Genomic DNA, 57,671 nt, shown 5'->3' on the forward strand with positions numbered 1-57,671 from the left:
CATTCAGTTCTGCCACTTCGTCCGGGAGGGCTTCCTCGTCCTTTATTGATTCACCTTTTTCCTCCCAGTTAAAAAAGTCCATAATTTTTTTTCTTTTACGTCCTTGCTTGCGGAAATAATCAATAGTCACATGTCTAGCTATCGAAAATAGCCATGTTTTTTCACTGCTCCTGCCATCAAATGATTGATATGATTGAAGCACTTTTATATAAACCTCCTGGGTTAAATCTTCAGCGGCTGATCGATTTTTCACCATATAATAAATAAATTGAAATAAATCTCGATGATATTTCTCGTAAAATTCATCAAAGAACGGTTTCACACCTTGAACCTCCCGTTCATTCATATTGTCGTTTATGTACCATTAAAAGTTACACCTACCTATCATAATACCGATCATATAAAATGAAAACCATAAATGTTCATAAAAAAGAGCTGCTAAAATCGCAGCTCAGATTTAATACCGTTATACACTTGTAAGCGAATGTTTCTTTTGATAACGAGAAAACAATGTTCCTAACACCGGAGAGAGCACAAGAATAAAAATTACGTTGCTTGCGGCATGATTTAAATCCATCGGCAAGCCAGCTAAATAATAAGCCCAAAACGGCTGTCCTGCAACTCTCATTGTAAAAGAAATAATTAGCCCATAGACAATTCCACTTAAAAATCCGTATATTGATAGCATCCATACTGGAATGTTCGCCCAATATTTCCCAATCAAACCTGCTCCCAGGCCAATTATAGACCAAGATAGAATTTGCCATATGGTCCAGTACCCCATACCTAGAAAAACATTAGAGAGAAATGTTGTTAAGAAAGCCATAATGACTGCTGCCAGCGGTCCTAACCAGAAGCCTGTAATAATAATAATAGCTGTAACAGGCTGTACATTTGGAATGTTCGCCATCACGAGACGTCCAGCAATTGCCATCGAAGCAAGCATTGCAAGTAACGTTAATTTATACGTATTCATGAATCATCATTCCCAGGATTGCAAATCAAAGACGATTTCGTCTCCCTGTTTTACTTCGTATTTATTCGCTCCAACCATTGAAGATTCCCCGTTAATGGTAAACATCCAAGCCTTTTGCTCTTCTTCGCTAGCAGTAATTCCTTTAATTCCCGTAATAAACCCGTCTTTCTCTGCTACCTCAAAGTTGTTTTTCATCACTTCCATTAACACAGTGCCTTTTTCAACTGTTACTTCTTTGTTGGCGAGCACTTTTTCCCCTTTGTTCTTAGATAGTTCGATGTTAAGTGTTACTTGCTGTTTCTCCTCTTGGCTGGCGCTGGCTTTTTCTCCTCCACCTTCAGTTTGACAGCCGGCGAGCACGAACACGGTCACCATTAAAGCTGCGATTAGTGCATACATCTTTCTCATAATTACAAATCCCCCATTCTATTAATAGATACATTGCTTCAAATGCTAATCGGGGATGATGATCGACCACACGAGTCTGCCCAGATGATACTAAAAAAGCCTGCTCCTTTATTAGAAGAGCAGGCTTAAGACATACCAGTAAAGCTATGTAAAAACACTACATAAGGTTAAACCGGATATCTCAAAGGCTCAATCCCCGAAGCTTTGAAACAATCTATTAAATCAGGCAGGTCTACTGACTTGTGCATCATTCTACTAAAGAGCCTTCCCACGATTATTCGCAGTGGTTTCCCTTGTTCGTCAACACTTACAGTTGCGAGGACAGTCCTGGTCTTTCACCAGATTCCCTATTACACCATATCGGTACCTAATTCTCTCATTTAATTCTATTTTATCGTACAGCATGGTCAGGGTATTTTCAAGCTATTTCTCCCCTTGTTCCAGTTCTGTTGGCAGAGTAAAGGTGAAGGTTGTTCCCTCATTCACTCTACTATGAACATGAATTGATCCTTTATGAGCCTCAATGATGTTTTTGGCAATAGCGAGTCCCAGCCCCGTTCCTTTCTTACTATTTTCCCTTTTTCTAGACTTATCTGCTTTATAAAATCGTTCAAATACAAATGGGAGATCTTCTTCATGTATCCCCAATCCTGAATCTGTGACTTTCACGATCCATTGATCAGGTGTTCGATCGGCTATTACATCCACCGCACCGTAATCATTCGTATGCCGAATGGCGTTGTCTATTAAATTCGTTAATACCTGCTCAATGCGATCTGCATCGATATGAATGGTTCCTTGCGCGTCACTTGAATGAAGCTGAAGGTTGATCTCTCTTTCATTTGCCAACCCCTGAAACTTACGAATAATTTTTTCAAGAAACGGCATTATGTCGACTGAATCCATATAAAGAGTCATATGCCCGGCTTCCATTCGAGCGAGATCCAGCAATTCATTCACTAGCCTGCTGATACGGAGTGATTCATCGTGAATAATTTTAGCCAGCTCATTTTTATCTTCCTTCGTTTCAGCCACATCATCCACAATTGCTTCACTGTATCCTTGTAACATAGAAATCGGAGTTCTTAGTTCATGTGAGACATTTGCAATAAAATCTTTTCTTAATTTATCCAAACGCCGCTCCTCTGTCATATCTCTCAGTACCGCTACCGCTCCCCTTATATAAGTGCGGTCATAAAGAGGGGTCATTAACATTACCCACGTCCGTCCTTGCACAGTAATTTCAGTTATCACTTCTTGCTCAGTCTCAATAACCTCATCAAATAGTTTTCGCATGGGCTGAGGCACTTCCCTTTTACCATGGGCAGGTTCTTTCCCGTCATTTTCGTATATCCAGGACTGATAAAATTGATCAGCAGGCGGGTTAGAGACTAAGATTTCTCCTTGCCTATTAATCGTAAGCACTCCATCCGCCATAGAACGTAGAATACCAGACAATTGTTCTTTTTCTTGGTTAACAGCATTAATGTGAAACTTAAGTTCTCGTCCCATTCGATTAAAAGCCATAGCCAATTCTCCGATCTCATCATGTGTTAAAATCGGAATTTTTGTATTGAATTCCCCTCTTGCCAGTTCCAGAGCACCCTCTCGCATTTTAATTAATGGAGCGGTGATTCTTGTTGATAAGAAAAAGGCGAAAATTGTAGTCAAGATTATAGCAATTCCTGCACCGAGGAAAACAATTTTAGTTGTTTGATCAGATGTCTTTTGAATGGTATCAAGCGATTGGTAGACAAACACTGCGCCTTCGCCATTTGAAAGGGGCGTACCCACGACCATAATCTCCAAATCTGACTGGGCAAATCCCGCCACTTTCATCACATCTTCATTCTCTTTAATGACTGAGGATAGTTCAGGGTCACTCATAAACCAATCGTACCCTACTGCAGGCAAATCGTTCGAATTACTATCAGATGAAATAAATTCATCCGAATTGTAGGTTACAAGGACCTGGCTGGAGGGATCCTTAATTAGTTCGGCCATCGATTGAATTAACTTCTTATCATCATACTCTTGTACGACCTCTGATACTTTTGAAGCGGTTTGTAATAACTCGCGTTCAGCATCCAATACATGGTAATTTTCAAAGAACTCAAGAAGTAATACAGTGAGTATGACTAAAACAAAACAAACGAGCAATAAAATCGTAAACCATAATTTCCCGACTACACTGCGCCAGAACATTACTCGCCACTTACCTCAAATTTATAGCCCACACCCCAGACTGTAACGATCATTCCAGCTGCATCTATTGAAACTTTACTCAATTTCTCGCGAAGGCGTTTCACGTGGGTGTCGACGGTCCGTAAGTCACCAAAAAATTCATACTGCCATACCTCTTTCAACAATTGTTCACGATCAAAGACCTTATCTGGTTTCTGAGCCATGTAGTTCAAGAGTTCATATTCTTTAGGTGTCAATGCTACTTCTTTATTGTCCGCTGTAACCCTGTGTGCATCATTATCGATGGTCATATGCGGGAAGACCAGCACATTTCGAGCAGCTGTATCTGTCTCGAGAAATTTAGTGGAGGAAGCCCGTCTTAGAAGCGCTTTCACCCGTAAAACTACTTCTCTAGGGCTGAATGGTTTCACAATATAATCATCTGTTCCTACCTCAAAGCCCTGCACGCGATTAGACTCCTCCCCTTTAGCAGTCAGCATAATAACGGGTGTAGCCTTCTTCTCCCGCAGTTCCTTACACACTTCTATCCCGTCCATTCCAGGCATCATTAGATCAAGTAATATGACATCATAATCTTCCTGCAAAGCTTTTCTTAAGGCTTCATTTCCTTCTTCAGCTTCTTCAACTATATAATCTTCTCGTTCTAAGTACATACGGATTAACCTTCGAATACGTTCCTCGTCATCTACAACTAAAATTTTTGCTTCATAATCCATATTTATTACACTCCTTATTTCATCAAGCAGCTATTTGTTACCTATTATATTAAAAGACAGGAGGGGTGTACAAACCCTTCCTGCCTCAATTCTAGTTATGCGTACGAATGGAGCCCGGAGATGATTAAGTTTACCGCAAGCAGGTTAAACATAATGATGGCAAAACCACCGACGGCAAGCCAGGCTGATTTCATACCTTGCCATCCTCTTGAAAGTCTGAGGTGTAAATAGGCGGCATAGAAAAAGAAAGTAATCAAGGCCCACACCTCTTTAGGGTCCCATCCCCAAAAGCGGTCCCAGGCTTGCTGGGCCCAAATCATTGCAAAAATAAGAGCTCCGAGTGTGAAAATTGGGAAGCCAATGGCTACGGCACGATAAGATATCTCATCGACCAGTTCCGGGTTGGCTTTTTTCAGCAGAGGCTGAACTGCTGCCCCAATCCGTTTTCTAAGAATTAAACGAGCTAACCAGTAAAGCACGATTCCTCCAAGGAATGACCAAATCATCGTATTAAATTTAATGGCGGCATCCTGCCCGCGCATCCACTGCGGCACTTCAAACAATGGAGACATTCCTTCTGTAATAAGTTCTCCATCAGTTGGACCTGCAATAGCCGGCATTTGATAAGTAATTTCTGTTGGCTGCTCCTGGATAGGCGCTTCAAAAGTTACTTGATAATTCATCGCATTAAACGATGAGGAAATAATGATAAAGGCTAACGCGGTAGCCAGCATATAGATAACAAACTCAAGCCAAAACGTATGTTTAGATTTTTCGCCTTGGTCAATTTGACGAATTAAAAATATCAATCCGGCCACAAAACTTACGGACAAGACAGCTTGCCCCAGCGATGCAGTGGTCACATGAATGTACAGCCAATGTGATTGCAAAGATGGAACGAGCGGTGATATTTCACTAGGAAACATACTCGCAAACGCAATGATAAGTAATGCGATGGGCAATGCAAACAGCCCCAGAACATTAATTCGATAAATAAAATACATGACGATAAACGCCAGAACCAGCATCATCCCAAAAAATGTTGTAAATTCGAATAAATTACTGACGGGAGCATGTCCACTCGCTAACCATCTTGTAATAAAATAACCTACTTGTGTGAGGAAACCTACAATCGTTAAGGTGATTCCTATTTTACCGGCAACTCCAGTTTTTTTCCTGTTCTTGTCACGAATCGTTCCCCCGAAGAAAAACGTCGCGACTAGATAAATAATAAATGCGGCGTAAAGTAAGTTACTGCTAACTGTACTTAACTCCATTGTTCGCCCTCCTTTATCACCTGCAAAAAGTTACTAATTCTTCATTTCCTGTTGGTCATTTGGAGCTTCTATTCCTGTTTCACTGATGACTTTGTCTATTTCTCGTCGTAATGCAAACCAATTTTTGTTTGTATGTCCAGCGATCCATACACCATTTTCTTTTGGTTTAATCCATATTCGGCGATGATTCCAGTACATTCCCTGGATTACCCCAATCATGAAAATGGCCCCGCCTAACGCTATAAATGGAAGTGTATAATCTTTCCGAACAGTTAACCCGGTTACATCACGGACATCAAAATTGATTAGGCCAATTTTATAATCATTTTCCCCGGTTGCATCCACATTGGCCCCGATCCCTACGAAACTAACCTCTGGTTCTGATTGACCAGGAGGATAGACATTGAAAACAAACGCTGGATTTTTCGGGTATTTAGATACAGATACAGGTTTTCCATCTTTAAGCTCGTACTCAGGGTAGTAAGAATCGAGAACCACTCGATAGCCACTATCCAGTTGATATTCTGACTTTGGCTCAGATAAATCTACAGTGAATTGACCATAAGAGCTATCTTCATTATTTTTATCGTGAATCTTGAAGGTCATCTCTTTAAACTCATTTAACTGATAGCTAGCTTGGTAGAGAGCAAACCCTCCGAACTTGAGTGGATGATTTACTTTGATCTGATCTTCTTTAATTTTCTCCAGCTCAGGGTCACCACCGACGACGACCGGATCAGTACGTTTATAAACAACGGCATTCGTTTGATATGTTTTTGGTACTAATCCTCCTTGGTTTTGAAGAGCTTCCTGGAATCTTTCATCATCTTCATCATATGTTTCTAGTATAAACTCTTTGTTCTTAATGTAGTATTGACCTTCTGTACCGTTAATTACTGCTGTTTCTCCTTCTCTTACCCAGACAAAGTCATCTACGTACAGAGCTGGAATGAACCTTAATAATGTACCTAGCAAAAAAATAATTAATCCGATATGGTTTACGTAAGGACCCCATCTGGCAAAACGGTTTTTCTCAGCCAGGATATGTCCATCTTGTTCTTTCACCTTATAACGGCTTTTTTTTAAGTTTTTTCTCACTTGATCAATATCTACGGAACTCGATTCTGTTTTACCAAAAACTCTTTGTTTTTTCAAAAATAAGTCATGGCGCTTAGGCTTCTGAGTTCTAAGCGTTTTATACAGCGGTACAAATCGATCGATACTAGCAATGACAATAGAGATTCCGATCATAGCTAGTAATAACATGTACCACCAGGAACTGAATAAATTATGGAACCCTAGTTGATAGTAAATTTGACCAGCTAACCCATATTGATCTTCATAATGGGTAGCAGCATCGACATTTGGTGGTATGTACATCTCTTGTGGAAAAATCGTGCCGACTGCTGAAGCAACCAGGGTAAGAACAATGAGCCACACACCGACTTTTACGGAAGAAAAGAAATTCCAGATTTTATCGACAAACGTGCGGTTATATGTTTGCGAACGCCTGGCACTCCCATCATAGCGCATGTTCAACAGCGTTTGACTGTCATTACCATCTATGTGCTGATTGCCTTGTATCGGTTTCCCGCAAGACTCACATAGTACCGTTCCCTCTGGATTCACGTGACCACATTCGCATGTAATGTTATTCATAGTAAAACCTCACAATTTCAAATAAACTCTATGCCTCAGGAGTAATTTGCTGAAGGTAGCCATCTAATTTTTCTAACGTAAGCGGTCCCACAACATGTTTCACAACTTTCCCCTCTGGACTGATGAAAAATGTAGATGGAATTGGACCAACATTATATCGATTCATAACTTGTCCGTTCTCATCTTGTAAAATAGGGAAGGAAATCCCATAACGATCCAGGAACTGTTCTACAACAAGGTTTGTAGAATCTAAGTTAATCGCGAGTATTTCTACACCCTTTTTCTTGTATTCGGAGTAAAGCTTTTCCATGTAAGGCATCTCTTTTTTACATGGTTCACAATAAGTGGCCCAAAAGTTTAGCATTACTCCTTTACCTTCTAAATCACTCAAGGCAATCGTTTCTCCATCTGATCCAAATTTCTCTAATTGAAAATCAGGAGCAGGTTCCCCTTCAGCTACAACTGCTTTATCGCTATTGAAATTAGAGACTAGCGCAAACACTACAAGCCCCGCCATCACAGCGAGTAAAATGGTTCTGAATACTAACCTTTTTTTCTTTTTTTGTACAGTCTTTTCCTTCATAGCACTCACTCCTATGACTATTATAACATCGATCGCCAAAGCTAAATTTGAATATTATTCAACATTTTTTTCAGCCATTTGACGCAGTTGTTTAAGTTCATGAGGTTTTAACGGACGATAATCCCCCGCATTTAAGCCTTGAAGAGTAAGTGATCCATAACGTTCACGCTTTAACTTATCTACAGGGTAGCCTAAGCCTTCAAACATTTTTCGTATTTGGCGATTCTTTCCCTCATGTAAAATCACCTGAATAATCGCACTGTTCTTCTTTCCGTCAGTTGAGAGCACTTTCGTATGAACAGCTTTAAATGTTTCACCTTCGACTGTGACTCCTTTTTTAAATCGTTTTAACTGTTCATCATCAGGAATTCCCTTAGTCTTCACAATATATACTTTATCCACCTCATGACTGGGATGCATCAATAAATTAGCAAACTCCCCGTCATTCGTTAACAACAGTATCCCCGACGTATCATAGTCAAGCCTTCCTATTGGAAAAATACGTTCTTCTACATCAGGTAAATAATCCGTGACGACTTTTCTACCTTTGTCGTCATTCACACTTGAAATCACACCTCTTGGTTTATAGAGTAAATAGTAGACTGGAACTTCTTTCGTAAGCGGTACTCCTTCCACCTCAACATCGTCGTTTGAGCTAACTTTTGTACCTAACTCTTTAACAACTTTCCCATTAACAGTTACTTTACCATCAGTAATCATTTTCTCGGCTTTTCTGCGTGAAGCCACACCAGCGTGGGCGATCACTTTCTGCAGACGTTCCATATTTGACATAGGACCGTCCTCCTTCATGTCTGAAATTTTCACGATAAACAACTTGAAAGCCACGCCATTCTTATGCAGCGCGGCTCGTCAACCCTTTATTATTATACATGCTTCAGCTACAAATAAACAAAAGAATCATCCTGTTTATCCAAACAGGATGATAACGATGACAATTGATGCTATTATACCAGCTAAATCAGCGAGAAGTCCAACCTTCAGAGCGTCTCCCATTCTTCTAATGCCTACCGCTCCAAAATAAACCGTTATGATATATAGAGTTGTGTCAGTACTCCCCTGCATAACTGAAGCCAACTGACCAACAAAGGAATCTGGCCCAAAGGTACGAATCAGCTCAGTTGTAACGCTTAATGCTGCTGTGCCAGAAATAGGTCTTATTAAAGCTAATGGCAAAATCTGTTCAGGAATAGCAAAAATGGAGGTCAATGGTTTAACGAGGCCAAGAGCAGCATCCATAGCACCTGAGGCTTGAAAAATAGCGATCGAAACCATCATTCCTAACAAAAAAGGAAGTAATGAGATAGCAATCTGAATGCCTTCTTTACTTCCTTCTACGAATACTTCGTATGCAGGTACTCGTTTGATCGTGGCTGTTACAAGGACAATTAGAATGACTCCTGGGATAAGCCATATACTCATAAAGTTTGTCCTGTCTTTCTACGACGGTAATAGAAAAAACGGTCAATGATCAGGGCTGCTAATGTCGATATCATCGTAGCAAGAATCGTTGCCCCTACAATACTAGTGGGATCAACCGAGCCATATTTCATGCGAATAGCAATAACAGTTGTAGGTATTAAAGTCAGAGAAGAAGTATTGATAGCTAAAAAAGTAATCATGGAGCGGCTGGCACGTTCGGAACCTGATAGCCGTTTCATCTCTTTCATTGCTTTAAGTCCCATCGGTGTGGCTGCATTCCCCAACCCGAACATATTTGCCGTCATATTGGATAAGATGTATCCAAGTGCTGGGTCATTTTCAGGAATATCAGGAAACAATCTTTTAACAATCGGTTTAAATAATTTAGCTAAACCAGATAATAAACCTGCCTCCTCAGCAATCTTCATTAAGCCTAACCAAAACACAAGCACTCCAGCTAGACTTAGCGTAATCATGACGCTTTCTTCAATAGTGGCAAAAATAGTTTCATTTACCTTATCCATAGTTCCGTTGAAGGCAGCATAAGCGATTCCGCTTACTGCAAGAAAAACCCAAATCAAGTTGACCATGGTACCACCCCCGTGAGACGTTTTAAGTAAACAGCCCACTCACCGACAAATGAATCATAGGGTCGTTCATTCCATACAGGAGTTTGAATCAATAATTGATCTGCAATTTGAAAATGGCGCACCCCTGCCAAATGAGGATCTACAGTTGATAAGGCAGGATAAAAAACGGAATCAATTTGCTCTTGTTCTTCAGAGGTCAATGGATAAAAGATATCCCGCGGCAGATAATATCTTTCCCCTCTAGACGTTGCGAAACCTTCTTCCTGTAACTGATATGTTTCATAATGATCAAATCCATACTCATACATGCTTTGATGATCCTGCCAGTCATCAGGAGCATTTAAAGTGACCGCCACCAGCTCCATCCCGTCTTTCTCTGCGCTTGTAACGAGAGTACGACCCGCTTTTTTCGTAAAACCAGTTTTCCCGCCAGTCGTAGGGTCATAAAGCCTAGTTAATAGCTTGTTCTTATTCTTCCAAGAGTAGGAGCGGTTGTCCGACTTGTACACTTCACTTCCTGTGACTTCGCGAAATGTCTCGTTTTTCATTGCATAAGCCATGAGCAAGGCCAGATCGTAGGCACTTGAGTAATGAGATTCTCCATCCAGTCCGTGCGGATTTTCGAAATGAGAATCGTTCATACCAAGCCACCTGGCTTTCTGATTCATCATATACGTGAAACCTTCTACACTGCCCCCAACATGTTCAGCGATGGCCACAGCTGAGTCATTTCCTGACCTCAACATTAATCCATAAACAAGATCAATAAGCGGAATTTTTTCACCTTCCGTTAAATAAATGGACGATCCCTCAGTTCTGATTGCCCGCTCACTAACCTTTACTTCTTCTGATAATTTACCAGATTCGATTGCGATGATAGCTGTCATTATTTTCGTAGTACTTGCGATTAATGAAGACTCATAGGCATTCTTTTCATAAAGAACTCGTCCAGATTTAGCATCTAAAAGAACGGCATGTTCAGCAGATACCGAAACAGATGTTTCTGCATCTGTTACCTGTGGAAATAGTATGGCAGAAGCTAGTAATGCAATGATGATCATACGAATATACTTTCGCAAGAGAGGTCTTCCTCCTAACCTATTCATTTGCTTAACATTATGCTTCAACTTGTCAGCTTATGAAGGTGTGGACAAGAAAAGTAATCTCAATTGAAAGTTCAAGATGCTTCCTTACATGCTCACAAATAAAAAACCTGCCGCTTCAAACTGGCAGGTTATATATCTGGTCCTTATTTTATTTCTTGACTGCTTGCATGCAATCATAACTTTCGTAACAATCTAGTTCCTCGCGGATATCCTGAAAGGCATAACTGAGAGCAGCAAATAGCAACACAATTGAGGTAGGTGGATCATACTGAAATATAACTGAACTATTTCCTGTATAAGAGGCACGACTGTCTTCATGCCATGTGTCACCTTTCGGGGAATAGAATTCACCTATACATTGATGATAAATTCCATACATGGTTCGTTCTGCGGCTGTTGTCGGAAAAGAACTCCTTTGCAACAATACAGCTACTTTGTCATTCGCCTCGTCGCACAACACATTCAGCCTTCTCAATGATTTTAATAATTGTTTACAGTAATCTTCATCGTAAGAGCCACGTTCATGCTCAAACTCATGTATCGAATGCGTATCTAAATAATCATCTACTCTGAATACAACTTCTCTCAAGAACTCATGGACTTTAATAGTCTGTTCCTTGATCATTTGCTGCCTCATGGTCGCCTCCTAGATTAGTCGATATAACAGCTTCTACAGAACGACAATAAAACTAAAGACGCAATTCAAAAGTTGGAGTTTCTTAACAATTGTATCATACCACATTTATAGTGAGCCGTCAGAATTTTCATGATTAAATTTTTCAAAAAATAAATCTGCTTCTTCCTCAAAATCATGTTGTTGTTCAATTTCCTGAAGAGGAGGCAGCTCTTCAATGGAAGATAATCCAAAATAGGTAAGGAATTCTCTTGTTGTTCCAAATAAAACAGGTCTGCCAATTGCCTCTTTTCTTCCTTTTTCCTCAATTAACCCTCTGTTGGATAGTGTTTGAACAGCTCGATCACTTTTAACTCCTCGTAAATCATCAATTTCAATACGTGTAATAGGCTGACGGTAGGCAATGATGGCCAGCGTTTCTAAGGCTGCCTGCGATAACCGCGTAGAAGTAGTCGTATCCAGCAGTTTCTTATAGTATGGAGCATGTTCTGGCTTTGTTGTTAAGTGGAAGGTCCCATTAGTATCCATTAATGTAATACCACGATCAGCCTGTTGATAGTCTCTCGTCAGCTGTTCTAGAATTGTCTTCAAAGATGTCTGAGACACTTCTAATAGCTCAGCCAATTTCTTCTCAGTAACACCGTCTTCGCCTGATGCAAAAAGAAGCCCCTCCATAATTGCTTTCTGTTCCTCCACGTTCATGATGTTTCCTCCATTTTATATACAATTAATTCGTCAAAATGATTTTGTTGAACACATCTTACTTCCTTGCTTTTCATTAGTTCAAGAATCGCAATAAAGGTGACTACCGTGTGTGGTTTAGAGCGCTCCACAAACAATTGCGAGAAGTGAAGGCCATGTCCTTTGTTAGATTGATCAATTTGCTGCAAGATGTCATCCATCCTCGTACGAATAGAAACCTCATCTCTCTTTATCGTTGTATCTGCAGGTTTGACATCTCTGGAGCGTTTTAGCAGGTGGCCCATTGCCGCAATCATATCATAGATAGAGGCTTCGCCTTCCATCAATTCTTGTTCTTCTCCAAACAGTGTTAAGTCCATTTGAGGTCTTGTATAAATTCGATTTGCTTCCAATTCCTTTTTCTTGAACTCTTCAGCAGCTTCCTTATATCGTTTATATTCAATTAGCCTATTAATTAAATCATCCCGAGGATCCTCCTCCTCCTCTACCACGTCGACTTCATTTCCTGGCAGGGAAGGAAGCAGCATCTGACTTTTTATAGCTAGTAGTGTAGCTGCCATCACTAAATACTCACTCGCCACATTTAATTCCAGTTCCTGCATGGCATGAACATAATTCATATACTGTTCTGTAATGGTTGACACCGGTATATCATAAATATCGATTTCATAGCGATTGATTAAATGAAGCAAAAGGTCAAGTGGTCCCTCGAAACCTTCTAATTTCACATGGTAGCTTTCTGTCATAACATTCGTCCTTTTTATTGGATCGTTCACACTTACATTTTCCTATCATTATGTTACCAGAAAATTCGACACCCGTTAATATGATTTTCAGGAAGCGGCTTCCTCTTGTCCTTTTTCCTGCAATGCTTGTAAAATGATTTAAAAGGGGAGATTACAATGTATCCAGAAGCGTACCTTGAATACTTAGCCCATTTTCATGGAACAAGGGATTATTTTGAATGTCACGAGGTTTTAGAAGACTATTGGAAGGAAAACGATCCAAAGAATAGAGACTCTGTGTGGGTTTGTCTCATTCAATTAGCTGTCTGTCAATATCATTTTAGAAGAGAAAATACTGCAGGAGCTTTAACATTAATAAAGAAAACGTTACATAGACTTGAAACCAATCGATATCAGTTAGTATCTCTCGGCATTGATGATAAATTGCTGGAAAAACAGCTCGTGGATCTAAAAAGAAGATTAAATGAAGAGAGAGATTACACAAGTCTTACTCTACCTATATTTGATTCTCACCTGATCGATGAAGTAAAACAACTTTGTACTGATTGGGGAGTATGCTTTGGAACACCTAGTGATTTAACAGATCCTGATTTAATTGATAAACACATAAGACGAAAGTCAACGTAAAAGAAGGAAGGGTATCTGGTCAGAGGCCCTTCCTTCTTTTACTTATACATTTGATGATGAACTCTCCATCTCACACTTCTCAAGAAAAGATTCTGTATACTCGTCAGAACAAACAAGATACTCTTTCTCGAAATGGTTACATACATGAGAGTACATCTTTTTGCCAATTCCCAGGTTACGGTGGGAAGGATTGACGGAAACGTGCTGAATGATTGCCTCATTCCCTTCAATCCGCACACCTATAGCGCCAAGGATATCTTCTTCCTTCCATAGGAATAGCTGCCAATTAGAATTGGTCTCGTATTCCCGAACGATTTCCTGAAGCTTTTTCACATCTTTGCTTTCAGGCATAAACGAAAGAAGGCCCATAGCAATCTTTTCAAATGATTTTTTATATCGAATGAACATATTAACCCCTCGATTATAAAAATTCTTTTTTCATATTTTCCAAGACTTTCTTCTGACCCTTTCCACCTACATGACAATAACAAACCAATAATAGAACCCCCATAACAGGCTGAGTAGAAGTAAAATTGTAAATAGGATCCAGTTTTTCTTTCGCATGAGGTTTCCTCCACTACTAGTGTTAAGACCTAGGAAATAGCATACATAATTTTATCGAAAGATTCAACCCGCTAACTGCTTTAACCCTTTTAAAAAGCGAAAACCGTCTGACTCACGTTCCTTAATTCGAAACGGAATCATATTAACGAGAGCTAAATAGAGATTAAACCAAAACAGTAATTGAATTATTTGGCCGTACTGAATCAAGTCACTTATAAATAATCCGGCTGCAAATATTATATTCAGAAGCGGTCCGCCTAAGCTGATCCCAGCTTGCTGCCATGGATTAAAAGCAACTTGTTTCTCATTAAACGAATAACCTCCAATAAAAAAAAGGAGGTTCAATTGAAGTGTCAGCTTACCGAATGTCTTTGAAAGAATCATACGGCCGCTGCCGGTTACAAGAGTCGAGCGATCAGCTCCAAACCACAAACCAAAAACAACATGACCAAATTCGTGAATGAACAGGCCCAGAGGGGATACGATCACCAGCAAACTCAGAAGTTCAAGCATGTGTACCCCTGCCACCTTGTTTGAATTTTCTTATCTTCCACTCTTACACTATGCATTACACGCCAAGAACGTACACGATCGACAATTTAAATTCCCTCGATCACTGGTCCCCTCTTACTCTGCGTCAAATACTCTTACTTCTTTCATAGTATCCCCATTCTCCATAGCTCTAGCAATTTCTAGACCTGATGTGATTTTTCCGAAAACAGTGTGTACTCCATTAAGGTGAGGCTGTGGCTCATGTACTAAAAAGAATTGACTGGACCCTGTATCTTTACCTGCATGCGCCATTGATAAGCTTCCCGCCTCATGTTTGTGAGGATTGCCCTCTGTCTCACATTTAATTGTCGTACCGCTTCCGCCTGCACCAGTACCTGTAGGATCACCGCCCTGGCTCACAAATCCCGGAATTACCCTGTGGAATGTTACACCATCATAAAAGCCCTCATTTGCTAGCTTTTCAAAATTGGCTACTGTATTAGGAGCTTCATTAGGAAAAAAGTTCATCTCAATCTTTTCTCCATTTTCCATTACAATGTATCCTTTTTTACTCATGCACTACATCTCCTTTAACTTTTATGTAAAAAATTTATCAGCTAATCAATCCTTATAATATCACTTACGGACCTTTTAGACAAAGAAATAAGGAAGGCTGCACTGCCTCCCCTTCTTTCAACCTTCTTATTGCTCATATTATTTCAATTCTTTCTGCTTTGTATAGGATAAGTCGAGCCTTGTGATTTCATCAAATTTCTCACGGCGTACGACTAATTGATGTGTTCCATTTTCGACGAATACAACAGCTGCTTTCCCAAAACGATTATAGTTATTCGCCATTGAATAACCGTATGCACCTGTGCTAAACACAGCCAATAAGTCGTTATGTTCTACTTCTGGAAGCTCCACATCCCATAATAGCATATCTCCTGATTCACAACATTTTCCAGCAATTGCATATTCTTTGAAATTCTGGTCGTTCATACGATTAGGAAGCACCGCTTCGTATTTCGCCTGGTAAAGAGCGGGCCTGATATTGTCTGTCATGCCTCCATCTACAGAGACATATGTGCGCACACCTGGTACTTCCTTGATCGAACCTACAGTATAAAGTGTAATACCAGCATCACCTACAATAGCTCGTCCAGGCTCGATCCAGATTTCGGGCAATGGATAATTTGAATCTGCTGACTGCTGTTTAACTTCATTAATTAGTGCGAGGGCATACTGATCCAATGATAGTGGATCGTCCTCTTCCGTATATCGAATACCAAAGCCACCGCCCAGATTTAGTACTTCTGCAATAAACTGATACTTGTTACGCCATTCCTTCATTGTCGTAAATAACTTTCTTGTGGCTAGTGTGAATCCACTTGCTTCAAATATTTGGGATCCAATATGGCAGTGAAGGCCTTTCACATGAACTCTTTCATTATCATGAAGCAGCGAAAAAGCTTTCTCTGCTTGACCGCTTGATAAATCAAAGCCGAATTTTGAATCTTCCTGTCCTGTTAAAATATAATCATGGGTATGTGCTTCGATCCCCGGTGTAACACGCAGAAGTACATTCATTGTTGTATTTTTTTGTTCTACAAGTTCAGAAAGCAATGCAATTTCGTAGAAGTTATCCACTACAATACAGCCAATTTCAGCTTCAACCGCCATTCGAAGTTCAGCCAAGCTTTTATTATTGCCGTGCATATGAATTTTCTCTACCGGAAATTCAGCCTGAAGGGCAGTATAAAGTTCGCCTTCTGAGACAACATCCAAACTTAAACCTTCTTCTTTCGCGACCTGAAGCATAGCAATGGAGGAAAATGCTTTGCTTGCATAAGCCACCTGTGCAGGTACTTTCTGTTGTTCAAAGGTCTGAACAAATGCCTTTGCATTGTTACGAATACGTTCTACATCATATACATACACAGGGGTTCCATAGGCCTGGGCTATTTCTTGTGCCGAAACTCCCCCGATTATTAATTGTCCACTACTACTGTTCGTCCGATTCATTACCTTTTCCGCCTTTCCTCCCTTAATAAAAAGAAAATGCTCCTTTTATTACGAAAAGGAACATTTCAAATTATTTTAAATTTATCACAACTTTAGAACACTGGCAATGAACTGGACCGGCATGTTGCTCTTTCGTTCACGGCACTTATCCTTTACGCCTGTTATTTTGAGGATGAACAATACTCGGACGTATTTTAGAAAGCGGTACAGACATACGAATCAATACTTGCATAAGCGCTTTTCCATTGAATGGCAGAAAAGGCCACAAATAAGGTGTGCTTAATGATTTTGTTCTAGCTAGCAATAGTACGTATGCCGTGGAACCTACAACAAATCCGGGTAATCCAAATATAGCCGTAAAAAGCACTAAACCAACACGTGCCATTTTATTAGCTACAGATAGTTCGTAACTTGGAGTCGAGTAAGAACCAATGGCAGCTAAGGCTATATACAAGATAACTTCAGGGACAAACATCCCGACGTCAATCGCTATTTGTCCAACTAAGACGGCAGCTATTAAACCCATAGCTGTTGATAAAGGTGTTGGTGTATGGATTGCCGCTATCCTTAGCATTTCTAAGCCTAAATCAGCAATTAATAACTGAATGATGATCGGAATCGTGGATTCTTCAGTCGGTCCAATAAATGATAAGCTTTCTGGCAGTAATTCTGGATTTACGACAAACAACATCCATAATGGCAATAAAAACACAGAAAAAAGTATTCCGATAAAACGGACCCATCTAACAAATGAACCTACCATTGGTGACTGACGATATTCTTCTGCATGCTGAACATGATGGAAATATGTGGTAGGTGTAATGATCATACTGGGTGAAGTATCCACCATAATTAAAACATGTCCTTCAAATAAGTGAGCAGAAGCCACATCAGGCCTTTCCGTGTAACGTACGAGCGGAAAAGGGTTATACCCCTGTCGCACTAAAAATTCCTCGACCGATTTATCTGCCATCGATAAACCGTCTGTATCTATATTCTTCATTTCTTCCTTAATCAGCTTTACGATACCCGGATCGACTATATCATTGATGTAGGCTATACATATATCGGTTTTTGAACGCTTCCCCACTTGTAACATCTCAAACCGTAAACGTTCATCTCTAATTCTTCTGCGGGTAAGTGCGGTATTTTCTACAATATTCTCAGTGTAACCATCTCTTGAACCCCTAATAACCTTTTCAGTATCCGGCTCCTTTGGGGTACGCCCAGGGTAGGAACGCACATCTATGATAAAGGCTTCTGATGCTCCTTCTACAAATATGACGATCAATCCGGATAGTATCCTGGTAATAGACGTATCAATCGACTGGGTAAGTTCAACCTGTTGATGAACTAATTCGTCATGGATAGATTGAAATGCCTCATCTTTACCTTGGTTTTCATCATCCAGCTCATTGAGCTGGCGTAATATCTGAATGATATACGACGTATCACATAACCCTGTAACATAATATAAATTAATTTCATGACCTAGAATAGTTATACTTCTAAAGCCTACATCAAAAGAGGTGTTTACACCGATCCGTTCATTCATCAGCTTTCTATTTTGCTCAAGCTTCATGACAATCGGTGTTTCTTGTTCAGTCGGGTTTGACATCGTCTCAACTCCTTGTTGCTTCTACTACCCCTTAGGTTTAAAAATAAGAGCTACTAAAAATCCAAATAAAATCGCAGTTGCAATTCCTGTTGACGTTAATTCAAAAATACCAATCGCTACACCAATAAAACCGTGATCATCCGCTTGATCCATTGCCCCGTGCAGCAATGAATGTCCAAAGCTCGTGATAGGAATAGTCGCTCCGGCACCTGCAAACCGAATCAAATTATCGTACAAATCAAAGGCATCCAGGACGGCACCCGCCACTACAAAGGAGGACATAACATGAGCAGGAGTTAATTTAGCAACATCAAATAACAGCTGGCCAATTACACATATTCCGCCTCCAACGACGAAAGCCCAAAAAAATTCCATCAGTTATCCTCCTTCGTAAGTACAACACCATGAGCGATACAGGGAATTGTTTCTTTTTGCTGAATCATCATCGGGTTCATTAAAGCACCCGTTGCAACAATAAGAATGCGCTTATACTTCCCTTGCTTTAAGTCATCTATTAATTTTGAATAGGTAACAACAGCGGAACAAGCACAGCCGCTTCCTCCGCTAAAAACTGGCTGATCACTATGGTAAACCATAAGTCCACAATCATTATGGACTTCATCTACATCATAACCGTCATTCTTCAGCATATCTCTCACAATAGGTGTTCCCACACTCGATAGATCCCCCGTCGCAATCACGTCATAGTCAGAAGGCATGCGTCCCATATCCTCTAAATGAGTTTTAATGGTGCTCCACGCCGCCGGTGCCATCGCTGACCCGAGGTCAAAAGGATCGTTTGTTCCATAATCCATAACTCGCCCGATAGTCGCTGCCTCTATCCGGATCGGGGATGGTTGAGTAGATACAAGAGCAGCACCGCTCCCAGTCACGGTAAAGGTAGCTGTTTTCGGTTTTTGTCCTCCATATTCAGTTGGGTACCTGTATTGCCTCTCCGCTGTAGCATTGTGTGAACTGACTGCTGCAATAGCCTGTTTAGCATAGCCAGATTCAATCAACGCTGCCGACAGCGCAAGAGTCTCCATTGAAGTTGAGCAAGCCCCAAACATCCCAAGTAAAGGAATTCCAAGTTGCCTTGCTACGTAGTTTCCTGTTACGTTTTGATTCAATAAATCGCCTGTTAACAAAAGGTCGATATCCGTTTGATCGATCCCCGCTTTTTGCAGACAATATCTTACAGATTCTGACATTAATTTTCGTTCTGCGAGTTCCCAGTTTGCCTCGCCACAATGCAAATCATCAAAGCTAAAATCAAATAAACTTTTTAGTGGACCTGCTCCTTCAAGCGGTCCGACGACAGTACCTGTCGATTGAATATAAACAGGTTTAGCGAATGTCCAAGTTTGTTTCCCTGCTTGTCCCACACGTCATTCCTCCTAAAATAGCAAATGCCAGAAATATCGAATAATCCCTAACACGTAAGCTGCCACAACCCCAAAAACAATCACAGAGCCAGCAAGCTTGAAAAGATTTGTTGCGATCCCCAGTACAATACCTTCACTCTTGTGTTCTAAAGCAGCCGATGTAATGGAATTCGCAAACCCAGTAATAGGTACAGCTGAACCCGCCCCGGCAAATTGTCCTAAACGATCGTATACCCCAAACCCTGTTGCAAGAGAGGCTAGGAGAATCATCGTAGCAACTGTTGGATTACTTGCATCCTTTTCACTAAAGCCGAACCAGGATATATACATTTCCGATAAAAGCTGTCCAAAAGTACAAATTAAGCCCCCCACAATAAAAGCTTTTAAGCAATTCATAAAATAAGGGGGCTTCGGTTGATAATCCTTACTTTGTTGCTTGTAATTTTTAGCGTCAAATGATTGCATGATTTAATCTCCTTTTAACGTACAAAAATCACCCATTGAAATAGAGAGCCCGCGATTTTACCTAAGGCAAATGCCATAAGCAGGGGGAACAAGTACACTTCCACTCCAATCCGTTTAAACAACAAGGGAAACACATTAATAACCTCTGTTAATGCCGCAGCCAGTAAACCAATAAATATTCCATGAAACAACCCCCAGATGATCAGTCCAATAATAGGAATGCTAATGGAAAGGTCACCAAAAGATAGGTAGATCCCGAAAAAGACACCAGTCAAGATTGCTCCTTCGTACCACCGAATTTTAGATATAGAACGACTAAGCTGCATTAAACGTGGTACTACACCTAAAACGGTCAGAAAGGCTACAAATCCTGTTCCTACAGCAAAACCGGACGCAAGTCCAATAACCGCTTCAATGATCCTCATCTTTCTCCACCTTATTCTCATTTATGGCTACGTAGTGATCCAAGTCTTCTTGATATTTAAATACTTCTACTTCCATAGGGTTAGGCTCCTCATTGAATTTCTTATGGAACCAATGATTAAAAAACAAAATCATGCCCAACCCTAATCCTATAGAATAAGGGACCTGAATCCACAGAGGGTGCTCTTTCTCTTCCCCTGTTAACATGAAATGCAGCTTTTGTTGAACATCCTCCATACTGACATCGTAATGAAAGTTCATAATCGTCATGGCAGCTCCTATAAACAGAAGTAACCAAATTGCGGCAATTAAGATTAGAGAAGGTTTCTTCGCCGGCTTCTTGTCTACATGAACCACGCATTGATTCGGTCCTAAGATTTCAAGTTCAATATGAGGAAATCGCTGGAGAATAAGTTCAATTAAAGGATGAATATCAATGATGACAATATTTTTATCCTTCTCCTTTATGCTATAAATGGCCATACTTTCAATGATTTGCTTATAACTGCTTGAACCGGCCACCTTTGCCACATCTTTGACACGAACTACATGATTGGTTGAGACACGAATTGACTGCCTCATTCGGATATATACAGGAGTAGCCATTTGTTGTACGCCTCCCCCGAAAGATTTCTTTTGTTAGTATGTGTGAAATAAAAAGAATCATACAAAAAAAGCTACGCACGAAAGCGTAACTTTTTTCTTTAACTTATAGACAAAAGTTATTTATTCATTCATGGTTTCTTTCATATGCTCAAGAATTTTCTTTTCCAATCTTGAGACTTGTACTTGGGATATACCCAATCTTTCAGCAACTTCGCTCTGAGTTTGATCTTTAAAATAACGCAAATAAATTATTAAGCGTTCCCGTTTTTCAAGTTTATTCATCATATCATGGAGTGTTAAATGCTCAAACCAGTGGGAATCTTCTTCAGCAATCTGATCCACAAGTGTGATCGGATCACCTTCACTTTCATAGACCGTTTCATAAATGGATTGAGGGGACCGGCCCGCTTCTTCTGCTTGAACAACATCCTCTGCCGTGAGATCGAGAGAATCCGCTATCTCATTTACCGTTGGAGATCTCCCTAATTCCTTCAACAGCTCTTCTTTTTTTCCACGCACTTTATGGTACGTTTCCTTTAAACTTCGACTGACTTTCACACTACCATCATCTCTAATAAACCGTTGAATTTCACCGATAATCATAGGAACGGCGTACGTTGAAAATTTCACCTCATAACTAAGGTCAAATTTATCGACTGATTTCAATAAGCCAATACAGCCAATCTGGTACAAATCATCAGGGTCATAACCTCGCCTTAAATATCGTTGCACAACCGACCATACAAGCCTGGTATTGCGCTCAACTAAATAATGCCTTGCCTCTTGGTCTCCGGATTGACTCTTTTTTATTAACTCCCTTACTTCTTTATCGGATAGACGTTCTTTAGTAATATCTGTTTTCATACTCATCGCCCTAATTAGCCAGTGCTCTTGTTGACGTGAGTTGTTTTACCATCCGGATGGTCGTGCCTTCCCCTTCATCTGATTTGATTTCGACTCTATCCATGAAATTCTCCATGATGGTAAATCCCATACCTGATCGTTCCCACTCGGGTTTCGAAGTAAAGAGGGGCTCTCGGGCTTGTTCGATATCTGTCATTCCAATCCCATTATCTTTAATGATGATTTCGATCTGTTCATCTTCCATCGCACACTCGAGAGTTACGGTTTGATCAGGTTTATCTTCATAACCATGAATAATCGCATTCGTAACAGCTTCTGATACAACTGTTTTTATGTCGGTGAGCTCATCCATAGTAGGGTTCATTTGACTAATAAAGGCAGCTACAGAAATTCGTGCGAGCGATTCGTTTTGGCTAACGCTTAAAAACTCGATTTTCATATGATTTTTCATGACGCCACCCCCAGCATCTGCAAAGCAAAGTCTTCATTGTCAACCAATTTAACGATTTTAAACATTCCGGAAAGATCAAATAACCTGCGCACTTCTGGAGAAATGGAACAGATCACCATTTCACTGCCTGCTGCCTGAATTTCTTTATATCGTCCAAGCATGACACCTAGACCAGAACTGTCCATAAACGATAATTTTTCTAAATTAACAATTACATTCCCTACATTATTCTGGGCAAGCTGTGCCTGCCATTCTTCACGAAGACTTGTCGCCTCGTGATGATCCAGTTCTCCAGCTAACCTGACGAGCAGCACATTCTCTATTACAGCAAAATCTACATGAAGACTCAAGTTCTCTTCCTCCTCTATCTTTTAGAGTCACTTAAGTCTTTCGTAGATTTCTTTGCTTTTTCCTTCTTCAAAACAATACTAGTGGCATATCGCTAAAACTTCTGAAAACTCGTCAAATTTCTGAAAGAGCGTTCGAACAACTCTAAAACATTTGCACGCGTAATCGGCTTTGTAGCCTCTAATCTGACTTTTGTTACTTCCTGTCCATTATTTGTAATTACAACCCATCCGAAGTGATCTCCTTTTTCGACTGGCAGATCTAGTGACTTACGAACCTTAAGTGTTGCTTTATAATTTCCTTTTGGTTGATTCTTTTTCTTTAGGACGACGACATCTTTTTCAGGTGCTAGAGGTAGGACTTTTGGTGTCCCTCTCGTAGTTTTCACTGAATGAAGAACATCATTATTCGCAAAAAGTTGAACCCCTTCATACTGACTAAACCCGTAATCGAGCATGCTCGTTACATCAGCATTACGTTTCTTCGGAGTTTCAGCTCCCATAACAACGGCAATCATATGAAGATCACCTTTCTTCGCAGAAGCTGTAAGGCAGTATTTTGCTTTATCTGTATAACCTGTTTTTAATCCGTCAACTCCAGGGTATGATTTAATCAGCTTGTTAGTATTCACGAGCCAAAATTCATTTTCCTGTCCTTTACGTAAATAATCCTCATAGGTGCTCGTATATTCTGTAATCTTCTCATGTAATAACAGTTCTCGTGCCATCACGGCCATGTCTCTTGCCGTACTATAATGTCCTTCTGCAGGAAGGCCTGTCGGATTTTCAAAGTGAGTATTTTTCAATCCCAAACTTTTTGCCTTTTTGTTCATCTGTTTGACAAAAGCTTTTTCACTGCCGGCAATTCGTTCAGCCATAGCAACACTTGCATCGTTCCCAGAGGCAATGGCAATGCCTTTGATAAGATCCTTGACAGTCATTTCTTCCCCAGCTTCAAGAAATATCTGGGATCCTCCCATCGATGCTGCGTTCTCACTGACTGTGACTTTTTCGTCTAATGAAATATTACCTTTCTCAAGCTCCTCCATGATCAGGAGAAGAGTCATAATTTTGGTCATACTGGCTGGGGGCAATTTTTTGTCTGCCTGCTTTTCGTATAACGTCATTCCACTGTTTTTCTCCATCAAAATAGCGGATGGTGCCGATTTAACCAGATCTTCAGCTGTTTCCTCTGCGTGTGCGTAGCTTGGTGTATACAACACTCCTAAAACAGTGATACATATTAGTAAGCTGAGCAATCGTTTCATATGTTTCCCACCTTCTTCTTTAAGTGTTCCTATATTTCCCTGTATGAACACTTCTATACGGTATATAGGACGTAAAAAAGAACCCTGCCGAGATGGCTAGGGTTCTTACCTATAACTTATTGTCGTTATTTGATAACTTTATGAATCAATTGAGGAGCTTCTACTTTTTTATCCGAGATCACATAAGCTTGTTTAACTTTTTTGATCGATGAATCAGGATTCTTATCATCACTATGAAGAACCACTAATGTTTCGCCTGCTTTTACTTGGTCACCGATTTTTTTCTTTAGTGTAATTCCGACACCGTGATTGATCAAATCATCTTTGGTAGACCGTCCAGCACCCAAATACATGGCTGCTACACCAATAGACTCTGCATCAATTTCAGCTATATATCCATTCTGTTCTGCGGTCACTTCAATGTGGTGTGAGGAACTAGGCAGTTTAGTTAAGTCATCCACCATAGACAGATCGCCATTTTGGGCTTGAATAAAGCCTCTAAAGGCCTCGAACGCCTTCCCATTTTCTAGATTTTCCTCTAGTGTTTCGTAAGCCTCTTCGTAACTTGAAAAGACTTCAGCGAGAACCGTCATATGAGAAGCCAATTCCAAAGATAGCTTTCTTAAATCTTCTACCTTTTCCCCTTGAAGGATTTCAGCCGCTTCTCTGATTTCGTTAGCATTCCCTACTTCAAATCCAAGCGGCTGGTTCATATCACTGATTACAGCAACTGTATTTCTGCCGAGATTGTTACCGATATTCACCATTTCACGAGCAAGTGACTCAGAATCTTCTAGCGTTTTCATAAAAGCGCCACTGCCAGTTTTAACATCAAGCACAATGCTATCTGCTCCGGAGGCTAATTTTTTACTCATGATCGAGCCAGCAATGAGCGGCAATGAATCAACCGTGCCTATAACATCCCTGAGCGCGTATAATTTCTTATCAGCAGGGGCAAGGTTCCCGGTTTGACCAGCTACAGCTAATTTATGTTCATTTACGTTGTTAATAAATTCTTCCTTTTCCATTTCAATCTTCAGACCCTTAATGGATTCCAGTTTATCAAGGGTACCTCCTGTATGACCAAGCCCACGACCCGACATTTTAGCTACAGGCACACCGACTGAGGCTACGAGGGGGCCGACAATAAAGGTAACTTTATCACCAACGCCCCCTGTAGAATGTTTATCCACCTTATGGCCATTTATCGCCGAGAGATCAATGGTTTCCCCAGAATCTACCATCGCTTGAGTTAAGGTGGCGGTCTCTTCCTGTGTCATTCCTTGAAAATAAATGGCCATAGTAAAAGCAGCCGCCTGATAGTCAGGAATATCCCCTTTCGTGTATCCCTCAATAAAGTAATCAATCTCCTGCTTGGTTAACTCTCCACCATCTCTTTTTTTTACAATGATGTCGTACATTCTCATATTGTCCACCCCTATTTTTATGCTGGTAATGTTTTTAGTAAATCTTTTACAAACCCGAGAAAGTCCTCTCTTACTTTGGCAGTTGTTTCAATAACTTCATCATGGGTTAGAGGCTGATCTAAGATCCCTGCAGCCATATTCGAGATACAGGAAATGCCCAGAACTCGAATGCCCATATGATTCGCTACAATAACTTCCGGAACGGTTGACATACCAACTGCATCTCCTCCAAGGGTGCGGATCATCCGAACTTCAGCTGCCGTTTCGTAAGCAGGACCTGTATTTCCTACGTAAACGCCTTTTTGAATGTTCAAATTTAGCCGTTCAGCACTTTGCTCAGCATGGTGAATTAATGCACGATCGTAAGCTTCAGACATGTCAGGAAAACGGGGGCCTAATTCTTCATCATTAACTCCCATTAACGGATTGTCTCCCATGTTGTTAATATGGTCAGTGATAACCATTAGGTTGCCAGCCTCAAATGATTGATTTACTCCACCCGCTGCGTTTGTAACAAACAATGTTTCCACTCCTAGTTCTTTCATGACGCGAACAGGAAATGTTACTTGCTTCATATCATATCCCTCATAATAGTGGAACCGCCCTTGCATAGCGATAACTTGACGGCCTTCAAGCTGGCCAATGACCAGCTGGCCTTTGTGGCCGGATACAGTTGATTCTGGAAAATGCGGGATCTCTTTATATGAAATCATGGTTGGATTTTCTATTTCATCGGCAAGCACGCCTAATCCTGACCCCAAAATAAGCCCTACTGTTGGTTCAACCTCTACCTTCTCCTGTATAAATGCTGCTGCTTCTTGACTTTCTTGTCTCATCATTGATTCTCCCCCTACTGAATATTTTTTAAGAAACTCTTTCCATGCTTCGGCATGTCAACTGAAAAGTTCTCTGCGACCGTTGCCCCGATATCAGCAAATGTCTGACGTTGTTCAAGCTCTTTCCCCTCATTTATACGATTGTGATAAACAAGCAATGGTACTAGTTCCCTTGTATGGTCTGTACCATGATGAATAGGATCATTGCCATGGTCAGCAGTAATAATTAATAAATCGTCATCATCAAGCTTATTGAGCACTTCTGGAAGACGGGCATCGTAGGCTTCAAGTGCCTCGCCATAACCTTTCGGATCGCGGCGATGGCCAAACTTAGCATCGAAATCCACTAGGTTCAAGAAGTTTAAACCAGTAAAGTTCTGGTCCATAGAGGCAACCAGCTGGTCCATGCCATCCATGTTATGTTTTGTGCGAATCGCTTCAGTGACACCTTCTCCATCATAAATATCAGATATTTTGCCTAAGGCAATGACATCATAATCAGCATCTTCTAACTCATTCATAACTGTTCTTCCGAAAGGCTTTAAAGCATAATCATGACGGTTTGACGTTCTTTCAAATTCCCCTGGTTTACCGATAAATGGCCGTGCGATCACCCGCCCTACCATATATTCATCAGCTTTAGTCAATTCACGTGCGTACTCACAAATTTCATAAAGTTCTTCCAACGGAACTACCTCTTCATGGGCAGCAATTTGCAGAACAGAATCAGCGGAAGTATAAACGATTAGATCGCCTGTATTTAAGTGGTGCTCCCCTAATTCTTTTATAATCTCAGTTCCTGAAGCTGGTTTGTTTCCAACAATCCCGCGTCCTGTTTTAGTCTTGATCTTATCGAGCAGTTCATCAGGAAAACCAGCTGGAAAAGTACGGAATGGCTGATCGATATACAGCCCCATGATCTCCCAATGTCCTGTCATCGTGTCCTTTCCGTTCGAGGCTTCTACCATAGTTGTATAATGTGCAGTTGGAGCGCTCACCTGGTTAATTCCTTGAACTGGTGCAATATTTCCAAGCCCCAGTCTCTCCATATTCGGCATGGTTAACCCATTCATATGTTCGGCAATGTGTCCGAGAGTATGGGCCCCTTTATCATTGAATTCGCCAGCATCTGGTGCCTCACCAATTCCAACTGAATCCATAACAATTAAAAATACTCTTTTAAATGATTTCATTATGTCATACCTCCTGAAATTTATTGTCTCAACTTCGCGCAAAACTATCTACCAAATAAAGATGTAGGATGTCAGACAACTAAAAACAAAAAAGATTACGCCCGTGGGTGAAACGAGCGATAAACATCGTTAAGCCTTGTTTTGGTAACATGTGTATAAACTTGAGTCGTTGAAATATCCGCATGTCCAAGCATTTCCTGAACAGCTCGTAAATCGGCGCCATTTTCAAGTAAATGAGTAGCAAACGAATGACGTAAAGTGTGCGGGGTTATTTCTTTATTGACTCCCGCTTCAACAGCAACCGCTTTCAATATTTTCCAAAATCCTTGTCTTGACAATGGTTTTCCATGATGATTGACAAACAACTCGTCAACCTTTTTGTGTTTAACCAATTTCCCTCGCGAACTATCCAAGTAACTTTCTACAGCTGCTTTAGCGAGTTCACCAAGTGGAATGATCCTCTCCTTAGACCCTTTTCCCATACAGCGAACGAACCCCATGGTTAAATGCAGATCGCTTACTTTTAATGTGATAAGCTCTGTGACACGCAATCCTGTGGCATAAAGCATTTCGAGCATTGCCTTATTTCTGGATGACAGCGGATCATGAGCTCTTATATTCAGAAGCTTCTCTACATCTTCTGAAGAAAGAATTTTAGGAAGTCTGCGCTCCTTCTTCGGTGTCTCTATATGTAAGCTGGGATCCTGATTAGACACTTTTTCCCGAACCAGAAACTGATGAAAGAGCCGAATCGAAGAAAGCAAACGTGCTAGTGTTGCAGACGAACGACCTTTGTCATTTAGTTCATACAAATATTTCATGATATGAGCACGAGAAACATAGTCCCAATCAGTTATATTTTCCTTCGTTTGTAAAAAAGTTTGGTATTGTTGTAAATCCCGTTGATAAGACTGTATCGTATTTGGAGATAATCCTCGTTCTACAGTTAAAAAGTGATAGAAATCCTCCAAAGCAAATTTCATGCTCCTACTCTCCTAATCGAAAGAAAATTGAAAGCCGATCTGTCCATTCTGATTCTAGTGGACTGGCAACCTTAACAGCTGTACCGTCAGGCGGATCATAACGGTGCTGCCGCTCATACTCCTGATGTATCATTCGTATGGCTGCATAAAAAACACAGGTACATACAGTAAATACAATAAGAACCTTTATTAAATCCTGAAAGCTTCGTTTGATCTTAGACATAGTTGTCCCCCTTATTGTACAACCTTTTATAACAGGGTATGCCTAAAATCAATGCAAATATACATAAGATTTCCATCTATACTTCAAACCTACATGATTTTTATTTATTTGTAAATAGAAAGGCACAGGAACGTCAATGAACCTTACGATTCCCCAAGCGATCGTCATACCTCGACCTAAATAGGTAAAACCGCTATAAAGATAGATTCATAGCGGCTTCATTGGATTCAATTTCATTCACTTAAGAAGAACTGTTTGCAGGTATAACAGTTTCCTGGCAGACACGACAAATCCCATGAAAAGTTAGACGATGGTCTTTAACTTGAAATTTCCATTGCCCTTCTATCAACTTCTCTACATCACCCAATAAATCCTCTTCAATTTCTTCTACAGATCCACATTCAATACAGACGAGATGATGATGAAAATGCTCAGCCCCTTCTTTACGAAGGTCGTAGCGTGATACTCCATCACCAAAGTTTATTTTATCCACAACCTTAAGCTCAGAAAGTAATTCTAGGGTACGATATACCGTAGCAAGACCAATCTCAGGCGCTTTCTCTTTTACGAGGAGGTAAACGTCTTCGGCACTTAAATGATCTTCTTCATTTTCCAGAAGCACTCTCACTGTGGCTTCTCGTTGTGGCGTCAGTTTATAACTTTGGGAATGTAATTGCTTCTTTATACGTTCAATGCGATGCTCCATCTCGTTCGTCCCTCCCTCGTAATTCCAATTTCATTATAAGCAGAGACAGAACGAGTGTCAAATTAAAATAATTATAAAGTGTTAATGATAATCATTCTAAATAACTATTTATTAGTTGTATATCCATTTTACCACTACTTCAAGAATGGGGTTCGCAATAAATACCTCTACAACCGAAGCTCCCATTAAGATTACTAAAAGCACGCCAAACATGGCACTGTAGCGAGCAAAAGCCTGGATAATCGGTTGATGAACCCGGCGAATAAACAGTTGTTTGCACAAGGTTAGTGAGAAAATCAGCGCCAGCGCCCCTGCGACTAAATAGACAGGAATAATCAATAAATTTTGCGGGGCAATGGAAGCCGAAGAGAGCAGCAACCCATACCAGCCCATTTGATTGACGAGAAATCCTACAGAGAATCCAACGACAAGGCCTTTGATAAACAAAAGAACTGTAATAATCGGCATGCCTACGATCGAAATCCCCAACAAAAAAAGTAACAGCATATATTTAATATGATAGAGGATACTGTCCCTTAAAAGTGTCGATTTGGACTGGCCTTCTGCCCCTATCATTTGTTCAAAGAATTGCTTTAAATAAAAAAACAAATCCTGTTTTTGAACGAAATTCATACTGTTGACAATCACAGCCCCAAAAATCATACCCATGATAAATAGAACGAAAATAAACACGAATATGCTCATATGATTATTAACATCTTTTCTTACCATTTTTGCGCCCTGTCGCATGGATTCTCATCCTTTCTCATAAACGATCTATGATTAATCTATGATGAAAGAATGGAAAATAGACCAGGTTTACGAGAGTTTTGGCTGTACTTTTCCGTACACCCCTCCTCCTCCTTCCGCAATAGTCAAATCACCTGCTCTCATGGCGAGAATGGAAGCTGCTACGTCCTTAGGTACAATCTCTATCATTTCTTCAAAGCTTGCTTCATGAATGATAGACATTTCTGTCCCAAAGGCATCCAATATTTTTTCATACGTCTTCTTCCCGACTCCCGGTAGATAGTCCAAAGGAACTTGATAGATATAGTCAGGGCGGGCCGGGAGAGCAGTATCGTTGGTACTCAATTCTTCAATTCGATCTGCTACACCTTTCACCATCTTTCTTGATCCACACGCTTCACAAGACCTGTCATCAGGAGAACCAGGATGGAAGCAAGCGGCACAAACTGTTCTGTGATATTTGCCCAATTTTGGATTCATGCCGAAGTTTTTTCTAATGCCTCTGTCATCTGACTGTCTAAGGGCTTTGCCAAATTCTAAAAAAGTAGGTTCTTTCACCTCGACAAGCTGATATTCTCTTGCCAGTCTGATCGCTGAATGAGCATCTGAATTTGTAACAAAGGGATACTCATGAAGTTCTTCAATTTGATCAGCCATGTCGGAATCAGAACTGAGTCCCAGTTCAATTCCATCTATAAGGTCAGGGTGAAATACTTCTTTTAGACTATTCTTTACTCCTTTGCCATACATACTCTTAAATGGGGTAAATACATGGGCTGGAATGAACCATCCTCCATGAGAATGAACATATTCTTGCAGTTCTCTTCCTGTTCCGTAGAATCGCTGTGAACTTAAGTTGATATTGGTCATCTTATAAGATATCCAATCCGTGAAGGCCTTCATTTTCTCAAGGGATGGAAAATAACAAAGCACGTGAATCGGCCCATTGCAGGCCGCATCATAAATTTCAATTTCAGAGCCGAGAATTAGCACTGTTTCTTCAAAACGAATCCCGCCATCTTTAAGTTCTTCAGCACCGCCTTCCTTTATCAGGTAAACAAGTTCCTCCTGCACAGCTGGAACATGAGCATCAATTACCCCCACAATATCAAGCCCTTTTCTCCTACTGGCTTCCTCAAGAATAGCTGTGATTGTCAATGACTTTGATCCGGTAATTTTCACAGGATTTCCATGCCAATCACATCCTACATGAACATGAAGATCGACGAAACATTCTTGTAAGTTCATATAGCTGTTCCTTTCAGTTTTAAATAGAGTAATGCATAAGCTGTCTTGGCATCGTGAATTCGCTGCTCATTGGCAAGCTGTTCCGCTTCTGCTAACGTCAACTCCCTCATTTCAACAAACTCATCATCATCTAAATCTGCCATTTCTTTTAGCGGCTTCAGTTGGTCTGTATAATAGAGGTGTACAAGCTCATCAGCAAACCCTGGGGACGTATAAAAGGAAGTGATTAATTCCAATTGATCTGTAGAGTAACCTGTTTCTTCCTCTAGTTCACGTAACGCGGTCACTTCCGGCTTTTCTCCGCTCTCAAGCTTTCCTGCTGGGATTTCGAAAATGCTCTTTTCAAGCGCTTTACGATATTGTTCTACAAATACAATTTTACCTTCTTCCGTTAAGGCTATAATGGCTACAGCCCCTGGATGTTTAATTAATTCCCGTTTGGATGTTTGTCCATCGGGTAAAGTAACACTATCAACTTGTAATTGTACGATCTTACCTTTATATATAATTTCTGTGTGAGTTGTTTTTTCTTCAAATTTATTCAAAATCTTGGTCATCCTCTCTTCTATCTTTATGTTAGTTTAACATAGAGGGAAATATACTCTGCAAAACTATATCATCTACATTAATTGAAAGGGAGATAATATGAATAAACGTCAACTAGGAACTTCCAATTTATATGTTTCGGAAATCAGCTTAGGCTGTATGTCACTTGGACAGGATAAACACCACGCTAAATCCATTATAGACAAGGCTTTAGATGCTGGGATTAACTACTTAGATACAGCCGACCTTTATGATTTCGGTATGAATGAAGAAATAATAGGTGAGGCCATTCAAGGCCGCAGAGAGGATCTACTGCTTGGCACAAAAGCAGGCAACCATTTCAAGCAAGGAGAAGAAGGATGGTCATGGGATCCGTCTAAGTCTCATATCAAAACGGCCGTCAAAGACAGCCTGCAGCGTTTGAAAACAGATTATATTGATCTATACCAGCTGCACGGAGGCACTATTGATGACCCAATTAATGAAACGATTGAAGCGTTTGAAGAGTTAAAACAAGAAGGGTTGATTCGTGAATACGGTATTTCTTCTATTCGACCGAATGTAATCCGGGAGTATGTGGAAAAATCAAATATAGTCAGCGTGATGATGCAATATAATGCATTAGACAGAAGGCCTGAAGAAGGGATTCTTGATCTCTTGAAAGATAATCAGATCAGTGTTTTAGCACGGGGGCCACTTGCAAAAGGTATGCTCTCCTCTGAAGGAAAAGAAGTAGCCCGAATGAAAGCTAAAGACGGATTTCTGGATTACAGTTATGATGAAGTACTCACCATTTCAGAGAAATGGCAACAGTTGGCGAATGACAAACGTTCAGCATCCGCTCTCGCCCTTGGTTACATTTTACACCACCCCGCTGTAGCTACAACTGTATTTGGTGCAAGTTCCATAGAACAGTTGAACGAGAACCTAAGTTACCTTGAGTCATTACCGCTTACGAAACACTTGTATGAAGACATACAGGCGTTGACAAAGCCCATTACTTACCAGAAGCATCGGTAAACCTTTCCAGGTTAACGAAAAAACGCCCACCTTATAAGGATGGGCGTTTATTTCTTAAACGATTTCCAATCAAGTTCACTTTCATTTAGCAGTTGTTCGAAACTTTTGTTTTCTTCTTTTCTTTTTCTTTCCTCCGCTCTCCGCAGCTGCTCTTGTTCCAGCTTTTCTTCTTCTACATGTTTGAGCTCAGACTTTTTGGCTCGAAGCTTATCAAGAACATCCTGATTAAGATGCTCACTAACTGAATCTTGCTGCTTTTTTTTATTACTCATAGCGGCACCTCATTTTTGATTGTACCAGTAGGGATAATTGGATTTAGAATGCCTTCCGGGCTGCTTAAACGAAAGAACCCCTTACTCGTGAAATCCAATTTCATATCAGCTTTAAAAAACGTAGCCTGCTGCCGGTCAATGATCACCTTAAAGTTTTCATTCTCAATTGTTTTATCGGTATCCTCATACATAGTATCCGTTAACCTGACCGTTGGCTGCCCATTTGCTCCGCAGCCTAATCCGTCTGTATCATAAAATAATCGCAGAAATGAATGTTTTCCCTCTTGTAACTGGTCAAGCTGTTGATTTGCGGCATTTGTTATGGTTAACTTCATCTTCTATTCCTCCCACTTGTCTTTATCGTAAGAAAAACGTCTTGGGTTTTGCAATGGATTTGCCTTTAATACCACTTTTTTTATGAACTGAAGGGAGTTCATACAATCACTATAAGGGGAGTCAGCCAAAGAAGAGCTGATTTATTTTTTACTAAATTGCCGTTTAAGAGCATGTTCGACCAGCCCTGGTGCTAATTGATAAGCTTTACTGCCTGAATCCATCCAGGCGGGCAAATTGATTTCTCTACGCGGAGTAAATAACTGTTTTACAACAGTAAGGCCTACCTTATTAGGATCCAGCATCATGTTCTCAACGGCTTTCTCATAACCTCCTGAAGGGTCAGCCGACTTAAAGAAATTAGTTCGTACAGGTCCGAGGTTTACTGAAGTCACATAAACACCGTCTTTTTCAACTTCCATCCGAAGTGCATTTGTAAATCCAATGACCGCATGCTTTGACGCTGAATAAACAGATGATTTGGGAGTAGCTATTTTACCTGCCTGAGAAGCAATATTTATAATGTGTCCTTGCTTTCGACTTAAAAACCTCGGTAAAAGCTGGTGGGTAGTTCTAATGAGTGACTTTACATTTACAGCGAGCATTCGATCAATATCCTGCCATTTCGCTTCAGAAACATAATCAAAAACAGCCATTCCAGCATTATTTATAAGGGCATCTATCGGTCCGTGCTCAAAACAAATCCTATCGATGACGTCTTTCCAGTCAGCATCATTCGATAAGTCCGCCTCATACCAATAGCATGGCACCTCAAACGCCTGTTGAACATGATGTGAAATAATTCGCAGGCGATCTACTGATCGTGCAGCAAGGATTGGAGTACCTCCTCTCCTTGCAACGTGGATAGCTAAATACATTCCGATTCCGCCAGAAGCTCCGGTTATTAGAATTTTTCTCCCTGCTAATTGTCTTTCCATACAATCACCTGTTTACATAATATATTTTTTGTCTATCTTCAATAGTCGTTTGAACGAGTTGCTGGTGTTCTAAATAATCTAGCTGGCCAATCGTTTCTGACATGGTCAATCCGAATTGACTTTCTATCTGTTTCGGAAACAGTTTTTCACAAACTTCATAGGCACATAAAGGCCTTGATTGAACCATTCCAAGCACTTTATAAGCACGTTCAACCTGTCTGCTTAAACGCCTATGGACAAGGTCCATAACCTGATCAAAAGTCTTACCGTGCCCTGGATAAACGGTATGAACATGATAATCGGCTATCTTTTCCATAGACTCCCTGTATTGTAATAAAGGTCTGGGGCGTTCTTCCCCTTCTATGTAAGAAGGCTCAAGCAATGGATTGGATGAAATATGTGCAAGTAAATGATCTCCTCCCAGTAAAGCACCATCCGTTTCTCTTACGAATGACAAATGTGATTGAGCATGACCGGGAGTTTCAATCACCTGCCAATCCTCATGTCCTGGCAATTGGTCTCCTTCGAGCAATTCTTGTGTCAAGATCCCTTTCGAACTTAGCTTCAAAGGCTTGCGTAACCCCTTCAGGAAACTGAAATACTGTGATGGAACACCGGATTCCACATACATTTTTTCAAAGAACTTTTCATACCTGATGAAGAATTGTTCCTCTCTCTCCAGCCACGGCCGAACTTTAGCATGAGCAGCCACGTTTTGAACTCGAGGTAGATACTCAATGAGCCCCATGTGATCAGGATGATGATGGGTCAGTATAACTTGTTCAATATCCTTTGGACTAAAGCCTAATTGCTTTAATTGTGTCTGTAAAGCCTGCCAGGCCTCATCCGTTTTCACTCCTGCATCCACAAGAGAGAGCAGGTCGCCTGCTATCAAATAAGTATGAACATCGCCGACTGCGTATGGCGTCGGCAATGTAAGTTTGTGTATTGTATCTTTCAGGGTTTTCATAAATCATCCTCCACATAATGAATCACTATTCATTTACTCTTTAATTGTAGCATGATTTAAAAGTACATTCACCAGAATGCACTTCTCATACATTTCTGTGGATTCTAAGACCGAAAAAAGTAGTGAATGGTTTCCGTTACTATTTGGGGAAGTTGCTCAAAACTATAAGGAAGTTGTAATCGTTCTGTCCATTGATGTGCATCCTTGCCCAATGGACCAATGTTAATAATAGGCATCGTCAACGATTCCATGACGTTCGCTGGCAGGTTAAATCCCTTCCCTTGGATCGGCATCTGTCTCAGCAGTTCTTCTAAAGGAGATTGCCGGGAAGCCGGTCCGATGAAACTTAAGTCAGACAAGCCGGGAAAATACTCCTGCTCAGACACAACTACACCAAACTCTTTTTCAGCAAATGAGATCGCCTGTTTAGCAGCCCTTTGAATAAACGGATCCTCACTGGAGGAGACTGCCGGATAAAAAGGCGGACTGTAAAACAGGACAATCATGGGAGTAATGTCTTTACACAAAGAGGCTAATTGCTGGACAAGTAACGTAGAAAAGTCACGATCCCCTTTATCACGCTGTTTGATCAATAAATTTTGCCGCCGCTCCACCTCAGATTTTCCATGACGCTGAACAGCCTCGTTATACAATTGATCGTAAGTGAAAATATGAATCGACGGATCAAACGAGGACGTCTGTGACGTCTGCAAGTAATAAGAGGCCTGTCTAGCATAATGTGAAATAATATTTTTCTTAGCCCTTTCCGCAGCCTGAAGCAATTTATCATTCAGCTCGCTGATGGTTTGCTTCATATAAAGAACGTTATACATCGTCACAGCAGCTTGAGGGGTCTGAACAGAATATTCTTCTTTGAGATCCCGTTGCATTAAACTGATAGGAGGCGGCGTCCTCTCCCCATTCACTTCCTCTATAAACATCTCGTTTAATTCTAATTCTTTTGCCAAATAACTAATCATCAGATTAGCATTCAGACCTCCGAATGGCTCTCCGGCATGAGTTTCTTTTCCATAACATAAAAAACCAGGAAGCACTTTCCCTATAGAGCCAGTGTAAAGGTAATACGATGGATCACCCGGATATTTACTAAACATAGGTTCACCGTTAATAGTTGCCTTATATTCCAAACCCTCTTCCTGTTTGATTTTTTCGAGTACAGGAAGAGCTGTCAGCATGCCTTTCGAATTCACTTCTTCATCCGGAACAGCTAAAAGCAGCAGATTTCCCTCAAATTCACCATTCATCGCCTTTTCAAGTAATGATAAATGAACGACAAGCCCCGCCTTCATATCCATTGTGCCTCGACCAAATAACCAATCACCAGTTTCTAAATCATAAGCAGCATCTTCAGGAAGCTCATCGAGATCTTTCCGAAATTCCTGAGTCAGTTCCTTCGGGTAAAAAGCCAGGTTTTCCCATGAACCATAATCCTGAACAGATACTACATCAGCATGAGAGAGAAGGACAATCGTTTCTTTGGCATCCCCACTTTTCACTAATGCTGTTAGAAGCTGACGTCCATCATCTAACGGATGAAGGGTAAGATGCGATGGGTTGTTTTTATAATAATCATGATCTTCTAAAATATAATATAAGTATTCAAAGATTGCGATTTCGGCTTTAGTCCCTGTAACACTCGGGTACTCCACTAGAGAACAAAGAAGATCGGTTAATTGCTGCTTCGTCTGCCATTTGTTCATATGCTCATACTCCTTTTTTTATTGACTTTTCTTAAAGAATAAACCACAATCAAAACGTAACTACTAGAAGAGGTGACTGTCTATGACCAGAACCATGATTTATGCTCATAGAGGCGCAAGTAAGCTAGCTCCAGAAAATACAATGCCTGCCTATGAAATAGCTAGTGAATCTGGAGCCGATGGACTTGAGATTGATGTTCAGCTGACAAAAGATAACATTCCAGTATTGATTCATGATGAAAATGTACGCCGTACTACCAATGGTACAGGCTTCGTGCAGGATTATACATACGATGAAATAAAGAGATTAGATGCCGGAAGCTGGTTCTCTTCTAAATTTTCTGATTGTTCCATTGTAACACTTGATTACTTTTTGCGCTGGTTTAAGAACCAGTCTATGAAGTTGAATGTTGAGTTAAAAACGAACGTAATTGAATATAAGGACATTGAACAAATGGTCTATGATCGTTTAAGCTTTCATCGGATGCTGGAACACACTGTGATTTCAAGCTTCAATTTATCAAGTGTAGAAAAAGTCACAGCAATTGATCCAAATGTACAAACAGCTTTTCTAACCTCAACTAAAAGACGGCACCTCCCAAAATTTGCCCACACCCACGGAGCTTCCTCCCTGCATGTAAAATACCGTATGCTTGATAAGAATCTTGTGAAACAATGTCATCATCATCGTATGCCCTTACGAGTATACACAGTAAATCGTCCAAGCTGGATGACAAAATGCTTCAAACTCGGTTGTGAAGGTATTTTTACTGATGTCCCGCACGAAGCTGTGGAATATCGAAAGTTATTTGAGTCGAAAAAGTAGTTTTATCCTGTCAAACTCGGAACGAATAGAATATAAACCTGCACAACACCGATAAATGGAAGGGCCTGTTTATCGGTGTTGTTATTTATTTCAATTCTAAATTCGATTAAGGTTCCTCCAATCCTTAATTCAAATTATTAGCGCACCCGCACTTCTTTTGGTATTTTGTTAATATGGTTTGTTAAAAGTTTCCGATTTCACTTCTGGCGCTGACCAGTTGGAGAGTGAAACAAAAAACGAGAGATTCCGGTTCACTTGTCCTTTTCCTACATAAAAAATTCACGTGTATCCATTAAAATCAGATGGTATGATGAGAAGGAAAGGAGGTCTTTTATATGGAGTTGTTTTTTCTTGGAACAGGTTCAGGCGTTCCTTCAAAAAAGCGAAATGTGTCGTCATTAGTGTTAAGAATGCTAGAAGAGCGTGGAACGATATGGGTCTTTGATTGCGGGGAAGCAACCCAACATCAAATTTTACATACAACAATTCGTCCACGTCGAATTGAAACGATATTTATCACACATTTACATGGCGATCACTTATATGGACTTCCGGGGTTGTTAAGCAGCCGTTCATTTCAAGGTGGAGAAACACCCGTTACCGTTTACGGTCCTAAAGGGCTGAAGGAATATATAGATATCAGTTTAAAGGTCAGCGGTACCCGCTTACGTTACTCTTTGCAGGTAGTCGAAGTTTCCGAAGGGATCCTTTTTGAAGATGAAAAATTTATCGTCCATGCAATAAAGCTTAACCATGGATTAGAAAGCTATGGCTATCTTATTAAAGAGAAAGATAAGCCCGGCGAACTGCTGCCTGATAAGCTTAAAAAACTTGGTATCCAGCCAGGTCCGGTATACCAGCAGATTAAGGAAAATAAGGTTACAACTTTAGAAAATGGACAAATCATTAAACGTGAAGACGTAATTGGTCCTCCTAAACGAGGAAGGAAAATTGCGATCTTAGGTGATACCAGATACGTACCTGAGTTAAGTAAACAATTGCACGGTGTTGATACACTTGTCCATGAGGCCACCTTTGCAAGCGAAGAAGAAACAATGGCCTATGATTATTTTCATTCCACTGTCAGTCAAGCCGCAACACTGGCCAAGAAAGCTGGTGTTGGAGAACTGATCTTAAATCATATATCCTCTAGATACCACGGGACAGCTATCAAACAACTCGAGCAGGAGGCAAGGGCCATTTTTCCAAGGACAACCATTGCCTCTGACCTGTATCAGCACTCAATTGAGCGGACTGATTAAGAGACCCTCAATAGATAAACTCAGGGTGGCAGCCTGAGTTATGGCAGAGTAACCAGGGAAGATATGAACGAGCTGGCATACAGGCGAGCTGGGAACGAGTTCTTTGCGGGTAACGAGATATTAGACCCTACTCTTCCTTTGATGCCATTTGATACAATACAAGCAGTAAGCAACGTATCCAGACCACTGAATTGAAATCGATTATCTAGTCCTTCAATATTGATAATTAATCAAGAGATTGTTAGAGTAACTAATTAAAATGCGACGAACCTGAGAGTGGAATTTCTTAGGGGTCGTGTTTTTTGTTTGAATGCAGATCATAATGGTCTTCGATTTCGGGAGGAGGTAAGCTTCATGCAAGACACTATACGCAGGATGATATTTTACTTTTCAGGAATTATCATATTAACATTCGGTATCGCGTTAACGATCCAATCGAAGTTGGGCACTTCTCCTTTTGATGCCCTTCTCGTTGGATTGTTTCGAACGTTCGGACTGACCGTGGGCAGCTGGGAAATCGTTGTTGGTCTCACCATGATCTTGTGCAATGCGCTGGCAGAAAAGCGCCGTCCGGAATATTTGGCTTTGCTCACATCTTTAATTACAGGTGTATCGATAGATGGATGGCTGTTTGCCATAGATGAATGGGCGGTACCCGAAACACTGTTAACTCAGTCTATTTGCTTAGGTATTGGTATCGTTTTCAGCGCACTAGGAATAGCGGTCAATTTACAAGCTGATTTCGCACCTAACCCATTTGATCGTTCTATGCTAGTAGTCAGAAATTTAACTGGCTGGAATGTTTCTGTATCGCGGGCAGTTATCAGTATAGTTCTCGTCTTGCTTGCCGCCATGTTTAACGGAGCTATCGGAGTAGGTACAATCATCATTACCTTTATAAGTGGTGTGCTTATCCATCTGTTTACTCCTTATGTTGCGCGGGCAAATCAATTTTTTGCAAATCGTCATGGATATACGAAGAGGCTGGGACATAACAAAATATTTTAAGTGAAAAGACGAACGACATGCAGTTGGAGCGAAGTATATTTTCGTAGCGGTTTAAATGCACCAATCATAATTTCTACTTAGTTCGGATTTTCATCTGATAAAAACACTTTTGTCCCAGCCTCTTCTTTAGTCTTGCTGTTTTTTCAGAGCTTCCTGAAGTGACACATTTTTTAATTTTCGTTTAGAAAAATAGAGCGACAGCCAATAGGTACCCATCATGATAACAAACCCGAGAATAGTCATGCCCCAGTTCAAATCAACTGGCATTAAAAAGCCTGTTTGTTCAACAAGAGAGTCCATCATCCCTCTAATCGCCATTATCCCAATAGGAATAGCAACGAAATAGAAAATGACCACAAGTGGTGTGTACACATTTAAAACGAGTTTCGCTATCTCATCGTCGAAATAGCCGAGCACTTTAAATAATGAAATCGAAGGAGTGTTCTCCTCTACGATAAGATTCGTCAATAAAGTTAAGACAATAACACCGATTAGAACAGCGAAAAACGCCATTATAAAAATGGAGTAACGTGTAGGTTTGGACATCGTTTCAAAACTATCAGTCACCTTTTGTTTGTTCTCAATTTTATAAATGTGGCGAGTATTAACAGGCTTTTCATTTTGCCAGACAGCAGAGTAGGAGTCTTCAGGATATCCTAAAAATTCGGCCATTGCGGCTCTTGATAAGTAGACATTAGTGCCAATATAAATATCGGTTATCCCTGCAATGCTCACTTGAAGTTCCTGGTCATTTAATGGATTCGTTAATGTAATGCTGTCACCTGTCGAGACATCTAGAACAGATGCTGCAGGCTCACTAATGATAACTCCTTCTGAGAGCTGTTTGTTCAACTTCTCCTCACCATTGAATAATTGAACATGTGTGGTTTGTTCTTCCATTCCAAATCCAGTCAGATTAACCTCTTCTCCCTCCACAGAAAGTTCGGACACTAGAAATGGACTTTGATTGCCACTTACCTCTCCTGTACGAATGGATTGATAATAGACTGCATAGTCATAGGTCAATATCTTTTTATATGTTGTATCAACCAAATCATCCATGGCCTGGGCCATAGTAAAACCAAATAAAAGCAAAATCGTTGAAAACATTACTCCAAGAAACATGTAAAACACTCTTGCTTTCCTTCTAAACAGAAGTCTTAGACGAAATTTATTCACAAACCTCAGACGCTTAAAAAATGGAAGCTGTTCAAACAAGGATTTTTTACCACTGGCAACTCCCTTTGAATCTAATAATGAAAGAGGCGAAACTTGCAAACTTCTGTTAACCACTGCAAAAGTAACTAGTAATAATAACAGAACAGGGATGACAAACCCGATAACTAGAACCATTGAATTCCAGTCAAATAAGGTGATCGCCGGTAAATTAAAATACGTTCCATAAAGGTCAGTAATAGGGATAGAAAGTACTCCGCCTGCCAACAGGCCAAGAGTTGAGCCTGTAAAACTGACGAACAATGCGTAACCTATATAATGAAGACTGAGTACTTTTCTTCTATACCCTAAGGCCATCAAAGTCCCAATTTCTTTGCGTTGCATATCCATAAGACGTTTCATTAATATAAGAATCATAATAATTGACAATCCAAGAATAAATAAAGGAAGTGCGGTAACTGTCGCACGCGCTGCCTCAATTTCAGACTCTACAAATTGAATGCGAGCATTTTCACCGCTGGGAACAAATTGCAAAAGCGATACATCATTAGTTATGGCAGAACGAAAGTTTTCTGGAACCTTACCATCCTCAGTTAGTCCTAAAACCTCTGTTCGCAATGCTTCAGAAAAGTGCTGTAAGGCATTCTCAGCCGTGACCCCAACACCAAATTGCTTACGATTACTTAGGATATCTGTTTGTTGTTTTATCATATAAATGTAATCAGGTAAAAAAACGTATCCAGTAACTGTCGCTTCTTTAGAGCCTATTTTAATTTGATCGCCGATTTCAATTCCATGTGTGGAAGCATATCCATCTGCGATCGCAATTTCTCCAGGTTGATCAGGACGTTCCCCTTTAGAATAATAAGGAATGTTAATCTGATCTGTCGATTCAAATAGTCTCAACGTCGATTCTGCTACTTTAAAATCATGGTACTGTCTTGTTTCCAAGGCAACGTCAAATTCTTCTTCCCATTTATCGATCAGATCATATGATAATGACTCACCAGGAACAAAATGAAAGCTCTCCTGGTTATGTTCAGAAGAAAACTGCTTATTTCTATTTTCTAATGTCGAAATCGCCATCGACAACGAAACATAAAGCATAACAGATAAAAACAATAACAGGATCGCACCACTATACTGCCATTTCCGCTGCTTAAGATTGCGTGGAATCGATTTTCGTAAAATCATGCCCATGTCACCTTCTCCGGATCAATCGGGCTGTCATTTTCTACCTTCTCTACGATTTCACCGCTCTTCATTTTGATTGTAATATCAGCCATGTCCCCTATCCCTTGGTTATGAGTAATAATTAATACAGACGTCCCGAACTGTTCATTGGCTCTTTTAAGTAATTTTAGAATCATCTTACCTGTCTCTTCATCCAATGCTCCTGTTGGTTCATCACATAACAAGAAGTCAGGGTTTTTAATTAACGCTCGGGCAATGGCTACTCGCTGTTGTTCCCCTCCGCTGAGCTGATAAGGAAACTTATCTTTTTTATCCCACATTCCCACCTCTTCCAGCATTTCTTTAAGCCCAAGCGGATGCTCACTTAACTCTCTCCCCACTTCTACATTTTCTTCAACGGTCAATGTTGGGATTAAATTATATTGTTGAAAAATAAACCCTGCATACTTTCTGCGAAATTCAGTTAACTGTTTATTCGTTAAAGTTTCAAGCTGCCGTCCATCTATTTCAACTTCACCAGATTGATGCCGATCAATTCCCCCTATTACGTTCAGTAAAGTCGATTTCCCAGAACCAGAAGGCCCCATTATTGTAACAACCTTATGGTCAGGAATTGTAAAATTAGCGTCCCGGAGAGCTGATATGGTTACTTCTCCACTCTTATACGTTTTATCCACTCCTTGTACTCGGATCCCCATTCCACTCACTCCTTTAAATTATGAAACATTTATTATTAAATATTTCATTTCTATGTTTATCTTACATGACAAATGCGTCCACTACAAATATTTTTTGAAATAATTCATGTATTATATTTCATTTCTGATCTATTGAATCTTACTAAGCTCGTATAACAAATATAATCTTTTCCTTCCAACTAGAATATTTTAAAAAATTCATAAGAAGTAAAGCTTTTACACAAAATAACGAGGAACGAATAATAACGGTAAAGGGTGTATATCATGAAAGTTGCAGAATTACTTGTAAAGTGTCTCGAAAATGAAGGTGTAGAATATATTTTCGGGGTCCCTGGAGAAGAAAATATCGATCTTATGGACGCCCTTCTTGGATCAAAGATCGAGTTTATTGTTACTCGCCATGAAACAAGTGCTGCCTTTATGGCAGGGACATACGGAAAGTTAACAGGAAAACCGGGCGTCTGTCTCGCCACGCTTGGTCCTGGTGCGACGAACTTATTAACCGGTGTGGCCAATGCAAATATGGATCATTGTCCATTGATTGCGATAACCGGGCAAGCTGGCATGAATCGTCAGCATAAGATTTCCCATCAATATTACGACCTTGTCGATATTTATGAGCCTGTCACGAAGTGGAATGCACAAATTAAGACGGCAGAAATTGTCCCTGAAGTTGTGAGAAAAGCCTACCAAGTGGCGGGCCAAGAAAAGCCTGGTGCCACACATATTGATCTGCCTGAGGATATTGCAGGAATGGAAGTAGATGCAGAACCACTTCTCATTACAGGTCATGCAATTCCTCAATCAGACGAAAAAGTGATCCAGGTAGCAGCTGCTCTCATTAACGAAGCCAAATATCCACTTATTCTTGCTGGTGACGGTATTACACGAGCCCAAGCTACGGATCTGTTCCGCAAATTTGTGAAAGAAACTCAAATTCCTGTCGTACACTCCTTCATGGGAAAAGGCTCTCTTTCATGGAAAGAAAATTTAAGCTTGATGACCGCAGGGATAAGCGGCAAGGACTATATTACATGTGGGTTTGATCGCTCAGATTTAATTATTTGTATCGGATTTGACATGGCTGAGACGCCGCCAAGAAATTGGAATCCCGATGGAGCTACAAAGATCTTACACATTGATACAGAAGAAGCTGAAATTGATTCCTGTTACCCAGTAGCCTTAAATGTCGTTGGAAATATTAAGGAAAACATTGAAGAACTATCAAAAGTTGTGTCCCACAAAGAAAGGGATCTTGATTGGGTTTCCACCATAAGAACTCAAATCTTAGATGAGTTTGAACATTATAAGCAGGATGATGGTTTTCCCATCAAACCACAAAAAATTATTGCTGACCTCCGTGATGTGTTAGGTGATCAAGACATAGCAATTTCGGATGTAGGAGCACATAAGATGTGGATGGCACGAATGTATCACACAGCTGAACCAAACACTTGTCTCATATCGAATGGCCTAGCCTCCATGGGAGTAGCCGTTCCAGGGGCAATTGGTGCAAAGATGGCTCTGCCTGATAGAAATGTTGTCGCAGTCTGTGGAGACGGTGCCTTTCAAATGACCGGGGCAGAATTAGAGACAGCCGTCCGGCTTAAACTCCCTATCGTCATTTTGTTGTGGAGAGATGACGGCTATGGACTGATTGAATGGCATCAAATGAAGAAGTTCGAGCGCGCATCCCATATTAGCTTCGGCAATCCTGATTTTGTCCAGCTTGCAAAATCGTACGGATTTGAAGCAATGAAGATTGAGAAAACTAAGGAATTGAAACTAACACTGGAACAAGCCATAGCAATGAACAAGCCTGTATTGATTGATTGTCCGGTTGATTATGGTGAAAACATGAAACTGACTAAGAAACTGAAAAACATTAAATGCTAAAGAGGTGATCATATGAAAATTGGTTCCATTATAAACGGCCAAGAATACAAAGAAGAGCATCGTGAAACATTATCTGTCTTCAATCCTTATAATCAAGAAAAAGTAGCTGAAATTGCTCTAGCAGGCGTCGAAGATGTGAATAAAGCAATCGATCAAGGCTTTGAAACCTTTCATAGCACAATGAAGACCATGCCTGCCTACCAAAGGTCGAATATATTACTCACAACCGCAAACCTGCTTGAAGACAGAAAGGAATCCTTTGCCGAAACCATAGCTAAAGAAGCGGGGAAGCCGCTGAAATACAGTCGTGGTGAAGTAGATCGTGCTGTACAAGTGCTTCGTTTTGCTTCAGAAAATGCGAAACACATTTATAGTGAAGTTATTCCTATGGATGCAGCTGTTGGAGGGGAAAACCGCTTAGGATTTACTAAACGGACTCCCCTCGGAGTTGTCTCGGCGATCACTCCGTTTAACTTCCCGCTTAATCTATCCCTTCACAAACTGGCACCTGCTATAGCTGCCGGCAACGTAGTGATATTTAAGCCAGCTGAAAAAACGCCTGTTTCAGCTTATATGCTTGTGCAACTGTTCCATGAGGCCGGTCTTCCAACAGGGGCGTTGAACCTTATTATGGGCAAAGGTGAAGTCGTCGGCGACGCGCTTGTACAACATGACAAAGTTCAGAAAGTTACCTTTACCGGGAGCCTGCCTGTAGGGAAGAATATACGAAAAAAGGCAGGGTTTAAGAAAGTTACCTTAGAACTAGGCTCCAATTCTCCAAATATTCTATTTGATGATGCAGATATGAAGCAAGCAGTTGAAGACCTGGTAAAAGGGGCGTTTGCTTTTTCCGGTCAAGTTTGTATATCAGCTCAGCGAATCTATGTTCACCATTCCCTTTATGATTCGTTCCTAAAGGAATATGTTAAGCAAACTGAAGCACTGACGGTAGGCGATCCGCTTAATGAAAATACTGATTTTGGACCTATGATCAATAAGGAAGCAGCAGAAAGAGCCAAAACATGGATCGATGATGCTGTATCGAATGGAGCAAGAATTGCCACTGGCGGGGAACTGAATGAAACGATGTTGGCACCTACTATCATGACTGACGTAAAAAGCGATATGAAAATTATTGCTGATGAGGTTTTTGCCCCCATAGTTTCAGTCATTCCATTTGAAATAGAAGAAGAAGTCGTTAAGCATTCAAATGATTCCGTTTACGGCTTGCAAGCGGGCGTGTTTACAAAGGATATCAACCGTGCTCTCCGCGTTGCGGATAAACTGGAGATGGGCGGTGTGTGGATTAATGAAATTTCAACGTATCGCCAGGACAATCACCCATACGGAGGCGTGAAACAAAGTGGTATCGGACGTGAAGGCGTCAAATATGCTATAGAGGATATGACAGAACTAAAATTCATTGGCATTAACTTGAATGAAAAAAGACTATGACAACAACGTCATAGTCTTTTTCGTTACTCATTTCATGTCATTATGGTTGGCTTCCATGTCAGAGTCTTTAATCCATCCCCGTGCCTCCATCGCCTTGACGAGGTGATTAATCCCCACCATATAAGCCGCATCCCTCATACGGCATTTTTTATCATTTTTCATTTCCAGTACTTTCTCAAAACCAAACAGCATATGTTCCTCCAGCTTTTGGTTCACTTCTTTCTCTTTCCAATAATAGTTCATCGTATTTTGAACCCATTCAAAATACGATACTGTAACTCCACCTGCATTACAAAGGATATCAGGAATCACGAATACTCCTTTTTCTTCAAGAATCTTATCTCCATCAGGAGTCGTTGGACCATTGGCCGCTTCCGCTAGGATTTTCGCTTGAATATTTTTGGCTGTCTTTTTCGTAACTTGATTTTCAATAGCTGCAGGAATAAGGATATCAATCGGAAGACCGAACATTTTTTCATTTGTGATCGATTCTGCATTGGAAAAATCAGAGGCATAATTGCTACCGTCTTTCACAAATTCAAGTAATGCTGGAATATCGATCCCCTCTTCGTTATATATTCCTCCCCGGGCATCTGTAACGGCTACAATCTTGACTCCTAATTCATGTAAAAATTTTGCGGTCATGCTTCCTACATTACCGAAACCTTGAAGAGCAGCTGTAGACTTACTTAAATCAAGATCTAATACTTTAGCAGCTTCACGAATCGTAAAAACTACACCCCGCCCTGTAGCCTCCAGGCGTCCTAGAGAACCACCAATAATAACCGGTTTACCGGTAATCATCCCAGGAATATTATAGCCGCGCAGCTGATCAAATTCATCAATCATCCACCCCATAACTTCTGGACTTGTATTAACATCAGGAGCAGGAATATCTTTTTGGGGTCCAATGATCGGTGTAATTTTTCGAATGTACGTACGGCTTAGTGTTTCCAGTTCCTGTACAGAAAGTTTTTCGGGGTCGACAATAACCCCTCCTTTCCCGCCGCCAAACGGAATATCCACGATCGCTGTTTTTAGAGACATCCAGATCGAAAGGGCTTTAACTTCATCTACGTTAACATTTGGATGGAACCTGATTCCACCTTTCGTTGGCCCAAGAATATCAATGTGCTGGGAGCGAATACCTGTGAAGTTTTGAATTGTCCCATCATCCATTCGAATCGGAAGTGATACTTCCAGAACTCTCAAGGGCTTTTTTAGTACATGATAAACATTATCGTCTAACCCAAGTGTTTCAACAGATTCCCGAATTAATCCTTTCACAATATCATATGGATTGTGGTCATGTGTGGTAATATCTGATTCTGCTTTGTCTTGATTTTGCTTTTCCATGTCCAATCACACCCCTAAACTATAAACTCTCTTTCTAAAATTCCAATAAGTTCATCTTTTTATACCAAAAACGGGTTAAAAGAAAGGAAAGCAAATCAATGGTTTGCATCTTCAGATTATTTATTTTTGAAGTCATCTAAAAAATCTTTCTGAAAACTGGTCGTCACTCTGGCATCTGATGGATTTTTCAATTTTTGAAAAGGATTATGTCCGTACTTCTCTGTTAGTGTATCAATCACTTGATACAGCTTTTCCTTGCCAGCATGCTGCTGGTAGCTAAATAAGTCGAGTTGCTGGGTGACCTCAGCTTGCTCCACTAAATCCTGGGCCGTGATACCAAGTAGTCTGATAGGCTGTTGGTTCCAATGCTCATCAAACTGGTGATAAGCTGCTTGAAAAAGTTCGTCTGCCGTTTCTATAAAGTCAGGAAGCTGGCGGCTTCTCGTTATCGTTTTACGATCGTGATAGCGGATCATCAGTTGCACATTTCGAGCCAGCACACTCTTTTTCTTCATTCGTGCCTCTACCTTTGCTGCCAGCCTTCTCAGAACTTGTCGCACTTCAACTTCGTCCGTTGTGTCATGAGGCAGTGTAGTCGAAGTGCCAATACTTTTAAACTCATGAACCGCTTCCGGGTCTACTGGGCGATTGTCAATCCCATTCGCTCTATTCTGTAACCGCTCTCCATTAATCCCAAGCACAGTTTTCAGTTCAATCACTTGATGACTGGCAAGATCACCAATTGTCTCCACTTCCATTTTTCTAAGCTTACCTGCCGTTTTCTCTCCAACTCCGTACATCTCTTCAATTGGCAGCGGCCAAAGCTTATTAGAAAGGTCTCTCTTACGTAAAATGGTGATCCCCATCGGTTTTTTCATATCTGAAGCCATCTTAGCTAAGAATTTATTGGGCGCAATTCCAATACTGCAAGGTAAATCAAGCTCATCTTTTATCCTTGATTGAATTCGATTCGCAATTTCAGGCGGTGTTCCCTGTTCATGACAGGCTGTAATATCCATATATCCTTCATCAATGGAGACAGGCTGAATCATATCCGTCACTTCGGCAAGAATCTTAAACATTTCCTTCGAAGCTGCACGATACCTTTCGAATGTAGGAGACATCACAATTAAGTCTTTGCAAAGCCGTCTTGCTTCCCCTACCGGCATGGTCGTTTTTACACCGTATTTCCTGGCTTCATAGCTGCTTGTAACGACAATGCCGCGACGTTCTTCAGGATTCCCAGCAATCGCAAGCGGCCTACCTTTCAGAGAAGGGTCAAAAGCCATTTCAACCGATGCATAAAAACTATTCATATCGACATGAAAAATAACCCGGCCATTTTTAGGGTACCACTTTGACATAAAAATCCTTCCTTTTCGAACGGTTGTTCTTACAGTATACCATAACAAAAGACAGCCATGGTTTACATGGCTGTCTGACTTCCTGACATTTTATTATTTTGCTGCTTCATCAATAATCGCTGTTACAAACTCAGCAATTTTGACTAGCTCTCCAACAGGCATTCTTTCGTTGGTTGTGTGAATTTCCTCATAGCCTACTGCTAAATTAACCGTCGGAATATTGTGGCCGGCAATGATGTTTGCATCACTTCCGCCGCCGCTCGTTAGTAATTTGCTTTCACGACCAATTTGTTTGGCAGCTGTCCGGGCCACTTCTACCACATGATCGCCTTCCTGCTGTTTAAAACCAGGGTACATAATATCAACTTGAAGTTCTACTTCTCCGCCCATCTCCTCAGCTGTTTGAATAAAAGCCTGTTTCATTTTTTCTACTTGCGCATTCATTTTGTCCGGCACAAGTGAACGGGCTTCTGCCAAGATTTCAACATGGTCGCAAACGATATTGGTTTGTTTTCCGCCTTCGAAACGACCAATATTTGCTGTCGTTTCTTCATCAATACGACCGAGCGGCATTTTAGCTATCGCTTTAGAAGCAAGCGTAATAGCCGATACGCCTTTCTCCGGCGCGAGACCTGCATGAGCTGTACGCCCTTTGACAGTCGCATTAATTTTCGCCTGGGTAGGAGCAGCTACGATAATATTTCCTACTTCTCCATTGCTATCGATCGCGTACCCATACTTTGCCTTTAAGTGAGAAGGATCAAGAGCCTTCGCCCCAACCAGTCCGCTTTCCTCTCCGACTGTAATAATAAATTGCAGATCACCGTGCTCAACATGTTGTTCTTTGATCAAACGAATGGCTTCCAATATTGCAGCTAAACCAGCTTTATCATCTGCCCCGAGAATGGTTGTTCCATCAGTCACGATATAGTCACCTTCAATAATTGGCTTCACCTGGTTGCCCGGAACAACCGTATCCATATGAGAGGTGAAGTAAATCGTGTCGGCACCCTCTTTTGTTCCTTTTAAATTACAAATTAAGTTTCCGGCCCCATGTCCTGTCTTATCTTTCGCATCATCTTCGAACACCTCAAGACCAAGGTCCTCGAATTTTTTTGTCAATACTCCAGCAATAGTTGCTTCATTTTTTGTTTCGGAATCAACTTGAACGAGTTCAAGAAATTCCTCAATTAAACGATCTTTATTCACAGCTGCCATCATCTCTACCTCCCAGTGTATCTATGTAAAAACTTATTCCCTCTAGTACGTTAGCGCAAATTGCGGCAAAGTGTCAATTAGAGAGGAATATTTCCATGTTTTTTATAAGGCCGGTCTTCATGTTTATTTTTTAGCATGTCAAGCGCCTTAATTAGGGTTGATCTTGTTTCTCTTGGATCTATCACATCGTCAACCATCCCGAGACCTGCCGCTACATAGGGATTTGCAAAACGCTCTCGATATTCATTGATTTTGTTCTGTCTAGTTTCTTCAGGATTATCGCTGTCTTTTATATCTTTCGCAAAAATAATATTAGCCGCTCCTTCTGGACCCATCACGGCAATTTCTGCATTTGGCCAAGCATAAACTAGATCAGCTCCAATTGATTTGCTATTTAAGGCCACGTAAGCTCCGCCATACGCCTTTCGTGTGATAACCGTTAACTTGGGTACCGTAGCCTCAGAGTAGGCATATAAAATTTTGGCCCCATGTCTAATAATTCCCCCATGCTCTTGCTTAATGCCGGGGAAAAATCCAGTAACATCCTCAAAAGTAATGAGAGGAATATTAAAGGAATCACAAAAGCGAATAAACCGAGCAGCTTTATCACTCGAATCAATATCCAAACCGCCTGCCATATACTTAGGTTGGTTACAAACGAGCCCTATTGTCTGCCCCTTCAGCCGGGCAAAACCTACAACGATATTTTTAGCAAAATCACTGTGGATTTCAAAAAAAGACTCCCTATCGACTACCTCTTCGATAACGACTCGGACATCATAAGGCCTGATTGGATCGAAAGGGATTTTATCCGTTAAATCCGGACGATAATCCTCTTCGTCAGCTATCTCAATGGGTTCTGGTTTCTCTTTATTGTTGGCTGGTAAATAACGGACTAAATCTCGAACAGCATCTAGAGCAGATGCTTCATCCTCTGTCTTAATATGAGCATTTCCGCTCAATGTGTTGTGGACATCGGCTCCACCCAAATCCTCTGCTGAGATTTGTTCACCGGTTACCGTCTCAATCACTTTTGGTCCCGTAATGAACATTTGCGATGTTTTTTCTACCATAATGACAAAATCAGTGATAGCTGGAGAATACACAGCTCCACCTGCACAAGGACCCATAATGACTGAAATTTGCGGAATTACTCCAGAATAAATCGAGTTACGATAGAAAACTTGTCCATAGCCATCAAGTGAAGATACACCTTCCTGAATGCGAGCGCCGCCAGAGTCATTTAATCCTATGAAAGGGGTGCCATTTTTAGCGGCGAGATCCATCACTGCAGCGATTTTTTTCGCATGCATTTCACCAAGCGCTCCCCCATACACAGTAAAGTCCTGAGCGAATAAATAAATATCCCGTCCTTCTACTTTTCCAAAGCCGGTCACCACCCCTTCTCCAGGAGCATCATTCCCATTCATGCCAAAATCACTTTGACGATGCTCAATAAAGGGATTAAGTTCAATAAAGCTGCCCTCATCTACTAAATATTCGATTCGTTCCCTGGCGGTCCATTTCCCTTTGTCGTGCTGTTTACTGATTCGTTCATCACCGCCGCCAAGTTCGGACTGTCTTCGTTTATCATAAAGTTCGTTAATTTTATCATAAATGTCCATTTTTACTGCTCTCCCTTCGGATTTGTTAATTCAAAGAGGACACCGCCGGAAGCCTTCGGATGTAGAAAGGCGATTTGACTATCGTGTGCTCCTTGCTTCGGTTCCGTATTAATCAACGGGATACCTTCCTCTTGATACTGCTGAAGACGCTTAGAAATGTCGTTTACTTCTAAAGCAATGTGGTGAATTCCTTCGCCTTTTTTTGAAATGAACTTACGAATAGGAGATTCATCGCTCAGCGGTTCAAGCAATTCGATCCGCGTCTCTCCGATAGGAAGAAAAGCAACTCTGACCTGCTCTGAAGTTACTTCTTCCACGGCTTCCACTTCAAGCCCAAGTGTATGTTGATAAAAAGCTAAGGATTGTTCGATATTTTCGACAGCAATCCCTATATGTGACACCTTCCCTGGGGCAGATCTTGTTTCCCGATTCATTAGCTGCTTAATATAGATGGCCGTGGCATCAGTTGGAGCCCCGCTTGTGAATATTTTCTTAACACCCTGCGCCTCCAAATTAGGGATATCCTCAGCAGGAATTACCCCGCCGCCGATGACGGGGATGTCAGAAGCTCCTTCTTTTTCAAGAGCCGCAACCACCTTTGGAAAAAGTGAATTGTGAGCACCTGACAAGGAAGAAAGGCCGATTACATCCACATCCTCCTGTACAGCAGCACGGGCAATTTGCACTGGGGATTGGCGTAACCCAGTATAGATGACTTCCATTCCATGATCTCTTAAAGCCTGAGCAATAATCAGCGCTCCTCTGTCGTGTCCATCCAGTCCTGGTTTAGCGATCAGTACGCGTATAGGTTTCATTTTCCATCATCCTTCCTACATTCCTGTATACTCTCCAAATTCCTCGCGAAGTACGTTAGCTATTTCACCTACTGTTGCGTACACCTTCACAGCTTCAACGATATGTGGCATAACATTATCATTCGCCTTGGCCGCCTGTCGAAGCTCTGCAAGACAACGCTCTACAACAGCTGCATCACGAGTATGGCGAATTTCCTGGGTCTTGTTAATCTGACCGGCCTCAAGCGCTTCATCGACTCGCAGCAAATCAGGGTTCACCTCTTCTTCCAGCTTATACTCATTTAAACCCACCACAATATCTTCATTTGATTCAATACGTTTCTGAGCTTCGTAAGCTGTTTGATGAATTTCTCTTTGCATGAACCCTTCCTCTACAGCTTGCACTGCTCCGCCCAATTCTCTGATTCGCTCAAGATATTTGTTGACTTCGGTTTCAATTTCATCGGTTAATGCTTCGACATAATGAGATCCGCCCAGCGGATCAATCGTATCGGCTACACCACTTTCCTGAGCGATAATCTGCTGAGTTCTTAAAGCAATCCTTGCCGAGTCTTCTGTTGGCAGAGCTAACGCTTCATCACGGGAGTTCGTATGTAAGCTTTGTGTACCCCCCATCACAGCGGATAGAGCTTGAACTGTCACACGTACGATATTGTTATCAGGCTGTTGGGCTGTTAATGTGCTGCCACCTGTTTGTGTATGAAAACGCAGTTTCCAGCTTTTCGGATTTTCCGCTTTGTAATGATCCTTCATTATTTTTGCCCAAATACGCCTGGCTGCACGAAACTTTGCTGCTTCTTCGAAAAACTGGTTGTGAGCATTGAAGAAGAAAGCCAGCCTTGGAGCAAATTGATCTACCTCGAGTCCTGATTCAATCGCTGCATCCACATAAGCCATCCCATTGGCAATCGTAAAAGCTACCTCTTGAACGGCTGTCGAACCAGCTTCGCGAATATGATACCCGGAAATACTGATGGTGTTAAATTTAGGTAAATGCTCATGGCAGTAACCAAAAATATCAGTGATAAGTCTCATGGACGGTTTCGGTGGGTAAATATATGTACCACGCGCAATATATTCCTTTAATATGTCATTTTGAATCGTTCCCGTTAACTTTTCTGGACTAACTCCTTGTTTCTCGCCCACGGCAATATACATCGCTAGTAGAATAGACGCGGGGGCATTAATTGTCATAGAGGTACTTACTTGATCGAGCGGAATCTGATCAAAGAGCTGCTCCATGTCAGCCAGTGAATCAATCGCCACTCCCACCTTGCCAACCTCCCCTTCCGCCATCGGGTCATCCGAATCATATCCAATTTGTGTAGGAAGATCAAAGGCTACAGACAAACCGGTTTGCCCTTGGTTTAATAAATATCTAAAGCGCTGGTTTGTTTCCTCAGCAGAACCGAACCCCGCGTACTGGCGCATCGTCCAATACCTGCTTCGATACATGGTAGGCTGAATTCCCCTTGTATAAGGAAATTGACCCGGGAAACCAAGATTCTCCGTATATGTTATATCCGGTTCGGTCGGCGTATATAATTGATCAATTTCAATTTCTGAACTTGTAGTAAAGGTTTGTTTGCGTTCAGGGAAACGCTTTTCTGTCTTTTTCACATCTTGTTTCCACTTTTCTTTAATCTGTTGAAAATTATTTTGATCCTTCACTTTTCGTTTCCTCCTCCTTAAGAACCTTCCTCTCTAGCATACCAAAAATAAAGCGCTTACGTTTCTTAAAATTACTGGAATTCACAATTATATTGTAAATGATTTTCTTTCCTTGTCCAAAACTAGGATTGCATGTAAAATAATTAAAGGAGATTGTAAAAAGGAGGTTATATACCTTGGCTCATTCTAAGAAAAAGAAATCCAAGCGCGAGCGCCGTATGAAAGTTGTCATCTACTTGATGATTCTTTCCATGGTTCTCTCCTCTCTTCTTGCTGGAGCGTCTTTCTTTATGTAATATAACAAAGCCGCAAGTTAAGTGAACAAAACTTAACTTGCGGCTTTTTCTTATAATAAAATTGTTTAACTAATTTAGATATTGGGAGAGCTTCTCTTTCACCCAATGTTCATACATGTCGACGAAGGAAAGCGAAGAGTCATCAACGATGATGATTTCTGTTCCTTCCTCGACAAGTTGGTAGAGCTGCTCGACTCGCTCATTTGTCAAGCGAATGCACCCAGCTGAGACAGCTTTGCCTATGGACTCCGGCTGATTCGTTCCATGGACACCAAAAATTCGCCCGTCAGTACCGTTTGCATCAAACCCTATCCATCTACTTCCAAGAGGATTTTCAGGGACTCCTCCTGGGATATCTTTTTTCCGATAATAAGGATCTTTAGCCTTGACACGTATAGTGAAATGTCCTTCCGGCGTTAGCTCTTTTGTTTTGCCTGTAGCCACCTTTGAATGAAAAATTTCTTTTCCGGACTGGAACACTGTAATTTCATGGGATGATTTATTGACAAATACGACCGGTTCTTCTGTTATGGCAGAGGGTAGAAATGTACTCATCATCATGACAAATATTGCAATTAGCTGCATAGCCTGTCATCCTTTTTTCTAAGTTTCCCCGCTGACAGAATTCCCTATACATCACTCTTCTTAAAAGACCTTTTTATAATCAGATAGTCCTCGATCTCATTTAATAGATGAAATAAACTTGCCCGTTCTTCAAACTCTTCTCTCGTAGCAGGCAGTTCATCATTTCGAAATTCTTCTTTCATGTCCTTTAACCGGTCCAAATAAAGAACTGCGGTATTTCCTGGATGAATTCCCTCAGCTAATTCCTCGAAAAATTCCCCAATCTTCAGAGCATGTTTATTAGGACCGGAAATTCGTGTAACGAGAGGCAGCATTCGCTCCAGTAATTCGAACTGTTTTGTCCGCATATGGAAATAATGATAATAAGGGCTATGTGTGCGAAGTAAGTGATTTTCTACATCACGAAATGACAGTGATTTAGCTTTTTCTAATAAGGCAGCTGTATCCGTTAACTCTTTACCTGTCCACCCTTCATTATTATCCCTAAGGAAGCCTGCCAGCTCCTGTAGTATGATCGCAAAGTTATCTTCAATTTGACGCTGAAAACCTTCCAGCTTCCCTTCAAGGCTTGGCATGTATACATTTAACAGCAATGCAGTCCCTATCCCGACGACCATCAGCAGCAATTCATTCCAAATCAGAGAGCTAGTAATTCCACCCGATCCATATAAGTGCAGAATGATTACAGAACTGGTAACAATACCTGGGGTAATTTTCAGCCACACTGCAGTGGGAATAAATACGAAAAGCATTAATCCGATTGCGAATGGATGATAACCAATTAATTCAAAGAAAACAAAAGAAAAAACCATGGCCACTAAACAGGCCGCTAATCGATTCCAAGCCGATAAAAATGACCGTTTCCTCGTAATTTGAATGCACAGTATGGTAAGAATCCCAGCAGAAGCATAGTTTTCGACATGAAGAAGCTGAGCAATCCATATAGCAAAAGGTGTTCCTACAGCTGTTTTAATCGTACGGTATCCTATTTTCACGACACGGTCACCTCAAGCAATACATTTCTATGTAAAAAAAAGGATCTTTGACGTGAGCAAAGACCCTTTATCCCATTCATTATACTTCTTCACAATATTCCTCAAAACTGCGCTGCAGCTTACCGATGACCTCCATCGGTTCAAATCCTTCAATATCATGCCGCTCAACCATTGTTTGAATCTTCCCGTCTTTCATAAGAGCAAATGACGGAGAAGAAGGAGGATATCCTTCGAAAAACTGACGAGCTCTTTCTGTAGCCTCACGATCTTGTCCGGCAAAAACCGTAACCAAATGATCTGGACGCTTGTCGTAATGGATGGCATGGGAAGCAGCAGGACGAGCGATTCCACCAGCACAGCCGCAAACCGAATTAATCATCACTAACGTGGTTCCTTCTTTTGCTAATGCCTCTTCCACTTGGTCAGGAGTCGTTAACTCTGAATATCCGGCATTGGTAATCTCATCACGTGCCTGGGTAACGACGTCATTCATATAAATATTGAAATCCATATACATGGCTCCTTTTCTAAGTATTATCAACATTTTACCAAGTTTTACGTGGTCTTTCAATGAAGTTGCAATTTGCTTGTTGTGATTGCATATATTTTTTATAGAATTGCACATATCAAGCAGATTTGCACACAAAAAGTGTTAATTGCATAAAACATTGAAGAATTGCACATAAAACATGATAGTGCATTTTTGACAGAAAAGAAGCCCCAGCATTGAACTGAGGCTTCTCATTTAATCTTAATAAACAGAGGTATGCTCTTTGGACATGTTTTCAAGAATTTCTTTAACACGGGCAAGGAAGTTTCCAGCTACGAGACCGTCGAGAACTCTGTGGTCCAGAGATAAACATAGATTTACCATATCACGTGGTCCAA

Annotated in this window: 63 protein-coding genes and 1 riboswitch (2 of these 64 only partly in view); of the genes, 8 read left to right on the forward strand and 55 right to left on the reverse strand. The window is 40.8% G+C overall.

Going from position 1 to position 57,671, the window contains the following annotated elements; genetic code table 11:
* The 15 genes from sigX to B5354_RS18010 form a co-directional block, all read right to left on the reverse strand.
* Positions 1–322 carry the 5' portion of an RNA polymerase sigma factor SigX gene (sigX, locus tag B5354_RS17940; RefSeq protein ID WP_079530161.1) on the reverse strand. 212 nt of this gene lie to the left of the window's left edge, so 322 of the gene's 534 nt are visible here — the first part of the coding sequence; its start codon is at positions 320–322; the stop codon falls past the left edge of the window.
* A 144-nt stretch (positions 323–466) separates the two neighbouring features.
* Positions 467–976 carry an ECF transporter S component gene (locus tag B5354_RS17945; protein ID WP_079530162.1) on the reverse strand — a complete coding sequence of 170 codons (510 nt, stop codon included), beginning with the start codon at positions 974–976 and terminating at the stop codon, positions 467–469.
* Between the two features lie 6 nt (positions 977–982).
* Positions 983–1,384: a DUF4430 domain-containing protein gene (locus tag B5354_RS17950; protein ID WP_079530163.1), complete on the reverse strand. Its 402-nt coding sequence runs from the start codon at positions 1,382–1,384 to the stop codon at positions 983–985.
* A 208-nt stretch (positions 1,385–1,592) separates the two neighbouring features.
* Positions 1,593–1,770, reverse strand: a riboswitch (cobalamin riboswitch).
* Positions 1,771–1,807: 37 nt separating this feature from the next.
* Positions 1,808–3,589, reverse strand: a complete 1,782-nt coding sequence (locus tag B5354_RS17955; RefSeq protein ID WP_079530164.1) for an ATP-binding protein — start codon at positions 3,587–3,589, stop codon at positions 1,808–1,810.
* Positions 3,589–4,305: a response regulator transcription factor gene (locus tag B5354_RS17960; protein WP_079530165.1), complete on the reverse strand. Its 717-nt coding sequence runs from the start codon at positions 4,303–4,305 to the stop codon at positions 3,589–3,591. Before B5354_RS17960 ends, B5354_RS17955 begins: the two co-directional genes overlap by 1 nt.
* 95 nt (positions 4,306–4,400) lie before the next feature.
* A complete protein-coding gene (gene ccsB / locus B5354_RS17965) occupies positions 4,401–5,582 on the reverse strand; it encodes a c-type cytochrome biogenesis protein CcsB (protein WP_079530166.1) in 1,182 nt (393 codons plus the stop codon).
* A 33-nt stretch (positions 5,583–5,615) separates the two neighbouring features.
* Positions 5,616–7,241 (reverse strand): cytochrome c biogenesis protein ResB, encoded by a 1,626-nt coding sequence (resB, locus tag B5354_RS17970; RefSeq protein WP_079530167.1) that lies wholly within the window; start codon positions 7,239–7,241, stop codon positions 5,616–5,618.
* Between the two features lie 28 nt (positions 7,242–7,269).
* Positions 7,270–7,824: a thiol-disulfide oxidoreductase ResA gene (gene resA / locus B5354_RS17975; protein WP_079530168.1), complete on the reverse strand. Its 555-nt coding sequence runs from the start codon at positions 7,822–7,824 to the stop codon at positions 7,270–7,272.
* A 54-nt stretch (positions 7,825–7,878) separates the two neighbouring features.
* Positions 7,879–8,607 (reverse strand): pseudouridine synthase, encoded by a 729-nt coding sequence (locus B5354_RS17980; protein ID WP_079530634.1) that lies wholly within the window; start codon positions 8,605–8,607, stop codon positions 7,879–7,881.
* A 144-nt stretch (positions 8,608–8,751) separates the two neighbouring features.
* Positions 8,752–9,264 (reverse strand): spore maturation protein, encoded by a 513-nt coding sequence (locus tag B5354_RS17985; RefSeq protein ID WP_079530169.1) that lies wholly within the window; start codon positions 9,262–9,264, stop codon positions 8,752–8,754.
* Positions 9,261–9,854: a nucleoside recognition domain-containing protein gene (locus tag B5354_RS17990; protein WP_079530170.1), complete on the reverse strand. Its 594-nt coding sequence runs from the start codon at positions 9,852–9,854 to the stop codon at positions 9,261–9,263. Before B5354_RS17990 ends, B5354_RS17985 begins: the two co-directional genes overlap by 4 nt.
* Positions 9,842–10,933, reverse strand: coding sequence for a D-alanyl-D-alanine carboxypeptidase family protein (locus B5354_RS17995; protein WP_245804820.1), 1,092 nt, complete (start codon positions 10,931–10,933; stop codon positions 9,842–9,844). Before B5354_RS17995 ends, B5354_RS17990 begins: the two co-directional genes overlap by 13 nt.
* A gap of 175 nt (positions 10,934–11,108) precedes the next feature.
* A complete protein-coding gene (locus tag B5354_RS18000) occupies positions 11,109–11,597 on the reverse strand; it encodes a DUF3907 family protein (RefSeq protein WP_079530171.1) in 489 nt (162 codons plus the stop codon).
* Positions 11,598–11,702: 105 nt separating this feature from the next.
* Entirely contained in the window at positions 11,703–12,296 is a 594-nt protein-coding gene (gene scpB, locus B5354_RS18005; protein WP_079530172.1) for an SMC-Scp complex subunit ScpB, read from the reverse strand.
* A complete protein-coding gene (locus B5354_RS18010) occupies positions 12,293–13,042 on the reverse strand; it encodes a segregation/condensation protein A (protein ID WP_079530173.1) in 750 nt (249 codons plus the stop codon). Before B5354_RS18010 ends, scpB begins: the two co-directional genes overlap by 4 nt.
* A gap of 156 nt (positions 13,043–13,198) precedes the next feature.
* On the opposite strand from B5354_RS18010, the gene B5354_RS18015 reads away from it, so the two are divergent.
* On the forward strand, positions 13,199–13,669 hold the full coding sequence (locus tag B5354_RS18015; RefSeq protein WP_079530174.1) for a DUF309 domain-containing protein: 471 nt from the start codon (positions 13,199–13,201) through the stop codon (positions 13,667–13,669).
* Between the two features lie 42 nt (positions 13,670–13,711).
* Here the strand turns inward: B5354_RS18015 and B5354_RS18020 are convergent, their stop codons facing one another.
* From B5354_RS18020 to B5354_RS18130, 23 genes are all read right to left on the reverse strand, one after another.
* Entirely contained in the window at positions 13,712–14,077 is a 366-nt protein-coding gene (locus B5354_RS18020; RefSeq protein ID WP_079530175.1) for a GNAT family N-acetyltransferase, read from the reverse strand.
* Between the two features lie 219 nt (positions 14,078–14,296).
* Complete coding sequence (locus tag B5354_RS18025; RefSeq protein ID WP_079530176.1) at positions 14,297–14,746, reverse strand: site-2 protease family protein; 450 nt, start codon at positions 14,744–14,746, stop codon at positions 14,297–14,299.
* Between the two features lie 114 nt (positions 14,747–14,860).
* Positions 14,861–15,301 carry a peptidylprolyl isomerase gene (locus B5354_RS18030; protein ID WP_079530177.1) on the reverse strand — a complete coding sequence of 147 codons (441 nt, stop codon included), beginning with the start codon at positions 15,299–15,301 and terminating at the stop codon, positions 14,861–14,863.
* Positions 15,302–15,439: 138 nt separating this feature from the next.
* The gene (gene lysA, locus B5354_RS18035) at positions 15,440–16,750 is read right to left on the reverse strand and encodes a diaminopimelate decarboxylase (RefSeq protein WP_079530178.1); all 1,311 of its coding nucleotides are present in this window, start codon (positions 16,748–16,750) and stop codon (positions 15,440–15,442) included.
* Between the two features lie 145 nt (positions 16,751–16,895).
* Positions 16,896–18,368: a spore germination protein gene (locus B5354_RS18040; RefSeq protein WP_176142533.1), complete on the reverse strand. Its 1,473-nt coding sequence runs from the start codon at positions 18,366–18,368 to the stop codon at positions 16,896–16,898.
* A 24-nt stretch (positions 18,369–18,392) separates the two neighbouring features.
* Complete coding sequence (gene spoVAE, locus B5354_RS18045; RefSeq protein WP_079530179.1) at positions 18,393–18,743, reverse strand: stage V sporulation protein AE; 351 nt, start codon at positions 18,741–18,743, stop codon at positions 18,393–18,395.
* Entirely contained in the window at positions 18,743–19,753 is a 1,011-nt protein-coding gene (gene spoVAD, locus B5354_RS18050) for a stage V sporulation protein AD (protein WP_079530180.1), read from the reverse strand. The genes spoVAE and spoVAD overlap by 1 nt, the downstream gene beginning before the upstream one ends.
* Before the next feature lie 12 nt (positions 19,754–19,765).
* Positions 19,766–20,218 (reverse strand): stage V sporulation protein AC, encoded by a 453-nt coding sequence (spoVAC, locus tag B5354_RS18055; RefSeq protein WP_079530181.1) that lies wholly within the window; start codon positions 20,216–20,218, stop codon positions 19,766–19,768.
* Positions 20,219–20,232: 14 nt separating this feature from the next.
* Positions 20,233–20,643, reverse strand: a complete 411-nt coding sequence (locus tag B5354_RS18060) for a stage V sporulation protein AB (protein WP_079530182.1) — start codon at positions 20,641–20,643, stop codon at positions 20,233–20,235.
* The gene (locus B5354_RS18065; protein ID WP_079530183.1) at positions 20,630–21,247 is read right to left on the reverse strand and encodes a stage V sporulation protein AA; all 618 of its coding nucleotides are present in this window, start codon (positions 21,245–21,247) and stop codon (positions 20,630–20,632) included. The genes B5354_RS18060 and B5354_RS18065 overlap by 14 nt, the downstream gene beginning before the upstream one ends.
* A 120-nt stretch (positions 21,248–21,367) precedes the next feature.
* On the reverse strand, positions 21,368–22,111 hold the full coding sequence (sigF, locus tag B5354_RS18070; RefSeq protein WP_079530184.1) for an RNA polymerase sporulation sigma factor SigF: 744 nt from the start codon (positions 22,109–22,111) through the stop codon (positions 21,368–21,370).
* Between the two features lie 10 nt (positions 22,112–22,121).
* Positions 22,122–22,562, reverse strand: coding sequence for an anti-sigma F factor (gene spoIIAB / locus B5354_RS18075; protein WP_079530185.1), 441 nt, complete (start codon positions 22,560–22,562; stop codon positions 22,122–22,124).
* Complete coding sequence (gene spoIIAA, locus B5354_RS18080; protein ID WP_079530186.1) at positions 22,559–22,912, reverse strand: anti-sigma F factor antagonist; 354 nt, start codon at positions 22,910–22,912, stop codon at positions 22,559–22,561. The genes spoIIAB and spoIIAA overlap by 4 nt, the downstream gene beginning before the upstream one ends.
* A gap of 92 nt (positions 22,913–23,004) precedes the next feature.
* Complete coding sequence (locus tag B5354_RS18085; RefSeq protein WP_079530187.1) at positions 23,005–24,177, reverse strand: D-alanyl-D-alanine carboxypeptidase family protein; 1,173 nt, start codon at positions 24,175–24,177, stop codon at positions 23,005–23,007.
* A gap of 125 nt (positions 24,178–24,302) precedes the next feature.
* Positions 24,303–25,604 (reverse strand): pyrimidine-nucleoside phosphorylase, encoded by a 1,302-nt coding sequence (locus B5354_RS18090; protein ID WP_079530188.1) that lies wholly within the window; start codon positions 25,602–25,604, stop codon positions 24,303–24,305.
* A gap of 17 nt (positions 25,605–25,621) precedes the next feature.
* Positions 25,622–26,443 (reverse strand): purine-nucleoside phosphorylase, encoded by an 822-nt coding sequence (locus B5354_RS18095; protein WP_079530189.1) that lies wholly within the window; start codon positions 26,441–26,443, stop codon positions 25,622–25,624.
* Between the two features lie 11 nt (positions 26,444–26,454).
* On the reverse strand, positions 26,455–27,633 hold the full coding sequence (gene deoB, locus B5354_RS18100) for a phosphopentomutase (protein ID WP_079530190.1): 1,179 nt from the start codon (positions 27,631–27,633) through the stop codon (positions 26,455–26,457).
* 95 nt (positions 27,634–27,728) lie between these two features.
* Positions 27,729–28,616 carry a site-specific tyrosine recombinase XerD gene (xerD, locus tag B5354_RS18105; RefSeq protein WP_079530191.1) on the reverse strand — a complete coding sequence of 296 codons (888 nt, stop codon included), beginning with the start codon at positions 28,614–28,616 and terminating at the stop codon, positions 27,729–27,731.
* 4 nt (positions 28,617–28,620) lie between these two features.
* On the reverse strand, positions 28,621–28,839 hold the full coding sequence (locus B5354_RS18110) for a YqzK family protein (RefSeq protein WP_079530192.1): 219 nt from the start codon (positions 28,837–28,839) through the stop codon (positions 28,621–28,623).
* A 241-nt stretch (positions 28,840–29,080) separates the two neighbouring features.
* Positions 29,081–29,545, reverse strand: coding sequence for a ferric iron uptake transcriptional regulator (fur, locus tag B5354_RS18115; protein WP_079530193.1), 465 nt, complete (start codon positions 29,543–29,545; stop codon positions 29,081–29,083).
* 111 nt (positions 29,546–29,656) lie between these two features.
* Positions 29,657–30,295: a stage II sporulation protein M gene (gene spoIIM / locus B5354_RS18120; protein ID WP_079530194.1), complete on the reverse strand. Its 639-nt coding sequence runs from the start codon at positions 30,293–30,295 to the stop codon at positions 29,657–29,659.
* 69 nt (positions 30,296–30,364) lie between these two features.
* A complete protein-coding gene (locus B5354_RS18125; protein ID WP_079530195.1) occupies positions 30,365–31,543 on the reverse strand; it encodes an endonuclease Q family protein in 1,179 nt (392 codons plus the stop codon).
* Positions 31,540–32,088 (reverse strand): NUDIX hydrolase, encoded by a 549-nt coding sequence (locus B5354_RS18130; RefSeq protein ID WP_217700255.1) that lies wholly within the window; start codon positions 32,086–32,088, stop codon positions 31,540–31,542. The genes B5354_RS18125 and B5354_RS18130 overlap by 4 nt, the downstream gene beginning before the upstream one ends.
* 100 nt (positions 32,089–32,188) lie before the next feature.
* Between B5354_RS18130 and B5354_RS18135 the strand changes: the two genes are divergently transcribed.
* Complete coding sequence (locus tag B5354_RS18135) at positions 32,189–33,109, forward strand: aldo/keto reductase (RefSeq protein ID WP_079530197.1); 921 nt, start codon at positions 32,189–32,191, stop codon at positions 33,107–33,109.
* A gap of 47 nt (positions 33,110–33,156) precedes the next feature.
* Here B5354_RS18135 and B5354_RS18140 read toward each other — a convergent pair whose 3' ends face one another.
* From B5354_RS18140 to B5354_RS18160, 5 genes are all read right to left on the reverse strand, one after another.
* Positions 33,157–33,381 carry a YqkE family protein gene (locus B5354_RS18140; protein WP_079530198.1) on the reverse strand — a complete coding sequence of 75 codons (225 nt, stop codon included), beginning with the start codon at positions 33,379–33,381 and terminating at the stop codon, positions 33,157–33,159.
* Entirely contained in the window at positions 33,378–33,716 is a 339-nt protein-coding gene (locus tag B5354_RS18145; RefSeq protein WP_079530199.1) for an iron-sulfur cluster biosynthesis family protein, read from the reverse strand. Before B5354_RS18145 ends, B5354_RS18140 begins: the two co-directional genes overlap by 4 nt.
* Before the next feature lie 141 nt (positions 33,717–33,857).
* Positions 33,858–34,652, reverse strand: coding sequence for an SDR family NAD(P)-dependent oxidoreductase (locus B5354_RS18150; RefSeq protein WP_079530200.1), 795 nt, complete (start codon positions 34,650–34,652; stop codon positions 33,858–33,860).
* Positions 34,653–34,656: 4 nt separating this feature from the next.
* Positions 34,657–35,622 carry an MBL fold metallo-hydrolase gene (locus B5354_RS18155; protein WP_079530201.1) on the reverse strand — a complete coding sequence of 322 codons (966 nt, stop codon included), beginning with the start codon at positions 35,620–35,622 and terminating at the stop codon, positions 34,657–34,659.
* Positions 35,623–35,726: 104 nt separating this feature from the next.
* Positions 35,727–37,343 (reverse strand): M20/M25/M40 family metallo-hydrolase, encoded by a 1,617-nt coding sequence (locus B5354_RS18160; RefSeq protein WP_079530202.1) that lies wholly within the window; start codon positions 37,341–37,343, stop codon positions 35,727–35,729.
* Positions 37,344–37,425: 82 nt separating this feature from the next.
* Between B5354_RS18160 and B5354_RS18165 the strand changes: the two genes are divergently transcribed.
* The 3 genes from B5354_RS18165 (at position 37,426) to B5354_RS18175 (ending at position 40,439) form a co-directional block, all read left to right on the forward strand.
* Entirely contained in the window at positions 37,426–38,169 is a 744-nt protein-coding gene (locus tag B5354_RS18165; RefSeq protein ID WP_079530203.1) for a glycerophosphodiester phosphodiesterase, read from the forward strand.
* 335 nt (positions 38,170–38,504) lie between these two features.
* Positions 38,505–39,431: a ribonuclease Z gene (gene rnz / locus B5354_RS18170; protein ID WP_079530204.1), complete on the forward strand. Its 927-nt coding sequence runs from the start codon at positions 38,505–38,507 to the stop codon at positions 39,429–39,431.
* A 354-nt stretch (positions 39,432–39,785) separates the two neighbouring features.
* Entirely contained in the window at positions 39,786–40,439 is a 654-nt protein-coding gene (locus B5354_RS18175) for a YczE/YyaS/YitT family protein (RefSeq protein WP_079530205.1), read from the forward strand.
* A gap of 126 nt (positions 40,440–40,565) precedes the next feature.
* Here B5354_RS18175 and B5354_RS18180 read toward each other — a convergent pair whose 3' ends face one another.
* Both B5354_RS18180 and B5354_RS18185 read right to left on the reverse strand, forming a co-directional pair.
* Positions 40,566–42,809, reverse strand: a complete 2,244-nt coding sequence (locus B5354_RS18180) for an ABC transporter permease (protein ID WP_176142534.1) — start codon at positions 42,807–42,809, stop codon at positions 40,566–40,568.
* Positions 42,806–43,507: an ABC transporter ATP-binding protein gene (locus B5354_RS18185; RefSeq protein WP_079530207.1), complete on the reverse strand. Its 702-nt coding sequence runs from the start codon at positions 43,505–43,507 to the stop codon at positions 42,806–42,808. The genes B5354_RS18180 and B5354_RS18185 overlap by 4 nt, the downstream gene beginning before the upstream one ends.
* 264 nt (positions 43,508–43,771) lie before the next feature.
* On the opposite strand from B5354_RS18185, the gene B5354_RS18190 reads away from it, so the two are divergent.
* The gene (locus B5354_RS18190; protein WP_079530208.1) at positions 43,772–45,403 is read left to right on the forward strand and encodes an acetolactate synthase large subunit; all 1,632 of its coding nucleotides are present in this window, start codon (positions 43,772–43,774) and stop codon (positions 45,401–45,403) included.
* A gap of 12 nt (positions 45,404–45,415) precedes the next feature.
* Positions 45,416–46,858 carry an aldehyde dehydrogenase family protein gene (locus tag B5354_RS18195; protein WP_079530209.1) on the forward strand — a complete coding sequence of 481 codons (1,443 nt, stop codon included), beginning with the start codon at positions 45,416–45,418 and terminating at the stop codon, positions 46,856–46,858.
* A 27-nt stretch (positions 46,859–46,885) separates the two neighbouring features.
* On the opposite strand, the gene B5354_RS18200 is transcribed toward B5354_RS18195, so the two are convergent.
* From B5354_RS18200 to B5354_RS18225, 6 genes are all read right to left on the reverse strand, one after another.
* Positions 46,886–48,214, reverse strand: coding sequence for a Glu/Leu/Phe/Val family dehydrogenase (locus B5354_RS18200; protein ID WP_079530210.1), 1,329 nt, complete (start codon positions 48,212–48,214; stop codon positions 46,886–46,888).
* Between the two features lie 116 nt (positions 48,215–48,330).
* Positions 48,331–49,578, reverse strand: coding sequence for a DNA polymerase IV (locus tag B5354_RS18205; RefSeq protein WP_079530211.1), 1,248 nt, complete (start codon positions 49,576–49,578; stop codon positions 48,331–48,333).
* 93 nt (positions 49,579–49,671) lie between these two features.
* Entirely contained in the window at positions 49,672–50,796 is a 1,125-nt protein-coding gene (locus tag B5354_RS18210; protein ID WP_079530212.1) for a M20/M25/M40 family metallo-hydrolase, read from the reverse strand.
* A 77-nt stretch (positions 50,797–50,873) separates the two neighbouring features.
* Positions 50,874–52,421 carry an acyl-CoA carboxylase subunit beta gene (locus B5354_RS18215; RefSeq protein ID WP_079530213.1) on the reverse strand — a complete coding sequence of 516 codons (1,548 nt, stop codon included), beginning with the start codon at positions 52,419–52,421 and terminating at the stop codon, positions 50,874–50,876.
* 2 nt (positions 52,422–52,423) lie between these two features.
* A complete protein-coding gene (mce, locus tag B5354_RS18220; protein WP_079530214.1) occupies positions 52,424–53,236 on the reverse strand; it encodes a methylmalonyl-CoA epimerase in 813 nt (270 codons plus the stop codon).
* A 15-nt stretch (positions 53,237–53,251) separates the two neighbouring features.
* On the reverse strand, positions 53,252–54,907 hold the full coding sequence (locus B5354_RS18225; RefSeq protein ID WP_079530215.1) for an acyl-CoA mutase large subunit family protein: 1,656 nt from the start codon (positions 54,905–54,907) through the stop codon (positions 53,252–53,254).
* A 176-nt stretch (positions 54,908–55,083) separates the two neighbouring features.
* On the opposite strand from B5354_RS18225, the gene prli42 reads away from it, so the two are divergent.
* Positions 55,084–55,203: a stressosome-associated protein Prli42 gene (prli42, locus tag B5354_RS20315; RefSeq protein ID WP_139377165.1), complete on the forward strand. Its 120-nt coding sequence runs from the start codon at positions 55,084–55,086 to the stop codon at positions 55,201–55,203.
* A 69-nt stretch (positions 55,204–55,272) separates the two neighbouring features.
* On the opposite strand, the gene B5354_RS18230 is transcribed toward prli42, so the two are convergent.
* The 4 genes from B5354_RS18230 to B5354_RS18245 all read right to left on the reverse strand — a co-directional run.
* Positions 55,273–55,788, reverse strand: a complete 516-nt coding sequence (locus B5354_RS18230; RefSeq protein ID WP_079530216.1) for a L,D-transpeptidase — start codon at positions 55,786–55,788, stop codon at positions 55,273–55,275.
* 44 nt (positions 55,789–55,832) lie between these two features.
* Positions 55,833–56,783, reverse strand: a complete 951-nt coding sequence (locus tag B5354_RS18235; protein WP_079530217.1) for an aromatic acid exporter family protein — start codon at positions 56,781–56,783, stop codon at positions 55,833–55,835.
* A gap of 79 nt (positions 56,784–56,862) precedes the next feature.
* Positions 56,863–57,300 (reverse strand): BrxA/BrxB family bacilliredoxin, encoded by a 438-nt coding sequence (locus B5354_RS18240; RefSeq protein ID WP_079530218.1) that lies wholly within the window; start codon positions 57,298–57,300, stop codon positions 56,863–56,865.
* A gap of 234 nt (positions 57,301–57,534) precedes the next feature.
* Positions 57,535–57,671 carry the end of a dihydrolipoamide acetyltransferase family protein gene (locus tag B5354_RS18245; RefSeq protein ID WP_079530219.1) on the reverse strand. Its footprint extends 1,174 nt past the window's final position, so 137 of the gene's 1,311 nt are visible here — the last part of the coding sequence; its start codon lies off the right edge, out of view — the gene reads right to left on this strand; the stop codon is at positions 57,535–57,537.

The organism is Halobacillus hunanensis (assembly GCF_900166655.1).
Lineage (GTDB): Bacteria > Bacillota > Bacilli > Bacillales > Halobacillaceae > Halobacillus_A > Halobacillus_A hunanensis.

What these genes read in the sequence shown, in the direction of transcription:
- deoB (WP_079530190.1), bottom strand. Translation starts at nt 27,633, where the DNA reads ATGAAATCATTTAAAAGAGTATTTTTAATTGTTATGGATTCAGTTGGA.
- B5354_RS18185 (WP_079530207.1), bottom strand. Translation starts at nt 43,507, where the DNA reads ATGGGGATCCGAGTACAAGGAGTGGATAAAACGTATAAGAGTGGAGAA.
- sigF (WP_079530184.1), bottom strand. Translation starts at nt 22,111, where the DNA reads ATGAAAACAGATATTACTAAAGAACGTCTATCCGATAAAGAAGTAAGG.
- B5354_RS18210 (WP_079530212.1), bottom strand. Translation starts at nt 50,796, where the DNA reads ATGGCAGCTGTGAATAAAGATCGTTTAATTGAGGAATTTCTTGAACTC.
- B5354_RS18030 (WP_079530177.1), bottom strand. Translation starts at nt 15,301, where the DNA reads ATGAGTAAAAAAGGATACATTGTAATGGAAAATGGAGAAAAGATTGAG.
- B5354_RS18205 (WP_079530211.1), bottom strand. Translation starts at nt 49,578, where the DNA reads ATGTCAAAGTGGTACCCTAAAAATGGCCGGGTTATTTTTCATGTCGAT.
- B5354_RS18095 (WP_079530189.1), bottom strand. Translation starts at nt 26,443, where the DNA reads ATGATGAGACAAGAAAGTCAAGAAGCAGCAGCATTTATACAGGAGAAG.
- B5354_RS18240 (WP_079530218.1), bottom strand. Translation starts at nt 57,300, where the DNA reads ATGTATATGGATTTCAATATTTATATGAATGACGTCGTTACCCAGGCA.
- B5354_RS18015 (WP_079530174.1), top strand. Translation starts at nt 13,199, where the DNA reads ATGTATCCAGAAGCGTACCTTGAATACTTAGCCCATTTTCATGGAACA.
- B5354_RS18145 (WP_079530199.1), bottom strand. Translation starts at nt 33,716, where the DNA reads ATGAAGTTAACCATAACAAATGCCGCAAATCAACAGCTTGACCAGTTA.
- spoIIM (WP_079530194.1), bottom strand. Translation starts at nt 30,295, where the DNA reads ATGCGACAGGGCGCAAAAATGGTAAGAAAAGATGTTAATAATCATATG.
- B5354_RS18000 (WP_079530171.1), bottom strand. Translation starts at nt 11,597, where the DNA reads ATGAGGCAGCAAATGATCAAGGAACAGACTATTAAAGTCCATGAGTTC.
- B5354_RS18175 (WP_079530205.1), top strand. Translation starts at nt 39,786, where the DNA reads ATGCAAGACACTATACGCAGGATGATATTTTACTTTTCAGGAATTATC.
- B5354_RS18085 (WP_079530187.1), bottom strand. Translation starts at nt 24,177, where the DNA reads ATGAAACGATTGCTCAGCTTACTAATATGTATCACTGTTTTAGGAGTG.
- B5354_RS18135 (WP_079530197.1), top strand. Translation starts at nt 32,189, where the DNA reads ATGAATAAACGTCAACTAGGAACTTCCAATTTATATGTTTCGGAAATC.
- spoVAC (WP_079530181.1), bottom strand. Translation starts at nt 20,218, where the DNA reads ATGCAATCATTTGACGCTAAAAATTACAAGCAACAAAGTAAGGATTAT.
- B5354_RS18165 (WP_079530203.1), top strand. Translation starts at nt 37,426, where the DNA reads ATGACCAGAACCATGATTTATGCTCATAGAGGCGCAAGTAAGCTAGCT.
- B5354_RS17990 (WP_079530170.1), bottom strand. Translation starts at nt 9,854, where the DNA reads ATGGTCAACTTGATTTGGGTTTTTCTTGCAGTAAGCGGAATCGCTTAT.
- B5354_RS17950 (WP_079530163.1), bottom strand. Translation starts at nt 1,384, where the DNA reads ATGAGAAAGATGTATGCACTAATCGCAGCTTTAATGGTGACCGTGTTC.
- B5354_RS18195 (WP_079530209.1), top strand. Translation starts at nt 45,416, where the DNA reads ATGAAAATTGGTTCCATTATAAACGGCCAAGAATACAAAGAAGAGCAT.
- B5354_RS18010 (WP_079530173.1), bottom strand. Translation starts at nt 13,042, where the DNA reads ATGACAGAAAGCTACCATGTGAAATTAGAAGGTTTCGAGGGACCACTT.
- B5354_RS18215 (WP_079530213.1), bottom strand. Translation starts at nt 52,421, where the DNA reads ATGGACATTTATGATAAAATTAACGAACTTTATGATAAACGAAGACAG.
- resA (WP_079530168.1), bottom strand. Translation starts at nt 7,824, where the DNA reads ATGAAGGAAAAGACTGTACAAAAAAAGAAAAAAAGGTTAGTATTCAGA.
- B5354_RS18065 (WP_079530183.1), bottom strand. Translation starts at nt 21,247, where the DNA reads ATGGCTACTCCTGTATATATCCGAATGAGGCAGTCAATTCGTGTCTCA.
- B5354_RS17955 (WP_079530164.1), bottom strand. Translation starts at nt 3,589, where the DNA reads ATGTTCTGGCGCAGTGTAGTCGGGAAATTATGGTTTACGATTTTATTG.
- B5354_RS18020 (WP_079530175.1), bottom strand. Translation starts at nt 14,077, where the DNA reads ATGTTCATTCGATATAAAAAATCATTTGAAAAGATTGCTATGGGCCTT.
- B5354_RS18160 (WP_079530202.1), bottom strand. Translation starts at nt 37,343, where the DNA reads ATGAACAAATGGCAGACGAAGCAGCAATTAACCGATCTTCTTTGTTCT.
- B5354_RS18190 (WP_079530208.1), top strand. Translation starts at nt 43,772, where the DNA reads ATGAAAGTTGCAGAATTACTTGTAAAGTGTCTCGAAAATGAAGGTGTA.
- B5354_RS18040 (WP_176142533.1), bottom strand. Translation starts at nt 18,368, where the DNA reads ATGTCAAACCCGACTGAACAAGAAACACCGATTGTCATGAAGCTTGAG.
- scpB (WP_079530172.1), bottom strand. Translation starts at nt 12,296, where the DNA reads ATGAACGTGGAGGAACAGAAAGCAATTATGGAGGGGCTTCTTTTTGCA.
- B5354_RS18155 (WP_079530201.1), bottom strand. Translation starts at nt 35,622, where the DNA reads ATGAAAACCCTGAAAGATACAATACACAAACTTACATTGCCGACGCCA.
- B5354_RS17980 (WP_079530634.1), bottom strand. Translation starts at nt 8,607, where the DNA reads ATGGAACGTCTGCAGAAAGTGATCGCCCACGCTGGTGTGGCTTCACGC.
- lysA (WP_079530178.1), bottom strand. Translation starts at nt 16,750, where the DNA reads ATGAATCGGACGAACAGTAGTAGTGGACAATTAATAATCGGGGGAGTT.
- B5354_RS18060 (WP_079530182.1), bottom strand. Translation starts at nt 20,643, where the DNA reads ATGAGGATCATTGAAGCGGTTATTGGACTTGCGTCCGGTTTTGCTGTA.
- B5354_RS17945 (WP_079530162.1), bottom strand. Translation starts at nt 976, where the DNA reads ATGAATACGTATAAATTAACGTTACTTGCAATGCTTGCTTCGATGGCA.
- B5354_RS18230 (WP_079530216.1), bottom strand. Translation starts at nt 55,788, where the DNA reads ATGCAGCTAATTGCAATATTTGTCATGATGATGAGTACATTTCTACCC.
- mce (WP_079530214.1), bottom strand. Translation starts at nt 53,236, where the DNA reads ATGAAACCTATACGCGTACTGATCGCTAAACCAGGACTGGATGGACAC.
- xerD (WP_079530191.1), bottom strand. Translation starts at nt 28,616, where the DNA reads ATGAAATTTGCTTTGGAGGATTTCTATCACTTTTTAACTGTAGAACGA.
- B5354_RS18200 (WP_079530210.1), bottom strand. Translation starts at nt 48,214, where the DNA reads ATGGAAAAGCAAAATCAAGACAAAGCAGAATCAGATATTACCACACAT.
- rnz (WP_079530204.1), top strand. Translation starts at nt 38,505, where the DNA reads ATGGAGTTGTTTTTTCTTGGAACAGGTTCAGGCGTTCCTTCAAAAAAG.
- B5354_RS18025 (WP_079530176.1), bottom strand. Translation starts at nt 14,746, where the DNA reads ATGCTTGAACTTCTGAGTTTGCTGGTGATCGTATCCCCTCTGGGCCTG.
- B5354_RS18090 (WP_079530188.1), bottom strand. Translation starts at nt 25,604, where the DNA reads ATGAGAATGTACGACATCATTGTAAAAAAAAGAGATGGTGGAGAGTTA.
- B5354_RS17960 (WP_079530165.1), bottom strand. Translation starts at nt 4,305, where the DNA reads ATGGATTATGAAGCAAAAATTTTAGTTGTAGATGACGAGGAACGTATT.
- B5354_RS18125 (WP_079530195.1), bottom strand. Translation starts at nt 31,543, where the DNA reads ATGAACTTACAAGAATGTTTCGTCGATCTTCATGTTCATGTAGGATGT.
- B5354_RS18140 (WP_079530198.1), bottom strand. Translation starts at nt 33,381, where the DNA reads ATGAGTAATAAAAAAAAGCAGCAAGATTCAGTTAGTGAGCATCTTAAT.
- spoVAE (WP_079530179.1), bottom strand. Translation starts at nt 18,743, where the DNA reads ATGGAATTTTTTTGGGCTTTCGTCGTTGGAGGCGGAATATGTGTAATT.
- B5354_RS17985 (WP_079530169.1), bottom strand. Translation starts at nt 9,264, where the DNA reads ATGAGTATATGGCTTATCCCAGGAGTCATTCTAATTGTCCTTGTAACA.
- spoIIAB (WP_079530185.1), bottom strand. Translation starts at nt 22,562, where the DNA reads ATGAAAAATCATATGAAAATCGAGTTTTTAAGCGTTAGCCAAAACGAA.
- B5354_RS18110 (WP_079530192.1), bottom strand. Translation starts at nt 28,839, where the DNA reads ATGTCTAAGATCAAACGAAGCTTTCAGGATTTAATAAAGGTTCTTATT.
- resB (WP_079530167.1), bottom strand. Translation starts at nt 7,241, where the DNA reads ATGAATAACATTACATGCGAATGTGGTCACGTGAATCCAGAGGGAACG.
- B5354_RS18180 (WP_176142534.1), bottom strand. Translation starts at nt 42,809, where the DNA reads ATGATTTTACGAAAATCGATTCCACGCAATCTTAAGCAGCGGAAATGG.
- fur (WP_079530193.1), bottom strand. Translation starts at nt 29,545, where the DNA reads ATGGAGCATCGCATTGAACGTATAAAGAAGCAATTACATTCCCAAAGT.
- ccsB (WP_079530166.1), bottom strand. Translation starts at nt 5,582, where the DNA reads ATGGAGTTAAGTACAGTTAGCAGTAACTTACTTTACGCCGCATTTATT.
- B5354_RS18150 (WP_079530200.1), bottom strand. Translation starts at nt 34,652, where the DNA reads ATGGAAAGACAATTAGCAGGGAGAAAAATTCTAATAACCGGAGCTTCT.